Genomic DNA, 56,190 nt, shown 5'->3' with positions numbered 1-56,190 from the left:
CGTCTAATTCAATAATCATTGGTTCTGCGTCAAATGCTCCTGGATCTTTTGAGATACAGCTTTTAACCGCAGCTGAAATTTTTCCAGTGTCTTCTGTATCAATTAAATTGATTAATTCAACAATTTGTGATTGAAGTCTTCCAACTGGTTCTTTTCCTACGTTTTCCATGAAAGGAATAGCTCCTTTAGCGCCGATGATACCTCCATCGTCACCAATTCCATTTTCATATAATGCTACGATACATTGTCCAGTAATGTGTCCTTGAACTTCTGATCCAGCAACTATCATAAATCTGATGTTCGGGTTTGAAATGTAGTTTACAACAACTTTTTCAATTCCCAAGTTTTCTGTGTGGCATGGTCCTGAAATAGCTGCACCTGCATCAATTGCAGCCTGGTCCAAACCGTGTGAACCGAGCGTAATAACTGCAACACAGCTTTCAGGGTTACCGACCACATATTCACCGGTAGCAACAGGCCATCCTGCCGCTGGGGCTTTTTTATCTGCCATTGTTTGCACCTCCTCCTTAGAGTAATGAGAATACTAATATTGAAAGGAACAAGCCTATTGCAATACCTTGGATTTTTCCATTGTAGTATCCTGAATTGAATTTAGCAATCATTGCAGCTTCATTCATTTTTTCAGAGACGATTTTCATTCTAGCTTCCAATAACGCCATTTCTGGTGAAGTTGGTTTCATTGAAGTTGATTCGGTATTGGCAACAGCTTCGCCACCTTCTAAATCAACAACCATTGGTTCTTCATCAATTGCATCAGGGTCCTGTGAAGTGCAATTTTTAATTGCAGCTGCAATTTTTGCAGTGTCTTCAACATCGATTAAATCGATACAATCGATAATCTGTCTTTGAAGTCTTTCTACAGGTTCTTTTCCTATATTTTCCATGAAAGGAATAGCTCCTTTAGCGCCGATGATACCTCCATCGTCACCAATTCCATTTTCATATAATGCTTTGATACATTGTCCAGTAATGTGTCCTTGAACTTCTGATCCAGCAATTATCATAAATCTGATGTTCGGATTTGAAATGTAGTTTGCAACAACTTTTTCAATTCCCAAGTTTTCTGTGTGGCATGGTCCTGAAAGAGCTGCACCCGCGTCAACTGCAGCCTGGTCCAAACCGTGTGAACCGAGCGTAATAACTCCAACACAGCTTTCAGGGTTACCCAGTACATATTCACCGTTAGCAACAGGCCATGTTGCTGCCGGGGATTTTTTATTTGCCATTGTCTGCACCTCCTATTCAGATTACAACCCTATTAGGCTTAAATTCATTTTAACAGCCAATATAGTTACAAGCACGAGAATTGCCATCGTTACCCAGAAACCAAAGAACATTCCTTGGAACATACCTGCAAGTTTGTAAGTTCCTTCTCTTCCATTGTATGCTTTCATAGGTGAGTTTCTTGGATCAAGCGAATTTTCCAATGCTTTTGCATATTGTGCTAATTTGTTTATTTCGTCTTCAACAGGGTGTAAATCTACAACGAGAATGTCTTTTCTCATTTCGGCTATTAAACCTGAGTCTACGTCCATTACAATATGAAGTTCAGGACATACTTTGACGATATCCATCTATACCACCTTACTCTTTCTTAGGCAATTCTGGTACGTATTTAACTTCGCAAGCATCAGCAAGTGATATTTTTACGAATGTTCCGAAAGTGTATAACCAGAAGATTGCAGCTACTGCTGTTGAAACTATGTCTAATTTTGCAATTGAGAATACCAACCATGCAATTAATCCACATGCAACTGCAAGAGTCATTGTTCTCTTGTGGCTTTCATCTGGACCAATACATGCGTTGAATGGGTGCAAAATTGCCATACCTGCTGCAATAAATGCCAATGCAATAACTCCATTGCTAATTGCACCGTTAATAATTATATCAGCTGAAAATCCGCCTGCAAATGCAGAACAGAATCCTAAAATTGCTAAAGCACCCATTAATGAGAGTTTAGTCATACTTGAAACAATAATTGGTACTTTCATTCCTACTGGGTTTTGTGTTAACTTACCCACGATGAATCCAACAGCTACTGCGATTACTGCAGTAAGGATTGGTGTAACAAGTACTGGGATTCCAAATGCTGCAGGTATCAAAACACCTGCTAATGCTGAAATTGTACCCATACCTAAACTTACCATTCCAATTGATGGAACACCTGTACCTAAACCGTATGCAGCTACTCTTCTTGTAGTGTTAGCACCTGCAACACAAGCGCCCACAGCCAATAACCCACCAAGGAGCATAGATACTGAAGGGAACAATTGTGCCACGTATATTCCTATGAGTGATAATACAGCGCCGATTGCTAAAACCTGATCTTCAGGGAATAGTTCTGCTGCGTGTCCTCCGCCACCATGTGACATAATTACACCTCAAATATTTTTTGAAAACCATGTAGACTTAAAGTCCCATAGCCATTCCAATTAATACTGCACCTGCGATTAATGAAGAAACAAATGAAGCAATAACTCCGTTTGGCATTTTCTTAAATTTAGGGTCGTGGAATCCTTCGATTGTACCACCAATGTTGTATGAAGCTAAAACCGCGTTCATGAAGAAGAAACCAACTGCCAAAACACCGGCAATAGCTGCAGCAAATCCTAACTGTTGGAGTGCGATGTATGCAAGAGCACCACCGAGACCACCGAGCGCTGCACCAATTGAACCACTTACAAAACAAACGGTTGGAATACCGTGTCCTGTTGTACCTGGTGTGATGTATGGTTTTTGAATATCTCCCGTAATAGGGTCTTTTTCACACTTATCTGCTGCAGGGACGATACCAATACCGTATACATAGATAATTTGACCGATTAACATTGTAAGGCCTAACATGATCATTGCACCGACAGCACCAGATAACATGATTAATAACATGTGAACTGGGTTAGCCAATGAAACTCCCGCTTGTGAAGCCATTGTAGCTGCAGCCAAGAGACCGGTAAAACCTGCACCTGCTGCTAACTGTGTTGTACCTGTACCTACCCCTGTTGAAGTAGCCATCGCTGCTGGAGCACCACCTACTGGAACGAAGTGAACGCTTGCGTTGATAATCGCTCCTGCAATGGTTATTTCCGCAAGAGGTAATATAAAGCTTGTAGCATCCATAATATCACCAATCTTCCTTATTTTAATTAATTTCTGTATGGTCCGTATTTGTTTCTAGCATATACCTCGAGTTTCCTGTTGATAACTGCTGCAACGGCCACTACTAAGAGACCTACTAAAAGTGCGATTGATGTTTTTGTTACTAAGTCTCCACCGACGATGTTACCGAGAATGCTTCTCCATCCATCGAGGAAGATAATTAAACCAAAGCATAATCCTGTAAGTGGACCACCAAATCTTGAACAGAAATATGAAGAATCTAATCCGTTTCTTACACCGTATTCTGCGTAAATATCAATGTCACCTTGGTTAGCAACAGGGATACCGCCACCGAATGGGTATTTTTGGTATTCTCTTTCAGCACCGTAGTGAACGTCACCAGTTGATGAACCGATAGCACCTACAGTAATACCGAAGATCAATGCAACCAATGGTAATGGGAATGGGTTTCCTAACGCTGTTGTTGCTAAATATGCAGCAAGAGTCATTGTGAAAACAGCTATAAATCCGTGTCCTACGATTGGACCTATGTGTGATGTAAGAACATCCATGTAAACAGGTTGTCCGAACTTTTTGGACTGACCTACAATCCTTCCAAGGAATGCACTAACTGAATAAGCACCATGTACGATTGCAGCAACACCTGAACCTACGATTATTGCTAAAACAGCATTTAATCCTGCGTTAATTAGCGCCCAAGCAATAGTACCTGCAACTGCAACATACAAACCATATGATACTGGTTCCCCAGATATAGCTTTGTTGAAGTATCTGTGAATATTGCCCATTTGCGGACCTAATTGAACCTGAGAGTTAGGGTTAGACTGTGAACCGACATCGGATTCCAAGTCTTCAGCACAACCGGAAACAGTTGCAGCTGCTCCAGCTAGGGCCAATGCCCCCAGAGAAATCAATGTTGGATCCATTATTTCACCTCACAATATAAGGAACTGTTAGCTATGCCTTTATCGGCTTTCAAAGCCTAGAGAGTTATCTATGCCGTTAGCTATTCAGTTATTATTTTGTTATATGATATATATTACTTTGTATTCGTTTTTTAATCGAATAGGGCTTAATATTTTCTTTAATTTAATTAAAATATATTTTAATTAAGGTATATTGTTAATGATTATGAAACAATATATAATAAGTATAAAAAAAGGAAGCCAAGAGGCCTCCTATATTTTTAGATAAATTATTTAGCTGGTAAGATAATGTCTCTTTCTCCTGCAGCTTCGAATTCTCTTAATGCTCCTCTAGCAAACTCTTTTCTAGGTTTGGAGAAGTCGAATACGAGCATTGGGTCAGCAAATGCAACTTTGATTAATGGGTTCATTGCAAATGCGTCTCCTCTTGCGGAGTGAGCAGATTGTGCAATACCTGCGTATTCTCCCTGGTGACCTACGTTCATTGCGTAGTTAGGGTAGTTAGGTCCTCTTAATTCAAGAGGTGCAGCTTCGTCGTTTCTGATTGCGAGTGAGTTTGAAGCACCACACTGGTCCTGCAAGTCGTAACCGTAGAATCCAAGTCTGCTGTGGTATTCTTTGTGTAATAACTGTGATAAGTACCAGCCGTTTACACCAGCGTTTGAGTTACCTGTTGCCATACATACGCTGATACCTGATGCAGCAGCCGCAACCGCAGCTCTTTGTGATCCACCGAAGTGGTCTTCTAATAATGCTGGGTATTCGTCATACTGTTCTAATGCGTAGAGTGTAACTTCACCAGCAATGTCTTCTACTACGTCCATTGTAGCTTTTGTTCCCATTCTACCGTATTTTTTCTCTACGTAATCTAATCCGTAGTATGAGAAGTCATCTAAGATATCATCGGTGTATGATGCGGTAGCGTATTGTGTGAATCCTACACCACCAGACATGTATGCACCGAGCCAGATTTGGTCGTATAACGCAGCACCAGTTGCTACTACTTCTAATGATTGTTCAACTGGGTCGTCTGAAACTCTTGTTGTTTGTACAACGTCTGAAAGGATACCGAACTGGATTCCTCCTGGTTCGTTTGGTCCTCTTGCTCTTCTTCCTGGTAAAGCGTTACCCATCTGAATTACGTCAGCGTGTTTTGAAGCGTATGAGAAGTCAGCTGTCGCAGCTTCCCCTGCACAAAGTTTGTATGCGGTAATGAATGACATTCCAATCTGCATTGCAGACCATCTTGAGATTGTACCACCGTCACATACTCTACCTACGAGTGATGGAACTCTTGATACTTGGTATGTTTTTTTACCGATTGCAGCTTTTAAAGTTTCAGCTTGTTCTTCAGGGAACAATTTGTTAATGTCAATTAAGAATCTGCTGTCTAATTCATCAGCTAATTCATCGTCACCGGTGAAGATTCTAGCATAACAATCCCATGCGAGGGAAGGGTGAACTTCAACCATGTGTTCTTGAACAACCGCACCACCTGCAAGAGCGTGGTTGATTGTGTGCATGTATTCATTGATTGTTTCAGGTGTTACTTCTACACCCAATCTTTTTTCTAAAACTGAGTGAGCAGTGTCCATACCTACAACAACAGTTCTTCTGATATCGTCCCATAACTGTTGGATAGCAGCGTTGTTCATGAAGTGTAAGTCGTCACCTTCACAGTAGTCGTCAGTGTTTGACAATTTGTAAGGCATTAATTTTCTTTGTCCGAGAGGAACACCAATGTCAGGGTTGTAGAGTGGAACACCCTGTCTTTTTTCAGCTAATATTTTTTCATTAGCTTCAACGAATTCTCTTTTCCTAGCGGATTGTTCCCAACCGCCGTAGGTATAGAATTTTGTGTATTTTTCTTTTGGGTCTTCTTCGAATTTTTCCTTTAATGCTTTCAAGAATAATCTTTTTTCAGCTTCCATAAGTTCACCTCAAAGGTTGAAGAGGTTTTTTTAATTTAGAATTTAATTATAATCCTTTGAATATTTCGTTTGTAGGGATGTATCCACCGAGTGTTCTTGCTCTGTGAATTCTTTTTACAACGTCAATAACTTCAGGATCTGCTCTCATTGCAATACCATCTTTTCTGTAGATGGTTGTCATTTCTCTTAATTTTGCTTCAGGGATTGGTTCTCCAACGTCAACAGGTGCGTCGAGTGGTTTTCCTACCTGATCCTTTACGTACATAACGTGTCCGGTTTTTTCGTCAAATACACATCTTTGAAGTGCATCAAACATCATACCGTTTTCGTCCAATCTTAATGAGTGTCCGTGTACAGTTGCACCTCTAACACCTGATGTTGCAGGGTCAAAGAGTTCTGTATCCATGAGTAAGTTTTTGGAGAATTCTTCGAGGTCACTTTCTCTACATTCAACAACTTGTCTTCCTGAGAGTGTACCTGCATCTACTCCTCTTAATCTTGACATGTATGATCTTGATCTGTCGTATGGTTGAGCAGGAGCAAAGTACATGGAGTCAGCAAACTGGATGTATCTAACTCTATGTCCTTCTTTAGCACCGTTTAATGGTTCTACTAAGTCTCTTGCATAGTCTTCAATGAAGTCCATTTCTTCGAGTGGCGGGTGAACTGTTTTGTAGTCTTCACCAGGCTGTCTGTGTCCCATGATTTTTACAACATCTTCATCTGGGATTTCTCTTAATTTTTCCAATTCGTGGTTTGGATTTAAGTGATTTCTTCTGTTTTCAGCAACTTTTGTTGCACCAGGGTAGAACTGAGGCGTATATGCCATAAGATCACCTTTAACCTAAATGTTTTTTTATGCTTTCAATGATTTCATCAATTTTTTTCTGAGGAGCTGATTCTCCTCTAATTACTCCGGCAATGATTTCCACGATCGTACCTTCAGTTTTAGGTTCTAAAGGCATCACGTTTCTCGTTTTTATTCCGATTGCTGCAAAATCTTCCATGTCTACTGGAGCTTGGCAAACAATTATTGTAGGAATATCCACGTATTTTAAGAACAATCTAGCTTTGTAGATTATATGGCTCTTAACATTTCCGAAATGTATTACACATAATTTATGTCTATTAACTTGTTTAGCTTCCTCGGGTTTAAGTCCAAATGTGGAACCTAAACTCCCTTGTGGAGCGTCTGACGGAATTCCCGCTCCTGCATCTAATACGAGAACGCTGGTTTGAATTCCCGCTTCCCTTATTCCATAGGTAATTTCGCATACGGGTTTTGTGATATGCCTTCGTCCCGGAGACATTGCAACAACGACCACGTCATTACGTAGCCCTTCTGCAAATGTTCCCCTTTGGGCAAGTCCTCCACCTTCTCCAAGACCCATAACTGCTCTACAATCAACGATTTGTTCTTTTCTACCTACTGGCATAAAATCACTTATTCGTTTGTTTCGCTTTTTGGGATCAAGGCAACAGTAGAATCGAACTTGCTTCTAGGATCGGTTGCACTCAATAATCTTTTGTCAATATCATTAACAGCAGATTCTCCGTATTTTATGAAATCCGTTACCGTAGGGGTATCCCTTAAGAATTTACCCTTTGTTAACCGGTATCCAAATGGGAAAAGATCCTTACAGATTTCGTCGATTTTTTCAATTTCGCTTTCATCATCCAGTAAAACCCATAACCTTCCAACTTGAAGCATGAGCTCTACAGGAACGCCTCTAACAGTAATTTCCTTTTTTTCAGAGTGATTTACGGGACTTCCCTTAGCTGGACCGTATCCAACTTTTTTAGGGAGTGATTCTCCATGTATAACTACTCTTTGAACTGTGCTCAATGAATAAGCGCTGTTCAGGAATTTTTCGGTAGTTTCCGCTTTTAAGTACCTATGTGGGAAGACTTCTAATTCAATCATTGTTTATTACCTTAAAGTTGGTCTTTAATGCTTAAAGCTCCTTCAATTACATATTTCATTGGTTCTCTGAATTCGTCAAATGCTGAGTATACTGCACCAACTAATCCTGAAGTGTGTTCAGGGGAGAACATCTGTGTACCTGCATCTGCACACATTGCCGCACATACTGGAGGAATTGCGAATCCTTTGGAGTGTCTGGTTACAACGTGGTTACCGTTAAAGATACCAGGTCCACCACCACCGTAGATTGAGTGTGAGAAGAATGAGAATCCTACTGCAGTACCCATTGATCTACCGTAGTCAACACCAGGTAAACCAGTTTCGTACTCTAAAATATCGTTGAAGTATAAAATAACTGAAGCAACGTTTTGTGCTGCTCTTGCTGCACCACAGCTTACTGCAACTGCTGCAACTAAACCTGCTGCTGCATATGCATTCCATTTGTTTACGTCAGCTGGTTTGTACATGTTGAATCCTGAGCCCATTGTTTTGTCAACAACAATAATGCCATCAGCAATTGCTTTTTCAACAAGTGTTTCTACAACTGAACCAACTGTTCCTTTTGCGTTTGCTTTAATAAAGTCAATAACTAAGTTGTCAGCGTTTAATCCTTGGTAAGCTAAACCAAGTAAGTGCTGTCTTTCGAATGATCCTACTGCGTCACCCATTTCGAATGTTGCAGTTTGTTCCATAACTGATGAGAATGCAATAGCGTTCATCATGTTTTTCTTGGTTGTAGCAACCGCGTGGTTAACTGGAATGTTTCTTAAAGCGTAACCTAAACCTTCTAAGTTTGAAGGTGCACCTAAGAGTGAAGCGATGTTACCGCCTGCGTAATCCATAACCTGTGGGTAGTTACCAATAATTGCAGCGTGCACTGTTGAACCATCGAACATGTCAATGTTGAATGTTTTAATAAGTGCTTCTTTCAATGCCATAGCGGTTGAAAGCATTGATACTGAGTATTCTGCAGCTACGTCCAATCTTGCGGTTGGAACTTGCACAGCCATCTGCTTTCCGCCGTTAATTAATTTTACTGAAGTATCGTCATCATCGGATACTTTTAAGATTTTTTCTACTTCGTCAGCAATAGCCTGAGCGTTGCTTACAACGGATAAGTCCATAGTTCTTCCTGGAACTTGGCATCCTTTTCCTCCGATTTTACCGATAGCTAAACTGCTTTCGATACCAGCGAGGTTAACAGCAACTGTTCTTTTTATGTTCTTTACCATGCTTTTGATGGTAGGGTTGTATAATGGGCTAATAGCTTCCAATGGTACATTTTCAGCTACTAGGTTTCCTTTCGCATCGTACAAACTTATCTTGTCTTCATACTTTACCATAGGAACCACTCCTATTTTTTTGATATATACATCATAACATTATTGAAAGAATATATATTCAAGTTTTCATTAAACTCAAATAGAAAAATATATATAGTGTCTATTGTCGATTAAGTTTTAGATTAGGTTAAATATTTCAATTTTTAGTACGTAATACCGTGTTAAATCAAAATTAACCGGTCTATTGTTGAGATACATCGGATGTTTTTAATGAATTACTATTAATTACTATTTTTATAAACTCAAATAAGATGGTAATATGAACCAAAAGTTAGGATTTAATAATTTTGATGTGGGTTTTGGTTTCGAAAATAACGAAAATAACAATTCGAATACCAAATCACAGTTATTAATTGACCTCAAGGGGGAGCCTGGAAAAAATTGCGGGGGTTTTTGTAAATTCTGCTACTTTAGAAAAGTTAATTTTAATAACCCAGAACCTTTAGGTTGTAGACAGTGCACATTCCAAGTAGGATGCGACTACTGCACAAATTCGATAAGGGAAATCAATGGAAACTTTATTCCAATACCCTTTGCGATTGAACAGGTTCAAAACGCACTAATCTTCAATATATACGAAAAAGTAAATATTACAAGTGGTGGAGATACGAGTTACTACCCATATCTCGAAGATCTATGCAAAATAATCAATGAAATGGGTTTAAGGATACATTTGGGATATACTTCAGGTAAGGGATTAAAGGGCATTGATTCAGCAAAATATCTTGTAAAATCTGGTGTTGATGAAGTTACCTTCTCAGTTTTCTCAACGGATCCAAATCTTAGAAAAGAATGGATGAATGATAAAAATCCAGAACAATCCCTCGAATGTTTGAAGTATTTCTGTGAAAGTTGTGAAACCCACTGTGCGATAATCGTAGTTCCTGGAGTGAATGACGGTGAAGTATTGAAAAATACTATTTCAGACCTCGTTTCATGGGGTGCGAATGCCGTAATACTTATGAGATTTGCGAACAAGGTTGAAAATGGGCTTATCTTTGAAAATGAACCATTAGTTGAAGACATACCTGTTCACACTGTAGAAGAGTTTGGAACACTGGTAAAAGAAATGTATGAATTGTTTGGAAATAGTGTAAGAATTTCAGGAACTCCGGTGTATGATCCGATAACAAACACGCCGTTTGCAATTTACTATGAAGACGAAGTTTTGAATGAATTGCGATCAAAAATCAAAGCAGAAGCAACGATAATTACCGGAAATGTTTCTTATATATATTTAAGTAAAATTTTCGAAGGGACTCCAATAAAAGTCATTTCAGTAAATAAAGACATTGCAGATTTAATCACAAAAAAAGATCTTGAAACAGTTGATCTTTCAGAAGTAACTGATACAGTACTTTATCCTGAAAATGCACTCGTTCATGAAAGAGATGCAGAAGATATTTTTACAAAAGATGGAATGAAAAGAATAGTTTTAAGAGGAATTGATAAACTAACGATGGATGGGGAAGTTTCAGGAATTTTTACAAAAGAAGAAGCAATTGAATTTGAAGTAAATGCTTTCAATGAATTAATTGAAAAGATAAACTTCTTTGGAAATCCTGTTTAATTTTTTAATTTTTTTATAATCAAATATACTTATAAATTTAGATATACAAATTAATTTGCCCAAAAAGAAAAATGCCGAGGGGGGGACTTGAACCCCCGACCTCTCGGTTTCCCAGGACCCAAGGGGAAGAACCCCTTAGGAATTTCCGTATGAGCCGAGCGCTATAACCAGCCTAAGCCACCTCGGCAATGTGCTTCATCAAAGCATCTTAAAGTAAGCCGAACAAATATATATAGTTTTTGTAGAAAGTTTTAAATACTGAAATACAAAACTACACTATGCTTAATTGAATAAGCACTTTTCAAAGGTTCACTGTGCGAGGGTTGCCAAGCCTGGTTAAAGGCGCTAGGTTGAGGGCCTAGTCTCATAGGAGTTCGAGGGTTCGAATCCCTTCCCTCGCATATTTTTCAAATTACAAAATGCGTTTTTTATAAAGTTTATTTTAAAAATGATTTTTTCATAATCTATTCTAATATTATATTATCTAGATTTTTCAATTTTTATACCATTCTATATATAAAAAGTCGGGAGAATAGTTTTTATTATAATCATCGAAGGGATAACATGGATGAGATAATAGTTTGTATTACTGGAGCTAGTGGTGTAATTTATTCAAAACGGCTTTTAGAAGTTTTAAACGAAGAAAATATTAAAACATTGCTAATAATCTCAAATTCCGCTAAAAAAATAATTAAACACGAACTTAAAATGGAAATTGAGGAATTTAAAAACCTTTCTGATAACTACTACGAAAACGACAACTTTTTTTCACCCGTAGCATCAGGTTCACATAAATTTAAAGCAGCAGTCGTGGTTCCATGTTCAATGAAGTCGTTGTCATCAATAGCAACAGGGTACAGCGATAATTTAATTGGAAGAGTCTGTGATATCGCACTAAAAGAGCGAAGAGATTTAATAATCGTTCCAAGGGAAATGCCATTTAGTACAATTCATCTTGAAAATATGACGAAACTATCTCATTTAGGAGTTTCAATAATTCCACCGGCTCCGGGATTTTACAACGATCCAAAAACAATAGATGATCTCGTGAACTTTGTTGTTGGAAGAATTTTGGACAATTTAAAAATAGAAAATAAAATATTTAAGCGATGGGGAGAATAATTACCTGCTAATAACTTGGTGAAAATATGCTTGATAAATTAGGCCAGAACCTCTCTGAAGCACTAAACAAAATTAAGAACGCTACTTTTGTCGATAAAAAACTCGTAAAAGAAGTAATTAAAGATATTCAAAAGGCTTTAATCCAGTCCGATGTTAACGTGAAATTAGTATTTAACATGAGTAAAGAAATTGAGAGAAAAGCTATCGAAGAAGCACCTCCAAAAGGACTCTCAAAAAAAGAACACATTGTAAAAATTGTTTACGATGAACTTGTTAACTTACTTGGAGAAACTACTCAAAAATTAGAACTCGACCCTTCAAAAAAATCTGTAATTTTACTTATTGGTATTCAAGGAAGCGGTAAAACAACGAGTGCTGCAAAACTTGCAAGATATATCCAGAAAAAAGGTTTAAGGCCAGGATTAATTGCAGCGGACGTTTACAGGCCTGCAGCATACCAGCAGTTAAAACAGCTATCTGAAAAAATAAATGTTCCACTATTTGGTGACGAAACAAGAACAAAAACTCCGGTAGAGATTACTAAAGAGGGAATGGAAAAACTGAAAAAAGTAGATGTTATAATCATCGATACAGCAGGTAGGCACAAGGAAGAAGAAGGTCTTTTAGCTGAAATGAGGGAAATGAAAGATTTAACCAATCCAACTGAAATAATCTTGGTGATTGACGGAACTTTGGGTCAGCAGGCTAAAAATCAAGCAAAAGCATTCAAAGAATCAGTTTCAGAAATTGGAAGTATTCTTGTTACAAAATTAGATGGTTCTGCAAAAGGTGGTGGTGCATTGAGTGCTGTTGCAGAGATCAATGCCCCAATTAAATTTATCGGAACTGGTGAAGGAGTCGACAATTTAGAACAGTTCGACCCTAAAAAATTTATCTCCAGAATTCTTGGAATGGGGGACTTAGATTCCCTTTTAGAAAAAACTGAAGATATAATGGACGAATCAACGGAAGAAAGTATTGATTCTATCTTAAAAGGTAAATTTACATTAATCGAGCTTTACGCACAGCTTGAAACGATATCAAAAATGGGCCCAATGAAACAGATTTTAAGCATGATTCCTGGAATGGGCGGAAACCTTCCAAAAGAAGCTGCACAGTTAACTGAGGACAAGCTGAAAAGATACAAAATTATGATGGACTCAATGACAATGGAAGAAAAAGAGAATCCTGAACTCATAAAAGCTTCAAGGCTCCAGAGAATTGCAAAAGGTGCAGGGGTAAAACAGGAAGAAATAAAGGATCTTTTAAAATACTATTCAACTACAAAAAATGCGTTTGGAAATTTGAAGCGCGGAAAAATGCCAAAAATGGGTGGACAGATGGGCCAGATCATGAGGCAGTTAATGTATAAAGATTAACTTAAAAACAATTATTACTTTTTTAACCAATATTGTGTATAATAATTTTATTTTTTAAAAAAAAGGGGTAGTAATTCGATATTAAATGTTTAATCCAGTAATGTGGATTCCTGCACCTTTTAATTTGTATTTTATATTTAACTGTATCAATAGCGGGGTAATTTGTTCTATAAATTTTGAAATTTCTAATTTTCCCGCATCAATTCCCCTAACTCCGGGAATTTCGCTTGCAAGGTCAACAATCACTTTTTTAGCATCATTGTCATTTCCTGCAATCAAAACATCGCAATTCACTTCGCAGTCCAAATCTTCTAAACATTTTGAGCAGATATTTTGAAATCCGCTGACAACTTTTGATTCTGGAAGTATTTCTTGAATTAATTCTGCAACTGAACCTTGGGGGCATGTAATAACTCTTGTTGGTTTGTCCCCAATTGCAGTTGCAAGTGGAACCCCGATTGATACAACTATTTTTCCTTTCAATACTTCTTTTAATTCTTTTAATGTGGAAATTGTGTATTCAAAAGGTAAAGATACAATAACTACATCAGCCAATTTTGAAGCTTCAATATTGGTCATTCCTTTAATATTTGCAGAATATCCTTTATCTGAAATTATTTTCAAAGCATTCTCGGAAGCTTCAACGGCTTTTTCTGCTTTTCTCGATCCGATTAATATTTCATGATTTTTTGAAAATCTAAGTCCAAGTCCAAATCCCTGATCTCCTGTTCCACCAAGTATCGCAATCTTCATAATCACACCTTTTAATTTATTTTATTCTTCAAGCATCGATAGATATTTTTTTATCGTTTCTCTACCGCCTACTGCATCTCGTATACTTTTAGATTCAAAAGATAAAACATTATCGTAGTTAATATCTTTTAATTCATTCAAAATTTTTAAAAAGTCAATGTTTCCAGCACCAATTAATGCGTGTTCGTCTTCAGTTCCCATATTATCGTGAATATGGCAGTGAACAATTCCTTTACCTATTTTGTTAAGTTCTTTTACAAAAGTTTCAGGATTTTCAGTTGCAGTATTTGCGTGACCAATATCAAAGGTAATTCCAAGATACTTTGAATTAATATCTTTTATAATGTCTTTTAAAGATTCAATCGTAACACCTAAAACACCGGGGTAATTTGGCATGTTTTCTAGTCCAATCATTACTTCGTAGTCTTCTGCCATTTCTACTATATCATTTAAAGAAGAAAAATTGTTATCCAAAATCTCTTTTGTATAGTCAGACCATAGTGGCGGTAAATATCCTGGGTGAACCGTAACAACATTTGCATCGAGTTCAAAAGCACCCTCAATTGCTTCGATAATGCTGTTTGTTGTTAGGTTTCTGACGTCTCTATTCATTGATGCAGGATTTAAATCTGAAAACGGTGCGTGAATTACTAAATCAACATCGTATTCTTCTCTTAAATTTCGTAAATATTTTATATTTTTAGGATTTAATTGATGACTTCCTTCAGAAACGATTTCCCAGCAGTCAAAGGAGTTTGTCGCAACTTTTTCCATTGACGACTGCAGAGTTTCAGGTAAAAACACTAAAGATGATATTCCATATTTCATGATTATCTCTCCCCGCTTTATCTATTAATATATAATAAAAGCATTCTATCTATTAATTAGTTTTTATTCTGGTGATAACGTGCAATTAAAAACACCTATTTCAAAGGAAGACGTTAAAAAACTTAAAGTTGGGGATATCGTATATTTAAGCGGCGATATCTGTACTGGAAGAGATGAAGCCCACATAACAACAATAGACGAAAAAAAACCCCCGATAAATCTTGAAAATGGGGTAATTTATCATGCAGGTCCGATAATGAAAAAAGATGATAATGGCAAATGGACATGTGTTGCAATTGGGCCGACAACATCTGCTCGTATGAATGGACTCGAAGAAAACTTCATAAGAATTACAAATATATCTGCAATTGTTGGAAAAGGCGGTATGGATGATAAGCTTTTGAAAACTTTTGAAGAATTGGGTATAGTTTATCTTGCAGCACCGGGGGGATGTGCAGCACTTTTGGCAGATTCGATTAAGGAAGTGAAAAACGTTTATCATCTTGAACTTGGAATGCCCGAAGCGTTCTGGGAGCTAAGTGTTGAAAATTTTGGACCATTAATTGTTGCAATGGATGCTCATGGAAACAGTATCTATAGTGAAGTTAACAAAGAAGTCGATAAAAATTTAGAAAACATTCTCAAAAACTTATAATTTTTTTAAAACAAATATTAATTCTATTAATTTAAATATACAAATTAATTTTTCCAAAAATAAAAAAAGAGATTTTAAATTCCAATTATTTAATTGGAACGAACATTGAACCTCTTGTTGCACCCATACCAGGTGAACCGTGCTGAACAACTGATCTCGTTGGAGCCATTTCTCCTAAGAATCTTCCAACGGTTTCTTCAACTAATTTAATTTCTTTGAATTCTTTACCGTTGTAGATACCAAAGGTTAACCCAATCATTTCAGGGGTTATAACGAAGTCTCTACAGTGTGTTCTTATCACTCTAGGCTCTTTGCCTCTGTTTGTTAATCTTCTAGCTTTTTTAATTTTCATAACCAATTTTCTTTGGTTAGGGGTAATTCCTCTGAGCATTGTTCTTCTCTGTCTTGAAGGAACAATTTCCATGAATTTTTTGATAGGCATTTCTTGAAGTTCTTCCAAAGTGAAACCTTTGTATTTGAATTCTACTCTTCTTCTTGGTGCTACACTTTGTTTTTGTTTATTCTTCTTTCTTGCGCCACCTTTGCCACTATATTTTTTTTGTCTGGCCATGTTTTCACCTTTAAAATTTAAAGAGATAGCTTAAGTTATTATTTCCTACCGGTTCTTCTTGAAGCGATATGTCCTACTTTTCTACCTGGGGAGGTATGTCTTGAAACGCTTGATGGTTTTCCTAAGTGCTGGTGTCTTCCACCACCGTAAGGGTGATCTACAGCGTTCATTGCAACACCTCTAACTTTTGGCCATGCAATAGCTTTAGCGCTTAATGAATGGTGTTTTTTACCTGCTTTAACAAATGGTTTTTCTTTTCTTCCACCACCTGCAACAACACCAACTGTTGCCCTACATGCAGGGTTTAGAACTTTTGAAAAGCCTGAAGGTAATTTTACGATTGTTTTTCCAACATCGTGTGAAACAACGTGTGCGTAGCATCCGCCAGATCTTACTAATTTACCGCCATCTCCAGGGATGGTTTCAATGTTGTATACTGGAATACCTTCTGGGATTTCACCAAGTGGTAAAACGTTTCCCGGTTTGATTTCTGCGCTGATACCGCATTCAATCTCTTCTCCAACCTGAATTCCTTCTGGAATTAATACTAATCTTTCTTCATCGTTAGCAAATCTTACTTTTGCTACTGGTGCAGATCTTCCTGGGTCGTGTAAGATATCAACAACGGTTCCGAGGATTTTTCCGTCCTTTTCCATTTCGTCGTAACTTCTGTATTTAACTGCACCTTTTCTTTTATGAGTTGGGGATCTGTATTTTGGAGTCCCTCGTCCTCTATTCTGGGAAATCAGTCTTTTACCCATTATATCACCATATTATTTAATAGTGTTTTCTTAAATCGAATTAGTAGATTCCTAAACTTGCAGCTACTTCTCCAGCGTTGTATTCAGATTTCAACGTAATGTATGCTTTTTTCTTTCCTTTTGGAGTAATGCTTGTGTTTATATCTGCAACTTCAGCATCGAACAATTCTTTGATTGCTGCTCTAATGTCTGCTTTTGTTGCTTTTCTTTCAACGTAAAATACCAATCTGTTTTCTTCTTCAATGAGTTTCATTGTTTTTTCACTAACGATTGGTGTTTTTATAACATCAAAGGCATCCATGCCATTCACCTCGTATTGAGCTTAAAATCTTCCGTTTATTTTTTCAATGGCATTTTCAGTCCAGAGTGTTAATCTTCCAGCCATTGTTCCTGGTGCAATGTGTATTGCGCTTAAGTCATTAGCTGTAATTACATCTACACCTGCGAGATTTCTTGATGCAGCAATTGCTTCACATGCATCGCCTACAACAACCAAAACACTTTTTGGTTTTTTGTATTTTCTGCCTCTTAATTTAGCTCTTCCAGCTTTAATTTTAATACCGTCTTTAGCTCTTGCTAAATCAGCATCTAATTTTAAAGTTTTAAAAACCTCTAAAACTTCTTTTGTTTTAGCAAGGCTTTCAAAGTCTGCGTTAACAACTAAAGGTAATGAAGGAACACCTTCGATTTTGTGGCCTCTTGCTGAAACAATTTCTGGAATTGCTGAAGCAGCAATAGCGCTTGCTAATGCTTTTAATTTTTCTTTTCTGTTTATTCTTTCGAATAAGATTTTTTCAACTTTTGGAGGGTGAGCTCTTCTTCCACCAACTGCTTGAGGAACGAATGCACCAGCACCTTGTGCGGTTCTTCTAACTCTAGCTTTACCGTGTCCTTTTCCGATTGATTTTGCTGAAGTTCTGTAACCTGCAAATGCATCGCAACCTTTTGGTTGTAATTTTGCGGTTAATGATGAGATTACTGCCCTTTTGATTAAATCTGGTCTGTATTCAGTTTCAAATACAGCGGGTAATTCGATATCTCCCTTTTCAGAACCATCTAAATTGTAAACTTTAACATTCATAAGTTAACACCTGCTCGTGTTTTTGAGTAATTAGTTTCCTTGTTTGGATTCTGTACTGATGTAAGCAACTTCTGGTAAGCCGAATTTGTCTTCAGCAGCTCTTACAGATCCTCTTAAAACTACTAATCTTTTTGCAGGACCTTGAACAGTTCCCTTAACTACAACGTAGCCGTTTTTAACAGCACCGTAGTTTAAGAATCCGCCTTTAGGTGTAATTTCAGCGCCTTCGCTGCCTAATTTTAAGATTCTTTTGTTGTATTCAGTTCTTTGGTGGAAACCCATCTGACCAGGTAATGGTACAGTCCACATAACTCTTCTTGGTCTCCATGGACCGATTGAACCTGTGTGTCTACCAACACCTTTTCTTTGGTGTTTTCCAAATTGAACTTTGATTCCCCATCTTTTAACTGATCCTTGGAATCCTTTACCTTTAGTAATTGCTAAAGTATCGATAATTTCTCCAGCTTCAAATACATCGCTAATTGCGAGTGTTTTGCCTAAGATTTCTTTAGCGTAAGCTAATCTTTCAGCAACTGATGATCCACCAATTCTGATTTCAACAACTTCAGGTTTTTTCTTTGGTATTCCTGTAGTTTTTGGGTTTGTGTGAACAATAACTCTTACTTCTGTAGCTTTTTCTAAAACTGCGTCTAAAGCATCAGCAGTTTTTTTCTCTTCTTTCTTAACTAAAGTTAATTTTCTTCCTAAGTCGTTGTCTAACTGTTCAGCCCATACTTCAGTTAATGCTTTTAACCCTTTGGTTGTTTTTTCGTAGAGTCTGATTCCTGCTACGGTAACGTCCGGTGTTTCTAATACGGTTACAGGTGTAAATACTTCCTGACCATTGTTTGGACTTTTTGGGTTATTTTCGATCAATAAAGCATGTGTTGTTCCTGCTTTGTATACAGGGAATGCTTGGAGCCCTACTTTTTTATCTGCAGGCCATGATCTGATTTTAGGAACTAATTTCTTAGCTCTTTTTCTTGGGCTAAATGCTAGGGAACCTCTACGAGGTCTGCTTTTTTTCATACCCATAGTATAACCTCCTATGATAGTTAACTAGAATTCCCGTGTTTTATTCGCGTAGAACTAGTCGTTTTTTGAAGTGTTTGTTAAGTTTTTTTAAAAACAAAGCAACCTATTAATGGCTTACGCCTTTTCAGGTCTTCCACATAGTTGCCTACAAACATTAATCATTACAATATATATAGTTAACTCCACAACTGACTAAATCAGTATTTATTTTAAAAAAGAAATATTTTTAGTTATTATTGTATTTGGTTAATAAAAAAGGGTGATTATGTGAAAAATAGTTCTTATTTAATAGAATTCTTCGAAAAAAAGAATAATACGCGGGAAAAAATTTTGAAGATTTCAAGGGAAATTGTAAAAGATTCTGGACTGATTATTAGAAGAATACAGAAAGGGGAAATGGTGGATTTTTCAGATATCGAAGAAAAATTAAAAGAATTAAAAAACTTTTCAGAAGATCACTTTGAATTCCAAAAATATCGGGGAACTCCAGAACAGGAGTATGTTGAAGCAAGAGTTTACCATTCGATAATTTTCGAAAACAAAATTTTGGGGTTTTCTGATTTTGAAAACATCTTAGAAGAAAACTATATTTTGGGATTGTGCGACGTTATCGGTGAACTTAGAAGAATAATTCTTGAATCGATTCGAAAAGATGAAAAAACAAAAGCAGAACTTTATTTTGAATATATGGAAAATATTTACGACTTTTTGATGGAATTTGATAACTACCATGTAATTGATGGACTTAGAAGAAAACAGGATGTTTCAAGAAGTTTAATCGAAAAAACTCACGGAGATATAGTTAACTTCAACGAAAACCTGAAACTTAGGATGGAACTTTCTAAATTTAATAAATAACCTTTTTTAATTACTTATATATTTAAATATACAAATTAATTTTCCTAAAATAAAAAGAAGTAGGGCAGCGGGGATTCGAACCCCGGGCCACTCGGTTATCAGCCGAGCACTCTAACCAGGCTGAGCCACTGCCCTAATTTCCAATGCTTTTCGAAGCAAAATGAAATAAGGTGTTTTCATATATAAACTTTTCTATTGATATTAATTTTTGATGTAGTTCAAACCAAAAGTAATAATTACTCCCGGCAAACAGATAATATAGATGTTAAACTATGGTAGAGGTAGATTATGGCACTATTTGGTCTTAAAGATACACACACGGCAGTTTTGGCATACCTTTTGGGTTTTATTTCGGGAATAATTGTATTACTCCTTGAAAAAGAAAGCAGTTTTGTAAAATTCCATGCAATGCAGTCCACAATAGCATTCGGGGCAATATTTGTTTTAAATATAATTTCTGGTTATGTCCCCATGGTTGGAGGTATTTTAAGCAATCTTTTAAGTTTAATCGGATTAATAATCTGGATTGTTGGAATGATAAAGGCTTACCAAGGAGAAAGATACAGATTCCCAATAGTTGGGGATATTGCTGCAAAACAAATTTAATTTTTTTACTTTTTTTATAAATCGAATTCTTTTAAAGCATCAGGTATTTTTTGAATGATTTCATAAATTTGAGTATTTGGCCTTGGTTTTACAAGTTCTCCTAATTTTCTATTGAGTTTGCATCCAAGTATTCCAGCTTTTTCACTTTTAAATCCGCATGCAATTAATGAAGAAGCAAGTCCTGTTAATGTATCTCCAGTTCCCCCGATACACTCCATTGCTTCAAATTTTGGATATTCAACAATATCGATAATATTTCCTTCAGTTACAATATGGTCTTTACTTCCTTTTACAACCATATTTTTTGGCATTTTTTGGATATATGCCATTTTTATTAGTTTTGGAATTTCTTTATCATCGATTTCTGAGATAAATCCCCTTACATATGCAGGGTGAGAAGATTTTTCATCTGCTAAAAATGCAAGTTCCCCGACATCTGGAAAGAACATGTGGAATTTATCCCCTATACCTGCAGCTTTTCCAGCGTACATTCCGCCAGCGTCACCGATTACTTTTTTTGAGAAGTCAACTTTTATAATTTCAGATATTTTTGGTTTTATGTAATGGATAATTGTTAAGTCGTCATCAATTTCGTGTAATTCTTCGTAGATTTTTAAACTCCCGTCTCCTTCTCCAACGTCTCCCGCAGTAATAAAGGTTAATTCATCTTCTTTTCCAAAATATTCCAATGTTTTAAAAGCAGCACCCAATAGGGCACAGGTTCCCATGGATAATGGCAGGTCTTTATTGTTTATGTTAACAGTATTTTTATTTAATTTGATCGGGCTTTTGATAAGTTCCAGTCCTTTTATCGGTACTGCGCCTGCAATAATCATTTTGTACCCTCTAACGCAATTGTTTTCGCCTTTTCAAAAGCTTTATTGAGTGTATATGCACATAATGTGTACCCTAAATTTTTTGGACAATCCTCTTCAGGTATTTCGAGTATGTTTTTTCCCTTTAATTTTAGATTTAAATAAGGTACATCGGGACAGCCCCCTCCAGATACATTTACAATATTTCCAACCTTATCGATTGTAATTTTCATGTTTCCTGATCTTACAAGTATAAATCCATCGATTTCTTTTACTTTTACAAGACTTAGCGGTTCCATTGAAGTATCATCCAACGATATGAATTTAACAGCTTTTAAATTGTTATTTTCAAGCTCCCTTTTGATTCCCATTTCTTCCACGAGGTCGTATTCGACTGCCAAGTCACAACCTTCTCGAATTTCCTGAGGCGGAGCTACAACTTTTACAGAATAGTTTTTTAAAATTCTTTCTGCGGATATGGCTTCTTTTACATTTTTAAATAATATTAAGCCATTTCCCTTTTTTTCTTCTTTTTTAGGATTTAGAATTGTGTTTAATTTACTGAAAATCGAAGACATAACTGCCACCAAATTGAACTAATTTTTCAAAAAAATAGTAGAAATTAATTATATTTACTGCTTATGCTAGGATTGATCCAACAAATGGTAATACCCACTGGTGGAATACTATTGCACCAACTGCTAAACCAACTACGTATGCCATAGCAGTTTGGTTTCCTTCTCCAGCCATTACGTAGTTTCTAAATGGACATCCGCCTTGAATAACGGATAAAAATCCAACTCCGAAACCACCAATGATTGTAACAATGAAGTGTGCACCAAAGCCGAGGCTTCCTGCAGCATCTCCACCAATTGCTGTGAGTCCTTTTGTTGCTATCCATGGGAATAATGGAAGCATTCCAATAACATTGAATATAATTGAACCGATTAAGGCTCCTCCGACAAATCCGAATAAACCTTTAACTAACCATGTATCTTTCATGAGGTAGTAATCCCTGATTCCCCCACAAAAGCACATTGATGATCTCTGTCCTAAGTATCCTAAGAGAATACCAAATGCCAAAGTGGCAATTGCAGGTACGTAACTCATCATTTCACCTTTTTTCCTTAATTATGCCTTTTTTAGATATACTTCAGTAGAAACGATTACTCCGGCAGCGATACCTAAAATACCGAGTAAACCAAATAAATCTCCGTAAGCAGTTCTTAAACCCATTCTAACTGGGCAACCGCCCATTAAAAGTGCAAAATTCAGTACTAAAAATCCAAGAATGAATCCAGTAACCAAATTATGGGTTTTTCTAATTTTGAAATCTTTATGAACAATTGCACCGATTAGTGCACCGATTAGTAAACCAACAACAGTTAACAAAGGGAATAATTTTGATACAGGAGCCATTCCTAATGCGGTTCCAGCAACGCTATTTACAATCCAGTTTACGAGGTCTCTCGTGTGACATGCAACACAGAGTCCGTATGCTGGAGGCGGACTTACTTTAAAGATAACTTCTAAGAGTATTGCGGAAAAACCTGCTATAAGGCCAGTCTGCAATGGTGAAACTTTCATTTAGTCACCCCTATTTCTTTAATATGATGTTTTATATTAGATATTTTAATAGGAACATTGTCCAAGCATACTCTTTTCTGCTTAATACATTATTTATAATTATTTATTAGATAAGTTAATAATATTCTACTAATTTAGAAAACTTATACAGATTTAAATATGAATATATTGTTATATAATTGAGGACATAATTAAAAGAGGGGTATATTGTCGTCTTTAGTTTTAAATGATAAAAAAATAGTATTTTCTTGTATATTATGCGTAGTTCTTGGAATTTCTTTTTTATCAACATATAATATAGATCCAGAAGAAAAACACATATCTGATTTAAATGACGGGAATTATGTAAAAATAACTGCTAAAATACAGAAATTAGATGTAAAAACGAATGAATATCTCGAAATTACGGGAATAAAATCCATAAAATTGATGGATGAAACCGCAGGGGACCTTTTGCTTTATGTTCCAGACGATATATCTGATGAATTTTTAGAAATTATATTAAAAACAACTCCAAGAATAAAAGAAGGAGATATTGTTGAAGTAACTGGAAAAATTCAAATTTACAACGGACTTTATGAATTAGTTTTAGATGATTCAAACGATTTCGAATTAGTTGAAAAAGTAAATTTTAAACGAGATATATTTCTTTCAAAATCCAAAACTAACTACTACGCATCAAAAAACAGTGAAGTGTACCACAATTTTGAAGATTGTCCATATGGTTCTAAAATAGTTGAAAAAATCTATTTTAAAACCGAAGAAGATGCAGTAGATTTAGGATATGAACTATGTAGCTACTGTGAAAAAAGGGATTAAATGATTCAAAATTTACTTTTTTTAATTTTTGGAACAGTTACTGGAACAATTACTGGATTAATTCCTGGAATTCACCCAAATACGATTATTCCAATTTCAATAGTTTTATTTCCATATTTTGGAAGCAGTAATTATTTCAGTTTTTTAATAGGACTTTTAATTTCGCACTACTTTTTAAATTACATTACTTCTGCGTTTATCGGAGTTCCAGACGATGAATCTGCGGTGGCAGCAGTTCCAATGCATAATTTAACGATTTTGGGGCGAGGCTACGAAGCAGTAGTTTTGGCAGGATTTGGAGCATTTTTTGGAATAATATTTTCAATATTGATATTTATGATAATTTCAACAATAAATATTGATTTTTACAGTTTTTATTCAAATTTAAAACCATTTATTCCATATATCTTAATATTATTCATGGTAATTTCGATTATTTTTTCGAAAAGTCGAGTATGGACTACTTTGATAATTTTATTTTCCGGAATTTTGGGAATTATTGTATTTTACAAAAATCCATCTTTTGATTATTCTTTGACTGTAATTTTTACAGGAATGTTTGGAATTCCGCTTTTGTTTGAAAATTTAAATAAAAAAGAACTCGGGAGCCAGTTCATCAGTTTTCCAGAAATAAAATTTTCATACTTAAAATCTGCAATTTTTGGAACGTTTGGAGGATTTTTGAGGATATTTATTCCTGCAACCGGTGGAGCACAGATGAATTATTTTTTAAGTAAATTAATAAAAGAAGAAAATCTCGAAAATTTCATAATTTCACAAGGTTCGATAACTCTATCTAACGAACTTTTTTCAATTCTGGCAATTATGATGATTGGAACGGGAAGAAGCGGAGTTTCAGAAGCAATAAAAAGCTTAAAAATCGAATATGTAACTTCAGAACTTTTTGCAAATGTAACTATTGCAACAGGCCTTTCTTTTTTAATTTTAACTGTAGTTTCAAAGTATTTTTTACAAAACATTAATAAATTTGATTATGGGCAGATTTCAAAAGTTTTGATAGTTTTCTGCACGATTTTGATGATAATTCTTTCGTTTAAAACTTACATGGTATACCATATAGTAATATATCTTGTATCAATTTCAATCGGGATATTATGCGTTAAAAAACGAGTAAATCTATCGAACATGATGGGTGTTTTGATATTCCCCACGATTCTGTATTTTTTAAAAATTTAAAAAAAGTTATTCAATAAGATAGAAATAATCTTCAAGCCAGCTTATGTTTCCATATTCTGGATTTTTCAAGTCTAAAAACATTAATATTTCATTTACTATCTTTTCCGGATCTTTTTCACTACAATCTATCTCAAAAATCTTTGATTCATCGTTTTTTTCAATAGATTCCACTAAACAAACGTCCAGAAGTTCGGCTTCAACATTTTCCTTTACTTTTTCAGAACTATAATTTCGAGATTCCAGCCGATTTTTAATCAGTAGTGGATTTGCTCTAAGTACAATGATATAATCCGGATTTAAGTAATGGCTGACGTGTCCATCCAGTATTAAATCTTCGGTTCCAACTGACTGAATATATTTATTTAATTTATCAAAATCGACAACATAGGAATCCATTTCGATATCCTTTTCCAGATAAAGTCCGTTCTTAGAAACCACTTCAGTAATATTTATGCAAGCGATATCTTTACCGCCAGATTTTAATTTTTCAAAGAGGAGGTTTGATACAGTCGACTTTCCAACTCCGGGAGTTCCAGTAATTGCTATTATTATATTTTCACCTATTCTTCGACTTCGTGAACAGGTTCTTCTGATACGTATTTGTCTACTTCAACGTCTGATTTAATTGCAAGAATCGTGTTTTCTCCAACTCTTCCTAGGCTGTAGTCTAGTGTTTCGAGATATTTTTTGAAATCGTTAAATTCTTTAATAATTGCTTCTATCGGAACTTCTTCAAGGTTAATTACAATAACATCGTGTTCTACGATATTTTTAATGTATTCAAAGTCTTCTGGCGATTTAATTCTTGTTGTAAGAACCCTGGGGTAAATTTTGTGTTTTATGACTTGCACTTTGTTTTCGGAAGTTTCCTGGGTTATAGGTATTTTTTCAGACTCTTTGATTTCGTATGCTGAATATTCCTGACCAATTACAACGTATTCTTCTTCGTGTACTGGAACTTGGGTTGGCAACTCTTTATTTCCCACAAATATTCTTTTGATTTTTTTAAACATGTTATTCCTCCGCCGTGGCTTATGTGCCTGAATACATGGATTTATAATACATTTATCTAATGAAGTTATTTATCTTTTTTGATTAAATTTTTCTATTTTATTAAATTTTAGACTTTTCAAGTATTATAACATAATCAAAAACTACATAAAAGATTAAAATACTGTTTAAAGGGCAGTTTTTGAATAATTGGGCCAGCAATTTTGAATAAACAAACAATATTTTTGAAAAAACATGTATTAATTTATAAATACTAATTCAAATAATTCTTTTACAAAATAACATTAAATTAAAGATTTATTATATAGTACCCATTTCGAATGTTATTGTTAAATAGATGAATTTAATCAAACCACGAAAAAACGGAGGAATAATAATGTTTTTAACTCTTGACGACTTTGAATTGGAAGGAAAAACGGTTGCATTGAGAGTTGACATTAATAGCCCTATTGATGTTAATACCGGAGATATTTTAGATGACACAAGGATTAACGCCTGCTACGATACAATAAAAGCTCTTTCTGAAAAAGGGGCAAAGGTAGTTATTTTAGCACACCAGAGCAGACCTGGAAAAAAAGACTTCACAACACTCGAAGCGCATGCAAAAAAACTCTCTGAAGTATTAAAAATGGACGTTACACACGTAGATGGATTAATTTGTGCGTCGGCACGTGAAGCAATTCTTGCAATGGACAATGGGGAAATAATACTCCTCGAAAATGTAAGGCTTCTTGCTGAAGAAGTTTTATCTGACTGGAAGTCTTGGGAAGAAATTACTCCAGAAAAACAGGCTAAAACAGTTATGATTAAGAAATTACATCCTTTTTTCGATTATTTTGTTAACGATGCATTTGCAGCAGCTCACAGAGCTCAACCTTCTCTTGTCGGACTTTCGTACTATATTCCAATGTTATGTGGAAGGGTAATGGAAAAAGAATTATTTACACTTACAAAAGTTCTTAAAAATCCTGAAAGACCTTGTGTATTTGCTTTAGGCGGTGCAAAAGCTGACGATAGTATTGAAGTATTGAAGAATGTGCTTGAAAAACAAACCGCTGATCAGGTTTTAACAAGTGGTGTTGTTGCAAATATATTTTTAGTTGCAAAAGGCTATAAAATCGGGCCAAATGAAAATGTAATTGCAGATATGGGTTATACCGATCAGATAGAAATTGCAAAAGAGTTAATTTCAAAATATGGCGACAAAATCGTGGTTCCAATCGATGCAGCATTAAATGTTGATGGCGAAAGGGTTGAAAAAGAACTCGACTTAAACGAAGAAATAACTTACCCTATTCACGACATGGGCGAAAACACAGTGAAATTATACGAAGAAATCTTGAAAAATGCAAAAACAATCGTTGCAAACGGCCCTGCCGGAGTTTTCGAGAATAAAAATTTCTTAAAGGGAACCGAAGAACTTTTAAAAAGCACTGCAAATTCAAAAGGCTTTTCAGTTATTGGTGGGGGCCACCTCTCAGCAGCTGCTGAGGTTGTTGGTTTAGCTGGAAAAATGGATCACATAAGCACTGGTGGTGGTGCATGTATTGAATTTTTAGCCGGTAAAAAACTTCCAGTAATAGAAATGCTATTGGAATCCTACGAAAAACATAAAGTTTAAAATAAACGAAATAACCCGAGTTTTGATTTCGAAATTCGGTGTAAATTTAATTTTTATGGAAAATTATTTATAAGAATCAACTTACTATTTATTATTAAAATAGTTTTTTCGGATATTATAGAACACGTGGGCGATTTTATGGATTTAAGCAAGCTCTCTGATGAACTCAGAAATTTTGAAGGCGTTACAAGAAAAAAAGAAATCAAAAATGTAGTCAATAACTTTAATTTTCAAGAAGATTATGACTTCGATATTGTTGTAGATTTTGGCGATGACGCGGCAATAATTGGAATTGACGATGAAAACGCAGTACTTCTCGCAGCAGATGGGATTTGGGGAAAATTGCTTGAAACAGATCCATTTTGGGCAGGATACTGCGCAGTTTTGGTAAATGCAAATGATATTGCTGCAATGGGTGGCAGATCCATTGGAATGACAAATATCATTGGAATAAAAGACTGCGATAAAGGAAGAGACTTGTTAAAAGGTCTTAAAGAAGGAGTCAGTAAATTTGGAATACCTGTTGTAGGTGGCCACACGCACCCTGATGCACAGTGCAATGTTTTAGATATTTCAATTACGGGAATTGTAAAACGAGACAATGTTTTAAGAAGTGACGCTGCAAAAGTTGGGGATAAAATTGTATTTGCATACGATTTGGATGGAAAAATTCACGAAACATTTAATTTAAACTGGGATACTACTTCAATGAAATCTAAAAAGTATGTTCGAGACCAGTTAAAAGTTCTTGAAATAATCGGTGAAGAACATCTTGCAAACTCCTGTAAGGACATAAGTAATCCTGGTGGGCTTGGAACATTGGGAATGCTTTTAGAAGTTTCAAAAAAAGGTGCAGTTGTGGATGTAAGTAAAATTCCGGTTCCAGAAGATATTCCATTGAATCACTGGCTTAAAATGTACCCTGGAAGCGGTTTTGTATTTACTGCGCCTGAAGATAAAACAAAAGACTTAATTGAAAGACTCGAATTTGCAGGAATCGCATCTGCAGTTTGCGGAGAAGTTAAAAACGACAGAAAATTCATGATAACTGACGGAAATGAAAAAACCGTGTTTTTCGACTTTGAAAAAGAATACATCTGTGGCTGTTAAGGGATATGTATGAAAATGATGATAGATGGAGTATTTTATAACCCCGAAGAAATAGATTTTGAGGGGGTCCTTCAAAAACTCGTTGAACTTTTAGGCGAGGACTTAAAAGTTTTGTCTTTAGAATTTCCTGAGTTTGCAGCCATTTATGAACCGGATTGTTATTACAGGTCAGGTTTTTGTCTTGACAAGGAAGTTGATGAAGAATTAAGCGATGAAGAATTAGCAAAAATTAGGGAAGGGATAATAGCTGTATTTCCAGAAGGCACTATTGTTTACAGCCTTAAATGTGAAATTTTATGAATAAATTAAAATCAGATGAAGTAAAAGATTTCTATGAAAATTGGGATGTTTCAAAGTATCCTGATTACTTAAAACTATTAATGGAGTTTGAAGAAAACCTCATTTTTAAAATAATTTCAAAAGATGACTTTTTTAAATCTTTATTTGATAATCGCAAAAATACTAAAATACTCGATTGCGGTTGCGGATTTGGTTCATTTTACGACTTAACAAGAGATTTTGATACAATTTACCTCGATTTTTCACTAAATCTTTTAAAAAAATTTAAAATAGAAAAAAATAAAATCTGTGCAAATATTGAAAAACTGCCATTTAAGGACGGTATTTTTGACTCGGTCTTATGTATCAATGTTTTAGAGCACGTTGATTTTAAAAAAGCAATTTCTGAGGTAAAAAGAGTTTTAAAAACAGATGGAAATGCTTATTTTATTGTAGTAAATTCTGATTCAATAATAAATGATGAAATATTTGTGGAATGGAAAATACCTCACAATTTAATTTCAAAATCAGATTTTAATGGTATCGAATCAGAGGATTTTAAAATAGAATACATAAACTCATTTTATTTTTTACATCCTTTCTTCAAGGTGTTTCCAAAACTTATTTTAAAAAGAATAATAGATTTATTTTTTAAAAATGATGAAAAAATTTCAAAGATTTTGAAATTTAAAGGACAGTTTCTAATTTGCAGAATGGTGAAAAAATGATCTGCTGTCTCGGGCCAAAGGGAAGTTACAGTGAAAAAGCGGCTGTTACATTTTCAAAGGCAATAAAAGATGATGAAATCCAGTTTGAAGATTCAATTTACAATGTATTTAAGGCAATTGAAACTAATTCTGAATTTTTTGGGGTGGTTCCCTCTGAAAATTCAATTGGTGGTTCAGTATCGCTTACACAAGACCTTCTTTTGGAGTTTCCAGTAAAAATTCTCGGTGAAGTGGATATTTCAATAAACCACTGTTTAATTGGTTACGATATTAAAAAAATAACTGAAGTTTTAGCCCACCCGCAAGCACTCGCACAGTGTGGACACTACATTACAAAAAATAACTGGGATATAACGCCGGTTGACAGCAACGCAAAAGCTGCAAAGATAGTTTCAGAGAAAAAAGACGAAAAACTTGCAGCAATTTGTGGCGTTGAAAATGCTGAAATTTATGGGTTAAAAGTTCTCGATGAAAACATTCAGGATTATAAAAACAATACTACAAGATTTTTTTTGATCTGCAATAAAAACAAGGATTTTAAAACCGATTTAAAACCAAATAAAGTATCCCTTGTAATCGAGATAAATAAAAACATGCCTGGAGCATTTTATGAAGTTTTGGGCGTATTTAAGTACCGAAACGTTAATTTAACAAGGATTGAATCAAGACCTTCTAAAAAAGAAATTGGAAATTATGTATTTTACATAGATTACGAATATTATGATGACAATTCTGCACTGCTTCGAGATCTAAGGATGTGGGCATTAAATGTAATCGAACTTGGAAATTACTTTGTGTTAAAATAGTTAAAATTAGCGAAAGGATTTAATTTATCCATTTACATATTTTTAAATGCATTACTATTTATATGAAAACCGCTTATTTACTAAAAATCACTTATTTGGGTGTTAAAATGGAAAGTTACATTCAAAATTTGTTCGCTGAAAGAATTGGCGGCAAAAGCTTTGGAAAAGAAGATGTAATCTACAAATTCGAAAAAATTAAAAGAGCAAAACAGGCTGCGAAATTAAAGTACCCTGACATGGAATTAATCGACATGGGTGTTGGGGAACCTGATGAAATGGCTGACGAGTCCGTAGTTGAAGTTTTATGCGAAGAAGCAAAAAAACACGGAAATAGAGGATATTCTGACAACGGAGTTCAGGCTTTAAAAGACGAAATCCCAATTTACATGGAAAAAATTTTTGGAGTTAAAGATTTAGACCCTGTAAACGAAGTAGTTCACTCAATCGGATCAAAACCTGCTTTAGCATACATCACATCAGTATTTATCAACCCTGGCGATGTAACCTTAATGACAGTTCCAGGATACCCGGTCACTGCAACACACACCAAATGGTACGGTGGAAGTGTAGAAACCTTACCATTGTTAGAAAAAAATAACTTCTTGCCAGAACTCGATGCGATTTCAAAAGAAGTTAGGGAAAAAGCAAAAATCCTCTACTTAAACTACCCAAACAACCCAACCGGTGCTCAGGCTACCAAAAAATTCTACAAAGAAGCAGTTGATTTCGCATTTGAAAACGATTTGATTGTTCTTCAAGACGCAGCATACGCTGCATTAACTTACGGCGACAAACCGCTTTCATTCCTTACAGTAAAAGATGCAAAAGAAGTCGGTGTCGAAATCCACAGCTTTTCAAAAGCATACAACATGACCGGATGGAGACTTGCATTTGTTGCAGGAAACGAACTTATTGTAAGGGGCTTTGCAGCAGTTAAAGATAACTACGATAGCGGACAGTTCATCCCAATTCAAAAAGCGGGAATTCACTGTTTAAGACACCCTGAAATCACCGAAAAGACAAGGGCAAAATACGAAAGAAGACTCTCAAAAATGGTTAAAATCTTAAACGAAGCAGGATTTAACGCAAAAATGCCCGGAGGAACATTTTACCTCTACGTGAAAGCTCCAATTGGAACAAAAGACGGCGCTAAATTTGCAAATGCTGAAGAGTTCTCACAGTTCATGATAAAAGAAAAACTTATTTCAACCGTGCCTTGGGACGATGCAGGCCACTTTGTAAGAATGGCAGCATGCTTTGAAGCATTCAAAGACGGTGAAATTTCAATCGAAGAAGAAGACAGAATCTTAAACGAAGTTAAAAGAAGATTAACTGAAGTAGAATTTGTCTTTGAATAATTTTAAACTTTTTTAAATTTTTAATTAATTTTTATTTTTTTCAAGTTTTAAAAGTGCATTCTTAGCAGCTTTCATTTCAGCTTCTTTTTTACTTTTTCCGGTCCCCTTTCCAAGCATCTTTCGCCCAGATTTTACAGCCACAATAAATTTTTTATCGTGGGGTTCACCAACTTCTTCTAAATTTATGTATTCGATAGTTTTATTGTTTAATTCAGGAAATTCTTGCAATCTGGTTTTATAATCTATAAACAATTCTTTTGAGTTTTCTTCAATAATTGGAATTATATGATTATTTACAAACTTTTTAGCTGAATCTAGCCCTTGATCTAGATATATTGCTGCGATAAATGCTTCAAAAACGTCCGAAATTATTGCGGGTTTATTGTATCCTTTAGAATTTAATTCGCCCTTTCCCAAAAGCACATAATCGTTAAATTTTAACTTTTTAGCATATGTAAAAAGTGCACTTTCACAGACGTATTTTGCCCTCAATTTAGACATTTCTCCTTCAGATAAACTTTCTTTTTTAAACAGGTATTCACTAATTATTAACTCTAAAACAGCATCCCCTAAATATTCCAATCGTTCATTATCTTCTAAATTGGTATTTTTCTGTTCATTTACGTACGAAGAATGCATGAATGCTCGTTTAAATATATCTAAATCATTAAATTTTATATCAAGTTTCGAAAGCAGCTTTTCAAAATTTTTCATCAAACCCCCTACAAAAATAAATTTAAAAAAATAGTTAATTATCAGTTTTTAATTAAACAAGGATTTTTCCACTGAACAAAAGTGGTGGTGAAATTAATTTTCCTCTTTGTTCAACTCTATCGAGCGGAGTTGCAGTTTTTAAGATTTCAAAGATATTTCCTGAGAGAAGTCCTTTTTTAACAGGTGTTTTTTCGCCTTTTTTCATGATGTAGCTGTTGCTGATTTCAACTGAAAAGTCCCCTGTAATCGGGTTTGCAGTATGCGTTCCAATTAATGTGTTAATGTAAAGATATTCATCAATATTTTCAATTTTTCCAACAGGCTCAATTACGATATTTGTAGGCCCTACTGATGGAAGGCTTGAATATCCTCTGCTTGCATTTCCGGTTGACTCTTTTCCTTCGATATTTGCCCTTTTTATATCGTAGAGGTAGTTTTTCAAAACACCATTTTCAATAAGCATTGTTTTTTGAGTTCTTGTTCCTTCCCCGTCAACAACTGCGGAATAAAGCGAGTAATCTCTTGTTCCATCATCTTCAATTGTGATGTTTTCTCCAAATACTTCTTCACCGAGTTTATCTTTTAAAACTGACCTATTTCTTTGAACATTTTCAGCGTTAAATGCAGGAATAAGTGTGTAACTTAAAAGTGAGTTCAAAGCTCTCTGATCTAACACGATATTTCCTTCAAATTCCGTTTTTATCGCATTTGGATTTTTCAAAAATTCTACAACGTTTTCTGCAAGTTCTTTAACGTCGAAAATATTGTTTTTTGTTAAATAGTCATACGCAGTTTCCCCGTTATTGATTCCAGCAATTGATGCAGAGTAGTAGGTATTTTCTTCTTCAACATCAACCCCGTTTGAATTTAAAATTCTCGAATATCCGTAAGAATTTGAAACTCCTCCGTTCACGGTTGTAATTTTATTTTCTTTTAAGATATCTTTCATTTCAAAGAGTGCATCGATCAACTCTTTTTCAGTCAGGGTTTTTACATTATCATATAACATTCCCTTTGGATGTTTGTATTTTCTAGGGATCGAAAAACTTGTATCTGAATCATAAATTAAATTTTCCATCGCCTTATTTACCACATCAACGTCTTTTTTAGAGGAATATGCAAATCCAACGTTTTTATCTTTAATAACCCTTACTCCAATTCCAAAGTCATCAGATTCCTCAATACTATCTAAATTTTCCCCATCAAGCTCTGAACTAAAGTGTTTTCCTTTTGAGATAAATACTTCAGTTTCAAAACCTTTATTTTCAGAAGTTTCCATAATTTTATCGAGTAAGTATCCTAAATCTGTTTCCATGATAGCACCAATATAATTTCCATATATTCGTTTTTTATAGTTCATAAATATTTAAATAATATTGTTTTTTAATAATTGATGTTATGAACTCTATTTTTGGAGGGAGAGGATGAATATCAACTATAAGGTGTTAACAATTATTCCGTTAATTTTAGCACTACTATCTTTGGCCCTTGTATCGGTACATGGGCTCAAAGAAAGCATTGACGTAAGTGGGGGAACTGAAATAAGTATCCTCGCATCTGAAAACACAGATTTAAGCGTCTTAAAAGAAAAATTACCCGATTCAGAAGTCAAAATATCTGAGTCTTCAATCGGAACATTTGTTGTAATTAAATCAGGCCTTGATACTGACGTGGATTCAGTAAGGGCAGTAGTAAAAGAATTTTTTAACGTGGAAGACCTTTCAGAGTTAAGCTATACTGAAAAACAAATTGGTTCAGTTTTGAGCGGTAAATTCTGGGAAGAAGGAATGAAAGCAGTAGGATTTGCATTTATATTCATGGCAATTGTTGTTTATGCAATATTTAGAACACCTGTTCCAAGTGGGGCTGTTATTCTTGCAGCAGCATCAGATATGGCAATTGCAATAGGGGGAATGAGTTTATTTGGCATTCCAATTTCAACTGCAACAATTGCGGCACTTTTAATGCTTGTTGGTTACAGTGTCGATACAGATATCATGCTTACAACAAGGGTATTGAAACGGAGAACGGGGACGCTTGATGAGAGAATTTCTGGTGCAATGAAAACAGGAATAACAATGTCGCTCACGACAATTTTTGCAATGGCGGTATTGTATCTCGTAGTTACATTCGTGGTTCCTGCAGCAGATGTACTTGCAAATATCGCAGCAGTACTTCTTATCGGATTGATTGGCGATTTAATGCTTACCTGGATGACAAATGCAGGGATTTTAAGGTACTATATGACCGAATACAAAAAAGGGAAGTAATTTAACGAGGAGATAGAATGAAATTGCTAAAAGACCCTAAAGTAATAATTCTTTTAGTATGTATTTTGGCCTCCTTGCTACTTATTGCATTTAAGGGGATTTCCTTTGGTGTAGATTTAAGTGGTGGTTCTACAATAGTTTTACAGACTGAAACTGAGCTTTCAGAATCTGAAATGACAACTGTAAATGAAATATTAACAAGTAGGCTTAATACAAATGGACTTAGTGACGTTAGAATTTACCCTAGGGGAAGTGACGAGGTAGTTATTGAAATACCCGAAAGTGCGGATTTAGACAGAATAAAAAAGATTTTAACGCAACAAGGGGTATTTACTGCAATAATTGATAACCAGACTGCATACACAGGGCAAGATATATCTTATGTTGAAGAACCTGGAACAACTGCTTCAGGTTACGGGGTAGGATTTAAATTAACTCTTGACGGGGCACAAAACTTTGCAGATGTTGCTTACGGAAAAGGAGGATATCCTGTAGAACTCTACATGGATGATAATTTAATAAGTTCCCCGATTCTTTCAGCAGACCTTGCAGATGGAAATATACACCAAAGTCAAGTAATAACTGTTGCAGGATCAAATCCAACTGAAGATGATATCGATGAAGCTTGGGTTATTTACACAGCTTTACAATCAGGTTCACTTCCTGTAAAAGTACAGATTGAATACATCAGTTCGGTATCCCCTACTTTGGGATCAGAATTTATAAAAGGATCAGTAATTGCAGGATTGTTTGCATTCATTGCAGTTGCAGCAGTTATTTCATTTAGATATAAAAATCCAAAGATAGTTCTTCCAATCCTTATAACTGGATTTTCAGAAGTGCTTTTAATCTTGGGTTTTGCATCACTCATCAGCTGGAAACTTGACCTTGCATCAATTGCAGGAATTATTGCAGCAGTGGGAACGGGTGTTGATCACCAAATAGTTATCACCGATGAAACAATTGCTGGTGAAGCTAAAAAAGTAACCAAAAGTATTAAAAGGGCGTTCTTCATTATATTCGGTGCAGCGGCTACAACAATTGCGGCAATGCTTCCATTGTTTGTGATGGGTATTGGAATGCTCAAAGGATTTGCAATAACCACTATCGCAGGTGTTTTAATGGGAATTTCAATTTCAAGACCTGCATTTTCGAGAATAATACAATACGTATTAAAGAATTAAGTAATACTAGTTAGATAAAATAAATCACCTACTTTATTTTTTTCGGGGATCAGATGGACAGAAAACAGCACAGGCTTTTAAGAAACATTGTTGTATATGGACTCGGTATCTCCATAATTTCTTTTATAATTTACAAAATAGGCATTTTTGAAGTCTATGCAGTTTTGGCATCGGCAAATGTTGGAATCTATTTATTTGCGGTTTTTATTTATTTGGTAACCCTGTACGTCCTTTCAATAAGATGGAACTACCTTTTAAAATTAAATGGCCACAGTGCAGACCCTAAAAATCTTCTTCTATTAATTACCATGGGCCAATTTATAAACAACGTAACTCCGTCAATGAAAGGAGGAAGTGAACCATTTAGGGCGTATTATTTGTCAAAATTAGAAAAAATACCTTATCACGTTTCATTTTCAGCAGTTATAATCGAAAGAATACTTGATAGTGTTATATTTTTGATTTTCAGCTTTTTTGTACTAATATATTTCGCTTTAAAAGGCGTAGTTTACACTCAAGCTTTTGCTTTGGCGTGGATTTTAGTTGTATCCCTAACAGTTTCTATAATTTATATTGCAATGCATAAAGAGTGGGCTTTTAAAATAACACTCCAAATTGCAAAAATTGTTACTAAATTTTCTTCTAAAACATTAAATGAGCAAAAAATTAGGGATACGATAGACAAGTTCCAAAAAACAATGATATTCTTTAAAGGAAATAGAAAAGGAATGATTACATCACTGTTTATTTCATCAGCTTGGTGGATGTTAGATATTTTTAGAATTTATGTATTATTTATTGCAATAAGTACCCATGTAGCATTTATCTCGGTTGCATCAACATACCTCGTGGCATTGCTTGTTGGAATTTTACCGACTCTTCCGGGAGGTCTTGGAACAAGTGACACTGCAATGATTGCAATGTATTCTTTCTTTAAAATCCCTTATTCAAATGCGGCAGCAGGAACCCTTCTTGATAGATCGATATCATACATTGGGGTTACGATTATTGGATCAATAGCCTTTAAAATAATAAAGAAGAAATCCAAAGAAAAGGGTTACGAAGTTGAAAGTTAGGTGAGTATTATGAATAATTTGAACATGATTATGGGAAGACTTGTAAAATCAATGGAAGCTTTCAAAGGGTCAAAGCCGGTAATAAATAAAGAAGGAATTCTTTCAGTAAGAAGCGTTTGTAGGGATCCAGAATTTGAAAAATACAATTCTATAAAAGAATATTTAACAGAAAAACTCGTTCAAAATGGATTTGAATTGGCATCCGAAGATGATATTTTAGAAATGGCTACAAAAATAAACGATTTACTCGGAGATTCAGATACTTATACCGATGAATTTGCATTCGAAGGTGTTAAAAGTGGATTTGAAGACATCGGATGCGATTGCGATTATGTTGTTGGAAAAAAAGGTAACGCGTATGTTGGAATTAGTATGTGGTATGAAAAGACTGCAAAAGAGCCAAAATTCGTCGAAGTAATGGCAATTTAAAATAAAAAAGAATTTAGTTATTTTTGATTTTTAACTTCTTCAACTGTTTTTTTAATGAAATTAACAACTTCTTCAACGCCTTGATAATGTTTTATTGCTGTAAGAAGTACTTCCATATCCTTGTTGATTTTTTTTGCATCGTTTAACATTTTTTGAGGGTCTGCACCAACAGCTTCACAAATGTCTATTTTGTTGATTATTGTCAAATCTGCGGTTTTAAATATTTCAGGGTGTTTTTCAACGGTATCGTCCCCTTCAGTGACACTAACAACAACAGTTCGTTTGTGCGTTCCAAGATCAAAATCTGTTGGGCATATTAAATTTCCAACATTTTCGATAAATATAATATCTAAATTATCAAGGTCTAAATCATGGAAACAATGTCCGACTTGGTGGGCATCAAGGTGGCATTCTTTTCCCGTATTTAAGGGAATAACTTTAACACCGTGTTTTTCCATTCTTCCTGCATCGTATTTTGCGATGACATCGCCAGCAATACATGCGATTTTGTATTCATCTTTTAAATTATTGATCAAGTGTTCTATTAAAAGAGTTTTACCGCTTCCAATTGCACCCATGAAATCAAATGCAGCAATCCCGTGATCTTCCAATATTTTCCTATTTTTATCTGCATTTTTTTTATTGGCCTTAATTATGTCTTTTCCGATATTCAAAACGTCGACAAAATGCATTAACATCACCTTAAATTAGCCATAAGTTAGAAGTATAGATAATTTCAAATCTTATTTTATAAAAAAGGGTATTATTTGAAAAATAATTAATGAATTATAATTACCATTACTTTAATATATTAATTCTAGCTATTTACATATAATTCGGTGTGTTGTGATAATTTGAAGGCAGATAAAGGATTTAATTTGTTATTTTTGGTAATTTCACTATTTTTACTCTCATTTGTTTTACTTCCTTTGTTAAACATGATTTTAAATCCAGGAAATGTTGAAGGTGCAATTCACGATTCGGAAGTAATTAAATCTCTTCTTGTAAGTATAAAAGCAGCAGGTACTGCAACTGTTCTCGCGATTTTTTTAGGGATTCCTCTATCGTATTTGCTTGCAAGATATCATTTTACTGGAAAAAATGTAATCGAGGCAATTATCGATATTCCAATGGCAATTCCCCACTCTGTGATTGGTATCATGATTTTAGCATTCTTTTACGGGACTTCAATTGGAAGGGGGATCGAAGATATCGGTTTTGAAATTGTTGACAATTTCTGGGGAATCGTTGTAGTAATGCTCTACGTTGGACTTCCTTATATGGTTAACAGCGGAAGGGATGGATTTTTAATGGTTGAAGAGGAGCTTGAAAATGTTTCAAGGACACTTGGTGCTTCAAGAATGAAGACTTTTTTTAGTGTTTCCTTACCTTTAATCAAAAATAACATGGTTTCAGGAAGTATTTTGACATTTGCAAGAGGTATTAGTGAAGTTGGGGCGATATTGATTGTTGCATATTTCCCTAAGACGACACCAGTATTAATTTTGGATAGATTTAATGAATATGGGCTTAGCGCTTCAAAACCAATTTCTGTAATTATGATAGTGCTGAGCATTGCTTTATTTTCGGTATTTAGACTTGTGAGATATACTAAGAATTAATCGGGGTGCATTATGCTTAGATTAGAAAATTTATGCAAATCTTGGAAAGAATTTCAACTTAAAAGTGTAAATTTAGAAATTGGGGATAATTACTGTATACTGCTCGGCCCGAGTGGTGCTGGAAAATCAGTTATAATTCAGTGCATAACCGGGATTTTAAAACCTGATTCTGGAAAAATATATTTTGATGGTGAAGATATAACCGATATACCTCCAGAAAAACGAAATTTTGGTTACGTTCCTCAAAATTATGCACTTTTTCCACACATGAACGTTTATAACAACATTGCATATGGAATGAAACTTAGAAAATACCCTAAAATAGAAATTGAACAGAAAATAGAAGAAATTTCTGAATTTTTAAGGATTAGTCATATACTAAATAGAAAACCAACGACGTTGAGTGGTGGGGAACAGCAAAGGGTTGCAATAGCAAGGGCACTTGTACTCGATCCTAAAATCTTACTCCTCGATGAACCAACTTCTGCACTCGATACGAACATAAAAGAAAATGTAATTTCAGAATTGAAAAAAATTGGAGAACTGGTTCCGATAATACACATAACACACGATTTTGTAGAAGCAAAAACACTTGGAAACCAGATCGCAATATTGATAAACGGGGAATTAAATGATTTTGGAGATTCCGAAATTTTCAGAACTCCTAAAAATGAAAAAATAGCTAATTTTTTAGGTTACAATGTCATAAATGAAGAAAAAGAATCATTTGCGGTAGCTCCTGAAGAAATATTGGTAAAAAAACATGCAGATACCGATACTGAAGAATATATTAAAGGAAAGGTTGAATCAATGGTTGATTTTGGATATTACAAAAAAGTATCTGTCAATATTAACGAAACAGTTGTAAAAACCATAACTGATGGCGAAAATTCTGTAAATGTCGGGGATATTGTATCTATTAAATACAAAAGAAAAGTTCCAATCAATTAATTAAAAATTCATTTTTACATTTTTTAATTTTTAAAATACGATTTTTTTATATTTTTAGAGATAAATTACTTTAAAAGCACTTACTATTTTAAGTAGATTAAATAAAGATAAGGTCAAGTATTTTAAGAGGAATATTTTGGATTATTATCTGGTGAAAAATAATGAGTTCATTTAAGGGAATTTTTGGATTTAACCGCATTGAATTAAAAGATCTGCTGATTTCATCACTTGCAATAGCTCTCGTAGTGGTCTGGCCGAGAGGATTTCCATCGTTTAATTTGGGATTTCTTTTGCAATATGTTGCAGCATTAATTACCGTTGGAATTGCATTTATTTTTCACGAACTAGCACACAGGACTGTTGCAAGACATTTTGGAGCATGGAGTGAATTTAGGGCTTGGTATGAGGGACTTGGAATTGCTTTATTTTTAAAGGTACTTCTTGGATTTACATTTATTGCACCAGGTGCTGTGTATATCCATAAAGATTACCTAACAACAAAAGAAAACGGTTTAATTTCGATAGCAGGGCCTTTAACAAATATTGTACTTGCAATTTTATTTATGGTTCTTCCGATACCTGCAATATACTATTCAGGATATTACATCGATATTGCAGGATTTGGATATTACGTAAACATATTTTTAGCATTTTTCAATATGATTCCAATATATCCATTTGATGGCTCAAAGGTTATGCGATGGAATTCCTTAATTTGGGCTGCAATCTTTATTCCCCTCGTTGCATTATATTTCTTCGTCTAAAATTCAAGGAATGATAAAATGGAGTTTGACCTCTGGGTTAGGATCATTAAAGAAAGCATTGAAAAAAAGGATGTTGATCCGTGGAATATCAACATTTCCGAAATAACAGATGAATACCTTGGAACAATAAAAGAACTTAGAAGATTTGATATACGGCTATCTGCCGATGTAGTTTTAGTTGCAGGAATTCTTTTAAGATTAAAATCGCAGGTACTCTACGGTGAATGTGAAAATGCATTTAATGAAGAAGAGGAAGAAGTTTACGAAGATGATTATCGAGATGACGATTATACCGAGCCTGAAGCTGTAGAAAAACCTAAAAAAGAAACAGCTAAAGAGGTTAATCCCGAAAGCATGACATTAGATGGTTTGATCAGTACCCTTAAAACGGAACTTAAAAAAATTAAGGATACAAAGCCAAGAAAAAAACGAGAAGTTGTAAGGCCAACTGCACTGTATAATCTCGTCGAAGAGATGATTGAAGAAGACGATATTTCGGATATCATGGAATTTTTGGTTTTAGAACTTAAAAAATCGGGCGGAAAATTTACATTTCAGAATAAATTTAAGACCAGAGAAGAAATTATAAAGAATTTTTTGCCTGCATTATACCTTGCAAACGATGGAAAAATTGACATCGGTCAGGAAAATCTGTTTGAAGAATTAAATTTGGAATTAAAGAAATAATTTCTATTTTTTAGAGTCAAGTGTTTTGTTTTTTACATTTCATTTTTTACTTTTTAACAAATATTTAAATCGTATACACATCAATTTTTTCGAAAACTTTACATATTAATTGAACAAAAGTATAATTATTAGAATATATGTTCATATAATATGAATAAAGGTAGTGGTATGTTAAGAAAATCATTTTTACGAGACATGGAAAAAATAGACAGCTCTATTGTCGGAATTGGAGAAATCACTGCAAATGGGATAAATAACGCTGTTTTTGCACATGTAACAAACGATAAAGAAAAGGCAAAGGCTGCAATAGATTCTTTGCTTTCTGCAGAAGACATATCTAACGAAATTCAAAAAAAGTGTATAAAGATAATCGCACTTCAACAGCCGGTTTTTGCATCTGATTTAAAAATTGTAATGTCGATAATCAAGATTCTAACGAAATTCAAGGAACTTAGAAATACAGCTTTAGATATTGCGCATAAAACTTTACAGAATGAATTGAAATACTCCCCAGAAGAGGTAGAATATTTCAGCACACTTGGAGAATATTTAACGTTTGCAATAAAAAATATGATTTCGATGTATTTTTTAAAAAATCACACTGGATTAGATGATTTTAAGGTATGTATTGGAGAATTTGAAAAACTTTGCGGGGACACGAAAGAAATATTGAAAGGATATTCTATCGATGAATTTTACACGGTTTATGATGATAAAGAACCTAAGTTTTCTTATTTAAAAAGTGGATTGATGCGATATACTGGTAAATCCGCTTTGGAAGTTTTTGATGAGAAAATATACCGTAATATAACTGAATTTGAAGTTTCCATATATTTACTTAATGAACAGGACATGGAATTTTTTTCAAATAATTATCATGATATAGGTCTCGAACCTAAAAAAGAAGTTATAAAACAGGAATTTGATCGGGAAAGTCTATTAAAACAGTTAAATATCAAAGCTCCAACTGATGAGGAAATAGATTCGCTCGTAGAATCGTGTTTTGAATCCGAAGAGGATATTGAATTTAAAAAGTCAATCGTGGTTCGGGAAGTCAGTAATTTTTTAGATGGATATTTGAATAGTGTTCAGCATACGTTTGATTTGGAGATATATAATGAAAAAAATCAATTAAAATGTATATGTAATATAAATGTAAAGAAAAAAAAGTTTTTTGGACTTTTGGGGAATAATTTCGATACTTTTTACATTAAAAATAATTTAAATGAAATTATATCTAAACACACAGATGCAGACGTTTTAATCAATATTACAACAGACTAGTTTTTGGTGGTTTTATGAGGGCTTATTCGGTTAATCGCGGAAAATATATCGTGACAGATAATGGTTTTGAAAAATATCTTGGAGAATATAAACTCATTAGTGGAATCAAAAAAGAGAAAGTTAGAAATGTTTCCGAAGAGGATATTGAAAAAACCATACTTCTTGAAGATTTAAGACTTTGTGGAAAGATTGTTGAATGGTTAAATAAAGATATAGAACGTATAGTTAAAATATTGCATGAATAACCCCTTTTATACATCATTTAGAAAAATTAAATCAAAATCTTTATATATACCTTCATAGTCATATACATACCGAAGCAGTACATTTTACCAATCAACATTTTTAAAACAGAGGTGTAATTATGGCACAACCAGGAGTTTTACCTGAAAACATGAAGAGATACATGGGAAGAGATGCTCAAAGAATGAACATCTTAGCGGGAAGAATCATCGCAGAAACAGTAAGATCAACACTCGGTCCAAAAGGAATGGACAAAATGTTAGTCGACGACTTAGGGGACGTTGTTGTTACAAACGACGGTGTTACAATCTTAAGAGAAATGAGTGTAGAACACCCTGCAGCTAAAATGTTAATCGAAGTTGCAAAAACACAGGAAAAAGAAGTTGGCGACGGTACAACAACAGCTGTTGTAGTTGCTGGTGAATTATTGAGAAAAGCTGAAGAATTATTGGACCAAAATGTACACCCAACAATTGTTGTAAAAGGATACCAAATGGCTGCAGCAAAAGCTCAAGAATTGTTAAAAGCAATTGCTTGCGAAGTTGGAGCTCAAGACAAAGAAATTTTAACAAAAATCGCAATGACCTCAATTACTGGAAAAGGTGCTGAAAAAGCTAAAGAACAATTAGCTGACATCATCGTTGACGCAGTTTCAGCAGTAGTTGACGAAAACGGAAAAGTTGACAAAGACTTAATCAAAATTGAGAAAAAATCAGGCGCATCAATCGACGACACCGAATTAATCAAAGGTGTTTTAGTTGACAAAGAAAGAGTAAGCGCTCAAATGCCTAAAAAAGTTGTTGACGCAAAAATTGCACTCTTAAACTGTGCAATTGAAATCAAAGAAACAGAAACAGATGCAGAAATCAGAATCACTGACCCTGCAAAATTAATGGAATTCATCGAACAAGAAGAAAAAATGTTAAAAGACATGGTTGCTGAAATCAAAGCAAGCGGTGCAAACGTTTTATTCTGCCAAAAAGGAATCGATGACTTAGCACAACACTACTTAGCTAAAGAAGGAATCGTAGCTGCAAGAAGAGTTAAAAAATCCGACATGGAAAAATTAGCTAAAGCTACCGGTGCTAACGTAATTACAAACATCAAAGACTTATCAGCTCAAGACTTGGGTGATGCAGGTCTCGTTGAAGAAAGAAAAATCTCCGGAGACTCAATGATCTTCGTAGAAGAATGCAAACACCCTAAAGCAGTTACAATGCTCATCAGAGGTACAACTGAACATGTAATCGAAGAAGTTGCAAGAGCAGTAGATGATGCTGTTGGTGTAGTAAGCTGTACGATCGAAGATGGTAGAATCGTAGCTGGTGGAGGTTCAACAGAAGTTGAATTATCCATGAAATTAAGAGAATACGCAGAAGGAATCAGCGGAAGAGAACAACTCGCAGTTAGAGCATTCGCGGATGCTTTAGAAGTAATCCCAAGAACCTTAGCTGAAAACGCAGGACTCGATGCAATCGAAATCCTCGTTAGAGTTAGAGCAGCACACGCAAGCAACGGCAACAAGTGCGCAGGTTTAAACGTATTCACTGGAGAAGTTGAAGACATGTGTGCAAACGGTGTTGTTGAACCATTAAGAGTTAAAACACAAGCAATCCAATCAGCAGCTGAATCAACAGAAATGTTACTCAGAATCGACGATGTAATTGCTGCAGAAAAATTAAGAGGAGGCCCTGACATGGGCGACATGGGCGGAATGGGTGGCATGGGCGGAATGCCAGGAATGATGTAATTCCCCTTCCTTCTTTTTTATTTTTGGAAAACAATATTTATATATTTAAATATATTTAAAAAAGTATTCGGATTTTCGGGCAATATGTAAAATTAATATCTTAATTTTCCACCGATATTTTTGATAATTTCATTGAAAATTTCTTCCAATGTCTTCAAATCGTCTTTTTCATAAGAATTTATCCTGAAAGTTGCACTTAATTCATTTTCATCAATTTTATCTCCAGAATATGTGTCAATTACTTCAATTTCAAATTTATGGGTTAGCAATTCAAGAATTATGCTTAAATCAATGTCTTTTTTAAATAATACTGAAATATCTACGAAATATTTTTCTAAATTTTCAATTTTCCAATCTTCAAGTTCCTTATTTTCCATCAATGAAACGTTTGAAATATTTAAAATTACTTCCTTTTCGTTCTGTTTTAAAACGATATTGTCAGAGTAAATTTCTTTTAAAATGCCATAGTGCACGTTTTCAGAATAAATATGTTTTAGACCGATTTCTTTTCCAATAGATTTTAATAATTTTTCAGTTTCTTTTGAAATTGCGTAAACTGCTTTGTTAGAGCAGTTAAGTCCTCTTTTAGTTTCATTTCCAAAATGTTTTGCAGAATTTTTCATGTTTTCTACAAAACTATCTCTATCTTTATTTTGGACGATTTCACTTATATTTTCGCAGTTTTTGATGAATGTATCATGAATAGTTTTTATCTGCGGGTTGTGCATCTGGATATCTGCATAGAGGTACGGGTTTTGTCCGATTATCCTTGCAATAATATTTATCATGAGTTCGTAAATTGGCGATGCAAAGTTTTTGGATTCTTTTATATCGATTCCAAGATCTTTTAAGGTTGATCCAAGTGAAATATATACAAAATGAGTTAAGCCCTGAACCACACCCATGATTTTGTCGTGTTCTTTTGGGGAAACGACAATTACCTTTGCTCCTTCATTTTCCAAAAATTCCTTAACTTTTTCAAAAAATGGATTTTTTTCCTTTTCAATTGGTGTGAGAATTACAACCTGCCGATTTAACGAAGGAGTTTCTGGCCCAAACATTGGGTGTGTTGGGAGTACAAATACGCCACTCTTTGAAAACTCTTTCATCAATTCTGAAGGCCTTTCTTTTATCGAAGTGATATCTATTAAAAGTGAACCTACTTTTACATGCGGAGCAACTTCTTTAATCACGTTTTCAGTTACATTTATTGGAACAGAAATTATTACGATATCTCCTTTTTTTGCAGCATCGATGTTGTCATTTATATATTTTACACCAAGTTCTTCTTCAACATCTTTTCCTTTTATCAAATCTCTTCCAGATACGATTACATCGTAGCCTTTGTTTTTAAGAAATGACGCAAACCATTTTCCAAGCCCGTCAGTTCCGCCGATTATCGAAATTATCATAATTTTTTCCATTTTTAGTTTGATTGGATTATATTATCTCTTTTATTGTATAAGTTGTTCTTGCATAATAAAATTTTTACATTTTTTTAATAATTTCTGATAAATTTATCATAATTTTCTTATAATAGGGCTCTATTATAAAAAATGGATGTGTGGTATTTTGGAACAACTAATGCCCGATTATTACATTCTAACTCTTGAGTATATAAATGAAGTCGAAAATCGCATGAAAGGGATAAATACGATGTTGCCGTATTAGGTGGCAGTAACTTATGAAAAAAATGTAAAAAGTAGAGATAACGAGGGATTGACATGCTAATTGGAGTACCAAAAGAAATCAAAAACAATGAAAACAGGGTAGCTATCACACCAGCGGGTGTAGAGGCTTTCGTTTTAGCCGGACACAAAGTATACATCGAAAAAGCTGCAGGTCTTGGAAGCGCAATTACTGATGAAGAGTATGTATCTGCAGGTGCTGAAATATTGGAAACTGCAAAAGAAGTATTCGACATTGCAGAAATGATAATTAAAGTTAAAGAACCACTCGAATCAGAATTTGAACTTTTCAAAGAAGGACAAATATTATTCACATACTTGCACTTGGCACCAGAACCACAGCTCACAAAAGCACTTCTCGACAAAAAAATCACAGGAATTGCATACGAAACAGTTCAGCTCGATGACAGAAGCTTACCTCTTTTAACTCCAATGAGTGAAGTTGCAGGAAGAATGTCAATCCAACTCGGTGCACAATTCTTGGAAAAACAAGAAGGCGGTAAAGGTGTTTTATTAGGTGGTGTTCCTGGAGTAGAGCCTGCTGAAGTTGTAATTGTTGGTGGAGGAATCGTTGGTACAAACGCTGCAAAAATTGCAATCGGAATGGGTGCAAAAGTAACAATTTTAGATGTTAACACAAGAAGACTCGCATACTTAGACGAACTCTTTGGAAACAAAATCACAACTTTGATGTCAAACAGCTTCAACATTTCAAAAGCAGTTAAAAAAGCAGATTTACTCGTAGGATGTGTTTTAATCCCTGGTGCAAAAGCTCCAAAATTAGTTTCAGAAGAAATGGTTAAAACAATGCAGCCAGGTTCAGTAATTGTTGATGTTGCAATCGACCAAGGTGGATCAATCGAAACAATTGACAGAATCACAACCCACGACAACCCAACTTACGAAAAATACGGAGTTATTCACTACGCAGTTGCAAACATCCCTGGAGCAGTTGCAAGAACCTCAACGTTCGCGTTAACAAACGTTACACTCTCTTACGCATTACAGATCGCAAACAAAGGATACAAACAAGCATTAATTGAAAACCCTGCTTTATTAAAAGGATTAAACACAATCAACGGAAAAGTAACTTACGAAGCAGTTGCAAAAGCACACGATTTACCATACACTCCTGTGGAAAAAGCTATAAATGAATAATTATCTTATTTTTTATTCATTAAAAAGCAACATTTTTCAAGTTATAAGGTGGAGTTTATGGTTTCACATCCGATCTGGGCAGAAATTGATTTAAGCGCAATTAAAAACAATATCCAAGAAATAAGAAGAATTACAAACCCCAAATCCCAGGTAATGGCAGTAGTAAAGGCAAACGCTTATGGGCACGGTGCAATCGAAGTTTCAAAAGTATGTCTTGAAAATGGGGCCGATAGACTTGCAGTCGCACGTTCAACCGAAGCTCTTGAACTGAGAAATGCAGGAATAACGTGCCCTATACTCGTATTTGGTTATTGCACTGAAGAAGAAATTGAAAAAATGGTTGAAAATGATATAACTTTGACAGTTTATTCATTTGAAACTGCAGAATCAATTCAAAAAATTGCTGAGAAATTAGGAAAACATTCAAAAATCCATATCAAAGTAGATACTGGAATGGGAAGGCTTGGATTTCTGCCCAAAAAAGAAGCTATAGAAACCATAAAAAAAATCATGGAACTTAAAAATATCAAAATTGAAGGAATTTACACGCATTTTGCGGATGCCGACAATTCCGATAAATCATATACCACAATGCAATTTTCAAGATTTACGAATTTCTTACACAATCTTGAAGAAAATGAAATTTTTATTCCAATAAAACACGCATCAAATAGCGCTGCAATAATTGATCACCCCGAAACACATCTCAATCTAGTAAGGCCCGGAATTATCCTTTATGGACTTTACCCCTCAGAATTAGTCCATAAAGAACGAATTAATTTAAAACCTGCAATGAGTTTGAAGGTACTTATAACTCACGTAAAAGAAGTTCCAGAAAACACAAAAATAAGTTATGGATGCACATTTGAAACCAAAAAACCCTCAAAAATTGCTTCACTGCCAATAGGCTATGCCGATGGATTTACAAGAATGTTAAAGGATGGATACGTCTTGATTCACGGATCAAGAGTTCCAGTTATTGGTAGAATCTGTATGGATCAGTGCATGATCGATGTTTCAGATATTGAAAATGTCCAAGTGGGGGACGTTGTTACAATATTTGGAACTCAGGAAAACGAAAAAATCCCAATTGAAGAATTTGGAGAAAAATTGGGAACCATAAATTATGAACTCGTATGTATGGTGGCAGGTAGGGTTCCAAGAAAATACCTGCCATAATTCTTTTTTTTAGTCCCAACAATCTATAAATTCAAGTATTTAAATCCGTTACATTTATATAGTAATCTATATAATTTATATATTGCCGGAATATGAGTGCCGGTGACCACAGAATTCAAAATAAAAATTCATATAAATGACCTTTCACATAACTTGAAAGGTATATCTGTAATGATTGACCATTAAAAATTAAAAAAACTCGGAGTGGAAAATAGTGGATTTTGTTTCGCTTGTTTCAGTTGTTAACAGTTTTGTTTGGGGTCCCTATATGCTTGTACTCCTTTTGGGTACCGGGATCTTTTTAACACTCAGATTGGGTTTCATGCAAATCCATACATTGCCATACGCATTAAAACTTGCATTTTCAAAACATCAGGACGAAACCTCAGAAGGGGACATCTCACACTTTCAGGCACTGATGACTGCGCTTGCAGCAACAATCGGTACAGGAAACATCGCAGGGGTTGCAACAGCATACGTTCTCGGTGGACCTGGAGCAATATTCTGGATGTGGGTCACCGCATTCTTTGGAATGGCTACAAAATATGCAGAAGCAGTTCTTGCAATTAAATACAGAACCGTTGACGACAACGGTGAAATGGCAGGAGGTCCAATGTACTTCCTTGAAAAAGGTCTTCCAAACCACGGACTTGGAAAAATTTTAGGGGTTGCATTTGCATTCTTCGGTGCGTTTGCTGCATTTGGTATTGGTAACATGGTTCAAACGAACTCAGTTGCTGATGCAGTGGCTTCAAACTTCGGTATTGATCCATTAGTTACAGGATTTGTTCTCGCATTATTAACTGCGGCAGTTATTTTAGGCGGTATTAAAAGTATTGGTAAAGCTACAGGAATTATCGTACCTTTCATGGCCGTATTTTACATATTGGGTGGATTAGCAATTCTTTTAATGAACTTAGGCTACGTTATCCCAGCGTTTGTAACAATCGTTTCTTCAGCATTTAACTTCGATGCAGGATTCGGTGCATTAATCGGTACCGCAATCATGTGGGGGGTTAAAAGAGGTGTATTTTCAAACGAAGCAGGTCTTGGTTCCGCACCAATTGCAGCAGCAGCTGCTAAAACAGACCACCCTGGAAGACAGGCATTAGTTTCAATGACTGGTACATTCCTCGATACAATTATTGTATGTTCAATTACAGGATTAGTTTTAACAATCGCAGGTTTAAAAGCATTCCCTGGTCTTTCTGACTTGACGGGTGCAACTTTAACCGCAGCTTCATTTGATGCATTGATGCCAATGGGTGGAATGATTGTTACAATCGGTTTGATCTTCTTCGCATACTCAACAGTTCTTGGATGGTCATACTACGGTGAAAAATGTTTCGAATATTTAATCGGTACAAAAGGAATTAGGCTCTACAGAATTGCATTCGTTTTAGTTGCTTTCTGGGGTGCAACCGCAAGCTTACCACTTGTATGGGACATTGCAGATACATTAAACGGTGCAATGGCAATTCCAAACTTGATCGGTTTATTATTACTTTCCGGAGTAGTTGTTAGCGAAACAAAAGCTTTCAACGAAATAAGGAAAAATGAACTTAAAAAAGCTTAAATTAAATAATTATCAATTAAATTCTTTTTTTATATACTATATTTTAAGGAGCTAATTCAAATACGTGATTTTTAATTTAGAGTTTTAATGATATCTTGCCTCAATACTTTTTTATACGTAAAATGGATAAATCTATAGGATTTGTAATTTAGGTGATTTAAATGATTACTGACAGAGTTTCCGATTACTTGGAAAAAATCGAGAAGTCTGATGTTAATGCTTTTATCGATGTTAACAGCGAGAAAGTTCTAAAAGAAGCAGAAGAACTGGAAAAAAACGACGCTCTTAAGAATAAACCGCTTTATGGGAAAATAGTTGCAGTAAAATCCAACATAAATGTAAAAGGCTACAAAATATCATGTGCATCAAAAACGCTTGATAACTATATTGGAACTTATGATGCAACAGTGGTTAAAAAATTAAGATCCCAAGGGGCACTTATTGTCGGAATGACGAACATGGATGAGTTTGCAAGTGGAAGCAGTGGTGAAACTTCTTACTTTGGCCCAACAAAAAACCCGGCAGCAATGGATAGAATTCCTGGTGGAAGTAGCTCTGGAAGCGCTGCTGCAGTTGCTGCAGATCTTTGTGACATGGCAATTGGAAGTGACACTGGAGGCAGTATCAGAAACCCTGCAAGCCACTGTGGAATTGTTGGATTCAAACCTTCCTATGGTGTAGTATCAAGACAGGGTTTGTGTGATCTTGCAATGAGTTTTGACCAGATTGGCCCATTAACAAAAAATGCAGAAGATGCATTAGTTTTAACAAACGCAATAAAAGGTATTGATAGGTCTGACAGCACTTCACTCGAAACACCGAAATTCGAAAAAAAGGATATTTCAAATTACAAAGTCGGTGTCGTAAAAGAATTCATGGATGTAACTGATGAAAAAATCAGAAACGAAATTGAAAAAGGAATTGAAGTTTTCAAAGACATGGGCTGTAAAATTGTTGATTTAAGCTACAAATATATTGATCTTGCTCTTCCAACTTACTATCTCATAAACTACGTTGAATTCTTCTCTGCAACAAGAAAATACGACGGAAGACGGTACGGAGAATTCATCGAAGAAGCTTGTGGTGAAGAAGTTTTAAGACGGATATTGATTGGAAAACACATCAGTGAACAGGAATTCAGTGGAAAATACTACAAAAAAGCACTTCAGGCAAGAAAATCAATGAAGAAAGAAATGCTTGGATTATTCAACAGTGCTGATTTGATAGTTGGCCCAACTGTACCAAAACTCCCACACAAACTCGGTGAAAACTTATCACCAATGGAAATGTACGCATATGACGTTTTAACGGTTCCAACAAACATCTGTGGAATATGTTCAGGCGTTGTTAGATGTGGAAATATTAGCGGGGTTCCAGTAGGGCTACAAATCCAAGGGGCGCCGCTTGAAGATGAAAAAGTACTCAGTGCAATGATTGAATTTGAAAAAAATTATTAAATTATTTTTTTTATTGATTTTTAGTTGTTGATAGTTTGTTCGCTACTTTCATAAATATTCGATATATCGACTTTATTGAAGTTTTATTAGGTAACATTGCTGAATAAACGATTTCAAAATTATTTTCAAACATTTTTAATTCTGACGGTTTTAAAAGTAAATATTTGATTCCAAATTTTTCTGATTTTAATGTGGCAAACATCGTATAATGTTCATCATGAGGTTTTAAATATGTCCATTTTTTGTAATATTTAAATAATTCCAAAATGTTTTTTTCACTATTTAATAGCGAGATAGAATCAAGTTCGTTTTCAAGGATTCTAAACATATGCATGGTATCCATTACCAAATCAAGATAAAGCATTGGATCGACCGTTTTAAAGTCTGAATTCATGATTTTAGAGAAATTTTGAGTGTAGCTTAAAAATTCAGATGATATTTTAGTATTTTTTACAACTGAATATTCCATTATATCGTTAATCATGGTATCTCCCCTCTAATTATGATTTTCCCTATATATCTAAAATAATTAAATTATAGAGATTTTTCTAAATCTCCAAACCATTTATCGTATATTTCATGATACGTTCCATCTTCTTCCATTTCTAGAAGAATTTCATCGATTTTTTCAGTTAATTCTGGATTTTTGGAATTTATTGCGATACTTATGTACTTAATATCTAGTTCTTGAACGAATTTTAACGAATCATTTTCTTTTTGAATATAATTTAAGTGGTGTTTATCTGAAATTGCAGCATCTATATTTCCAGATGTGAGATCATTTTCGATATCCTCTAGATTATCGTAAGTTACTATTTCAAAATTCATACTTCTAAGCAGATATTTTGCTTTTTCTTCAGCTTCAGAATTTTTGAGTACTCCTATTTTTTTATCTTTTAAATCTTCGAGTCTGAAGTATTTTTGGCTTTTTTCACACATTATAACTTCATATGTGCTAAGATAAGTTCTTGAATATTCTATGTCGTCATTTTTCGGAGATAAAAAATTTGAAGATATTGCACAGTCTATTTTTTTGTTTTTCACTGCTTCATAGGGTTCGTTGGTATGGTTATAAACTATAAATTCAGGAGTTAATTCCATTCTTTTCGCTATTTCATTTATTAAATCAATCTCAAACCCTCTCAATTCACCGTTTTCTTCGTAAGTATATGGCGGTAGATCAGGGTATGCCCCAACAGATAAAATGTCAGTAATTTGATATTCGTCTTCAATATCCACAACGTTTGCAAGTGGGCTGAGTAGTGTTATAATTAATATATATAATGATTTCATAACTCACCAGTTCCAATGTTCTATTTTTTATTCCTATTTTATGAATATTATATCTTAATTTACGTACTATAATGTACTAATGAGGGCCTAATTTATATAACTTTCTGAAAAAAATGTCATAATTGATCATTATAATCAACAAAAAAAGAGTAATACACGTTAAAAATTAAATTTGCACCAAAAAATTATTTTAAACTTAAAAAAAGAAAAAAATTAGATTTCTACAACATCCACGTCTTCTAACGGGATATCTTTTAAAGCCCTTCCGATTGATGATTTTGCAATCCTTACTGCGTGTTCAGGACTTTCTGCATTAAAAACTTTCATCGAAAGTAAAATACCTACAATTGCAGTTTTTGCAACCACAAGTACACAATCAATTGGTTCACCACATTTTGGACATATGGTAAGTCCAACGTCAATGTCTACGTAATCTAAGCTTCCTTTGTTTAATAGTTTTCCAATTTGGGATATTGCAACCCCTATTGCATCTTCTACGTCTTCAACATTTTTCGCAATGTATGAAGCCTGTAATGTTACGTGGTAATTTCCCATGTTATCTCACCGAAATCTCGCTATTTTGCTAGTGTAAATCTCACGTCGTCGTCTCCTACATTAAAAATTCCGAGCCGTGCTCCGGCATCAATCCAGCCGTAAGCATAATTCAACGAAGCGAATGCATTTATATAATCCCCTTTATCTATAAATGTTTTTGCATCTTCAAAATAGCAATCGATCATTACCAAAAAGTCGGAAGCTACATCTGACAGAAGACTTTTTTCAGGAGGTAATCCGTTTTTTATAATCGATATTGCTTCTTTGGTTCTTTCAAAATAATTAGCTATTTTTTCGTCAGTAATAATATTATCAATTTCTGTCATTTAATCACAAAATCAACTTTTTTATATTCCATTTTAATTCATTTTCACGATTAACACATTTATACATAACTATATACTCATAAAAATTTAGAAAAATTAAAACGTTAAATAACGTAATATTTTAGTATATTTTTAGGAATTTATTCGACGATAGGTGGATAGTGAAAACATTTATATAATAATAATTGTAACGATTAATCATGATGATTATGAATTTGGTTTCATTGCAGAGGTCATTTGAGGTGAATTAATGATAGAAGTTAGATTCCACGGAAGAGGGGGACAGGGTGCAGTAACGGCTGCTCAAATTCTTGCTAAAGCTGCATTCTACGACGGTAAGTCCTGCCAGGCTTTTCCATTCTTTGGTGTGGAAAGAAGAGGGGCTCCCGTAATGGCATTTACAAGAATTGACGATGAGAAAATAAGATTGAGAAGCCAGATTTATGAACCAGATTATGTAATTGTACAGGATCCAACACTGATGGATTCAGTAGATGTTACAAGTGGGCTCAAAAATGGTGGAAAAATATTGATAAACACATTAAAAGACATAAAACTTAATGGTTACGATGTTCAAACAATAGATGCTACAGGAATCGCATTAGAAGTTCTTGGAGTTCCTATCGTAAACACGACGCTTTGTGGGGCTTTTGCTGGAATTACTGGAGAAGTTACTATTGAATCCCTTAAAAAAGCAATTTTAGAAACATTTCCTGGTAAATTAGGACCTAAAAATGCAGAAGCGGCTGAAAAAGCATACAATCTAACAAAAGGTCTGTAATTAAGGTGATTATATGGTAAACACAGGAACGATTATTTATGAACCTGGAAGTTCAGCAAATAATAAAACTGGAAGCTGGAGAGTATTCAAACCAGTTTTAGACCAAGATAAATGTGTAAAATGTGAAAATTGTTACATTTTCTGTCCTGAAGGATGTATACAAGAAAAAGACGGAAAATTCGAAATCGATTACGATTACTGTAAAGGATGTCTCATTTGCGAGAAAGAATGCCCTGTAAAAGCGATAAAAACAGAAAGGGAAGAAAAATAACACTGATTTAAGGAGGATATCATGTCTGAAGTTAAGGTTATCACAGGAACTTCTGCAGCTGCCGAAGCTGCAAAACTTGCAGATGTAGATGTTATTGCAGCATATCCAATTACGCCGCAGACCACATGTGTAGAAAAGCTTGCAGATTTTGTAGCTAATGGTGAATTAGATGCAGAATATATCAAAGTAGAAAGTGAGCATTCTGCAATGAGTGCAAGTATTGCGGCAAGTGCAACGGGTGCAAGAACATTTACTGCAACATCATCACAAGGTTTAGCATTAATGCACGAAGTTTTATTTGCAGCAGCAGGAATGAGGGTTCCAGTTGTAATGATGAATGCAAACAGGGCATTATCTGCACCAATCAATATTTGGAATGACCAGCAAGACAGTTTATCTCAAAGAGATACTGGATGGATTCAACTATATGCTGAAGATAATCAGGAAGTTTTAGATTTGGTTATCCAGGCATTTAAAATTGCAGAAGATGAAAAAGTTCTTCTTCCAGTTATGGTAAATTTAGACGGTTTTATTTTAACACACACTGTAGAACCAGTTACTCTTCCAAAACGGGAAACTGTACTCGATTTTATCGGAACTTATGAACCAAAACATGCATACTTGGACCCTAAAAAACCAATGACACAAGGTGCGCTTGGTGATCCAAACTACTACATGGAAACCAGATATGCAATAGAAACTGCAATGAGAAACGCTGAAAAAGTTATTGCAGATGTTCACGATGCTTTTGCAGAAAAATTCAACAGAGCTTACGGAAACGGGCTTATTGAAAGTTACAATTTGGAAAAAGCAGAAAACGTAATTATTGCAATGGGTTCAATTTGTGGAACAATAAAAGATATGATCGACCTTAAGAAAAAAGAAGGCGTAGAAATCGGTTTATTAAAAATAAGATGCTACAGACCACTTCCTGTTGAAATGATTAAAGATGCACTTAAAAATGCTAAGAATGTTGCAATTCTTGATAAAAGCATAAGCCTTGGTATGAACAAAGGTGCAATTTATGCGGATGTTGCATCCCATTTAAAGGATAAAAAGACTGTAAACTATATCGTTGGTCTTGGTGGAAGAGATATTACTTCTGAAGATATTTTAGGA

General features: G+C 34.7%; 64 protein-coding genes and 3 tRNA genes (2 of these 67 running past the window's edge). 33 read left to right on the top strand and 34 right to left on the bottom strand.

The window, feature by feature from the left end:
• The 11 genes from mtrA (HNP90_RS02025) to mcrB form a co-directional block, all read right to left on the bottom strand.
• A protein-coding gene (mtrA, locus tag HNP90_RS02025) for a tetrahydromethanopterin S-methyltransferase subunit A (protein WP_011977197.1) crosses the window boundary here: on the bottom strand, positions 1–511 show its 5' portion. 251 nt of this gene lie to the left of the window's left edge; only the first 511 of its 762 coding nucleotides appear in the window; its start codon is at positions 509–511; the stop codon falls past the left edge of the window.
• A gap of 16 nt (positions 512–527) precedes the next feature.
• A complete protein-coding gene (gene mtrA / locus HNP90_RS02020) occupies positions 528–1,247 on the bottom strand; it encodes a tetrahydromethanopterin S-methyltransferase subunit A (protein WP_011977196.1) in 720 nt (239 codons plus the stop codon).
• 21 nt (positions 1,248–1,268) lie between these two features.
• Positions 1,269–1,595 (bottom strand): tetrahydromethanopterin S-methyltransferase subunit B, encoded by a 327-nt coding sequence (locus tag HNP90_RS02015; RefSeq protein ID WP_011977195.1) that lies wholly within the window; start codon positions 1,593–1,595, stop codon positions 1,269–1,271.
• A gap of 10 nt (positions 1,596–1,605) precedes the next feature.
• The gene (gene mtrC / locus HNP90_RS02010; protein ID WP_011977194.1) at positions 1,606–2,394 is read right to left on the bottom strand and encodes a tetrahydromethanopterin S-methyltransferase subunit MtrC; all 789 of its coding nucleotides are present in this window, start codon (positions 2,392–2,394) and stop codon (positions 1,606–1,608) included.
• A 37-nt stretch (positions 2,395–2,431) separates the two neighbouring features.
• Complete coding sequence (gene mtrD / locus HNP90_RS02005) at positions 2,432–3,139, bottom strand: tetrahydromethanopterin S-methyltransferase subunit D (RefSeq protein WP_011977193.1); 708 nt, start codon at positions 3,137–3,139, stop codon at positions 2,432–2,434.
• 26 nt (positions 3,140–3,165) lie between these two features.
• Positions 3,166–4,065, bottom strand: coding sequence for a tetrahydromethanopterin S-methyltransferase subunit E (mtrE, locus tag HNP90_RS02000; RefSeq protein WP_011977192.1), 900 nt, complete (start codon positions 4,063–4,065; stop codon positions 3,166–3,168).
• A 269-nt stretch (positions 4,066–4,334) separates the two neighbouring features.
• The gene (mcrA, locus tag HNP90_RS01995; RefSeq protein ID WP_011977191.1) at positions 4,335–5,996 is read right to left on the bottom strand and encodes a coenzyme-B sulfoethylthiotransferase subunit alpha; all 1,662 of its coding nucleotides are present in this window, start codon (positions 5,994–5,996) and stop codon (positions 4,335–4,337) included.
• Between the two features lie 46 nt (positions 5,997–6,042).
• On the bottom strand, positions 6,043–6,825 hold the full coding sequence (gene mcrG, locus HNP90_RS01990) for a coenzyme-B sulfoethylthiotransferase subunit gamma (RefSeq protein WP_011977190.1): 783 nt from the start codon (positions 6,823–6,825) through the stop codon (positions 6,043–6,045).
• 10 nt (positions 6,826–6,835) lie between these two features.
• On the bottom strand, positions 6,836–7,432 hold the full coding sequence (gene mcrC, locus HNP90_RS01985; protein ID WP_011977189.1) for a methyl-coenzyme M reductase I operon protein C: 597 nt from the start codon (positions 7,430–7,432) through the stop codon (positions 6,836–6,838).
• Between the two features lie 8 nt (positions 7,433–7,440).
• A complete protein-coding gene (mcrD, locus tag HNP90_RS01980; protein ID WP_011977188.1) occupies positions 7,441–7,920 on the bottom strand; it encodes a methyl-coenzyme M reductase operon protein D in 480 nt (159 codons plus the stop codon).
• 11 nt (positions 7,921–7,931) lie between these two features.
• Positions 7,932–9,263 carry a coenzyme-B sulfoethylthiotransferase subunit beta gene (gene mcrB / locus HNP90_RS01975; RefSeq protein WP_011977187.1) on the bottom strand — a complete coding sequence of 444 codons (1,332 nt, stop codon included), beginning with the start codon at positions 9,261–9,263 and terminating at the stop codon, positions 7,932–7,934.
• A 259-nt stretch (positions 9,264–9,522) separates the two neighbouring features.
• Here mcrB and mmp10 point away from each other — a divergent pair, with 259 nt between their 5' ends.
• Positions 9,523–10,833: a methyl coenzyme M reductase-arginine methyltransferase Mmp10 gene (gene mmp10, locus HNP90_RS01970; protein ID WP_011977186.1), complete on the top strand. Its 1,311-nt coding sequence runs from the start codon at positions 9,523–9,525 to the stop codon at positions 10,831–10,833.
• Positions 10,834–10,905: 72 nt separating this feature from the next.
• Here mmp10 and HNP90_RS01965 read toward each other — a convergent pair.
• Positions 10,906–11,020: transfer RNA gene (locus HNP90_RS01965), tRNA-Met, on the bottom strand.
• A gap of 129 nt (positions 11,021–11,149) precedes the next feature.
• Here HNP90_RS01965 and HNP90_RS01960 point away from each other — a divergent pair.
• The 3 genes from HNP90_RS01960 to HNP90_RS01950 all read left to right on the top strand — a co-directional run bounded on the left by HNP90_RS01960 (position 11,150) and on the right by HNP90_RS01950 (position 13,334).
• Positions 11,150–11,234: transfer RNA gene (locus HNP90_RS01960), tRNA-Leu, on the top strand.
• Between the two features lie 163 nt (positions 11,235–11,397).
• Positions 11,398–11,955 (top strand): UbiX family flavin prenyltransferase, encoded by a 558-nt coding sequence (locus HNP90_RS01955; RefSeq protein WP_011977185.1) that lies wholly within the window; start codon positions 11,398–11,400, stop codon positions 11,953–11,955.
• A gap of 26 nt (positions 11,956–11,981) precedes the next feature.
• Complete coding sequence (locus tag HNP90_RS01950) at positions 11,982–13,334, top strand: signal recognition particle protein Srp54 (protein ID WP_011977184.1); 1,353 nt, start codon at positions 11,982–11,984, stop codon at positions 13,332–13,334.
• Between the two features lie 81 nt (positions 13,335–13,415).
• Here the strand turns inward: HNP90_RS01950 and npdG are convergent, their stop codons facing one another.
• Both npdG and HNP90_RS01940 read right to left on the bottom strand, forming a co-directional pair.
• Positions 13,416–14,087 (bottom strand): NADPH-dependent F420 reductase, encoded by a 672-nt coding sequence (npdG, locus tag HNP90_RS01945; protein WP_011977183.1) that lies wholly within the window; start codon positions 14,085–14,087, stop codon positions 13,416–13,418.
• Between the two features lie 21 nt (positions 14,088–14,108).
• Complete coding sequence (locus tag HNP90_RS01940) at positions 14,109–14,915, bottom strand: sugar phosphate isomerase/epimerase family protein (protein WP_011977182.1); 807 nt, start codon at positions 14,913–14,915, stop codon at positions 14,109–14,111.
• A 79-nt stretch (positions 14,916–14,994) separates the two neighbouring features.
• Here HNP90_RS01940 and HNP90_RS01935 point away from each other — a divergent pair, with 79 nt between their 5' ends.
• Positions 14,995–15,570, top strand: coding sequence for a FumA C-terminus/TtdB family hydratase beta subunit (locus HNP90_RS01935; RefSeq protein ID WP_011977181.1), 576 nt, complete (start codon positions 14,995–14,997; stop codon positions 15,568–15,570).
• A gap of 85 nt (positions 15,571–15,655) precedes the next feature.
• On the opposite strand, the gene HNP90_RS01930 is transcribed toward HNP90_RS01935, so the two are convergent.
• The 5 genes from HNP90_RS01930 to HNP90_RS01910 are packed head-to-tail and all read right to left on the bottom strand — an operon-like array spanning position 15,656 to position 19,018.
• On the bottom strand, positions 15,656–16,141 hold the full coding sequence (locus HNP90_RS01930) for a 30S ribosomal protein S19 (RefSeq protein ID WP_011977180.1): 486 nt from the start codon (positions 16,139–16,141) through the stop codon (positions 15,656–15,658).
• A gap of 38 nt (positions 16,142–16,179) precedes the next feature.
• The gene (locus tag HNP90_RS01925) at positions 16,180–16,902 is read right to left on the bottom strand and encodes a 50S ribosomal protein L2 (RefSeq protein WP_011977179.1); all 723 of its coding nucleotides are present in this window, start codon (positions 16,900–16,902) and stop codon (positions 16,180–16,182) included.
• Between the two features lie 40 nt (positions 16,903–16,942).
• Positions 16,943–17,203, bottom strand: coding sequence for a 50S ribosomal protein L23 (locus HNP90_RS01920; RefSeq protein ID WP_011977178.1), 261 nt, complete (start codon positions 17,201–17,203; stop codon positions 16,943–16,945).
• A gap of 21 nt (positions 17,204–17,224) precedes the next feature.
• Positions 17,225–17,983: a 50S ribosomal protein L4 gene (gene rpl4p / locus HNP90_RS01915; RefSeq protein WP_011977177.1), complete on the bottom strand. Its 759-nt coding sequence runs from the start codon at positions 17,981–17,983 to the stop codon at positions 17,225–17,227.
• Positions 17,984–18,013: 30 nt separating this feature from the next.
• Positions 18,014–19,018 (bottom strand): 50S ribosomal protein L3, encoded by a 1,005-nt coding sequence (locus tag HNP90_RS01910; protein ID WP_011977176.1) that lies wholly within the window; start codon positions 19,016–19,018, stop codon positions 18,014–18,016.
• A gap of 267 nt (positions 19,019–19,285) precedes the next feature.
• Here HNP90_RS01910 and HNP90_RS01905 point away from each other — a divergent pair, with 267 nt between their 5' ends.
• Entirely contained in the window at positions 19,286–19,876 is a 591-nt protein-coding gene (locus HNP90_RS01905; protein ID WP_011977175.1) for a translin family protein, read from the top strand.
• A gap of 60 nt (positions 19,877–19,936) precedes the next feature.
• Here HNP90_RS01905 and HNP90_RS01900 read toward each other — a convergent pair.
• Positions 19,937–20,011, bottom strand: a tRNA-Ile gene (locus HNP90_RS01900).
• A 153-nt stretch (positions 20,012–20,164) separates the two neighbouring features.
• Here HNP90_RS01900 and HNP90_RS01895 point away from each other — a divergent pair.
• A complete protein-coding gene (locus tag HNP90_RS01895; protein WP_011977174.1) occupies positions 20,165–20,482 on the top strand; it encodes a DUF4870 domain-containing protein in 318 nt (105 codons plus the stop codon).
• Between the two features lie 14 nt (positions 20,483–20,496).
• On the opposite strand, the gene HNP90_RS01890 is transcribed toward HNP90_RS01895, so the two are convergent.
• From HNP90_RS01890 to HNP90_RS01875, 4 genes are all read right to left on the bottom strand, one after another.
• The gene (locus HNP90_RS01890; protein ID WP_011977173.1) at positions 20,497–21,318 is read right to left on the bottom strand and encodes an NAD(P)H-hydrate dehydratase; all 822 of its coding nucleotides are present in this window, start codon (positions 21,316–21,318) and stop codon (positions 20,497–20,499) included.
• On the bottom strand, positions 21,315–21,875 hold the full coding sequence (locus HNP90_RS01885; protein ID WP_011977172.1) for a putative Se/S carrier protein: 561 nt from the start codon (positions 21,873–21,875) through the stop codon (positions 21,315–21,317). The genes HNP90_RS01890 and HNP90_RS01885 overlap by 4 nt, the downstream gene beginning before the upstream one ends.
• A 61-nt stretch (positions 21,876–21,936) precedes the next feature.
• The gene (locus HNP90_RS01880; protein ID WP_011977171.1) at positions 21,937–22,407 is read right to left on the bottom strand and encodes a YeeE/YedE thiosulfate transporter family protein; all 471 of its coding nucleotides are present in this window, start codon (positions 22,405–22,407) and stop codon (positions 21,937–21,939) included.
• Positions 22,408–22,428: 21 nt separating this feature from the next.
• Positions 22,429–22,884, bottom strand: coding sequence for a cytochrome c (locus HNP90_RS01875; protein WP_011977170.1), 456 nt, complete (start codon positions 22,882–22,884; stop codon positions 22,429–22,431).
• A 207-nt stretch (positions 22,885–23,091) separates the two neighbouring features.
• Between HNP90_RS01875 and HNP90_RS01870 the strand changes: the two genes are divergently transcribed.
• Together HNP90_RS01870 and HNP90_RS01865 are read left to right on the top strand one after the other, a co-directional pair.
• Positions 23,092–23,703, top strand: coding sequence for a hypothetical protein (locus tag HNP90_RS01870; protein ID WP_011977169.1), 612 nt, complete (start codon positions 23,092–23,094; stop codon positions 23,701–23,703).
• Complete coding sequence (locus HNP90_RS01865) at positions 23,704–24,900, top strand: tripartite tricarboxylate transporter permease (RefSeq protein ID WP_011977168.1); 1,197 nt, start codon at positions 23,704–23,706, stop codon at positions 24,898–24,900. It begins immediately after the preceding gene.
• A gap of 6 nt (positions 24,901–24,906) precedes the next feature.
• Here HNP90_RS01865 and HNP90_RS01860 read toward each other — a convergent pair whose 3' ends face one another.
• Positions 24,907–25,452: an adenylate kinase family protein gene (locus tag HNP90_RS01860; protein WP_011977167.1), complete on the bottom strand. Its 546-nt coding sequence runs from the start codon at positions 25,450–25,452 to the stop codon at positions 24,907–24,909.
• Between the two features lie 8 nt (positions 25,453–25,460).
• Positions 25,461–25,913: a hypothetical protein gene (locus HNP90_RS01855; protein WP_011867821.1), complete on the bottom strand. Its 453-nt coding sequence runs from the start codon at positions 25,911–25,913 to the stop codon at positions 25,461–25,463.
• Positions 25,914–26,287: 374 nt separating this feature from the next.
• Between HNP90_RS01855 and HNP90_RS01850 the strand changes: the two genes are divergently transcribed.
• From HNP90_RS01850 to HNP90_RS01825, 6 genes are all read left to right on the top strand, one after another.
• Positions 26,288–27,532 (top strand): phosphoglycerate kinase, encoded by a 1,245-nt coding sequence (locus tag HNP90_RS01850; RefSeq protein ID WP_011977166.1) that lies wholly within the window; start codon positions 26,288–26,290, stop codon positions 27,530–27,532.
• Positions 27,533–27,670: 138 nt separating this feature from the next.
• A complete protein-coding gene (locus tag HNP90_RS01845) occupies positions 27,671–28,642 on the top strand; it encodes a methanogenesis marker 2 protein (RefSeq protein ID WP_011977165.1) in 972 nt (323 codons plus the stop codon).
• 9 nt (positions 28,643–28,651) lie between these two features.
• Positions 28,652–28,942 (top strand): hypothetical protein, encoded by a 291-nt coding sequence (locus tag HNP90_RS01840; RefSeq protein WP_011977164.1) that lies wholly within the window; start codon positions 28,652–28,654, stop codon positions 28,940–28,942.
• Positions 28,939–29,649 (top strand): class I SAM-dependent methyltransferase, encoded by a 711-nt coding sequence (locus tag HNP90_RS01835; protein ID WP_011977163.1) that lies wholly within the window; start codon positions 28,939–28,941, stop codon positions 29,647–29,649. The genes HNP90_RS01840 and HNP90_RS01835 overlap by 4 nt, the downstream gene beginning before the upstream one ends.
• Positions 29,646–30,455 (top strand): prephenate dehydratase, encoded by an 810-nt coding sequence (gene pheA / locus HNP90_RS01830; protein ID WP_011977162.1) that lies wholly within the window; start codon positions 29,646–29,648, stop codon positions 30,453–30,455. Before HNP90_RS01835 ends, pheA begins: the two co-directional genes overlap by 4 nt.
• Before the next feature lie 107 nt (positions 30,456–30,562).
• Positions 30,563–31,813 (top strand): LL-diaminopimelate aminotransferase, encoded by a 1,251-nt coding sequence (locus HNP90_RS01825; protein WP_011977161.1) that lies wholly within the window; start codon positions 30,563–30,565, stop codon positions 31,811–31,813.
• A gap of 24 nt (positions 31,814–31,837) precedes the next feature.
• On the opposite strand, the gene rnc is transcribed toward HNP90_RS01825, so the two are convergent.
• Positions 31,838–32,527 (bottom strand): ribonuclease III, encoded by a 690-nt coding sequence (rnc, locus tag HNP90_RS01820; protein ID WP_011977160.1) that lies wholly within the window; start codon positions 32,525–32,527, stop codon positions 31,838–31,840.
• A gap of 52 nt (positions 32,528–32,579) precedes the next feature.
• Entirely contained in the window at positions 32,580–33,842 is a 1,263-nt protein-coding gene (locus tag HNP90_RS01815; RefSeq protein WP_048060419.1) for a TldD/PmbA family protein, read from the bottom strand.
• Between the two features lie 109 nt (positions 33,843–33,951).
• Here HNP90_RS01815 and HNP90_RS01810 point away from each other — a divergent pair, with 109 nt between their 5' ends.
• Genes HNP90_RS01810 through HNP90_RS01795 form a run of 4 tightly spaced genes read left to right on the top strand, consistent with a single transcriptional unit; the run spans position 33,952 to position 37,486 of the window.
• Positions 33,952–34,797 (top strand): protein translocase subunit SecF, encoded by an 846-nt coding sequence (locus HNP90_RS01810; RefSeq protein WP_011977158.1) that lies wholly within the window; start codon positions 33,952–33,954, stop codon positions 34,795–34,797.
• Between the two features lie 17 nt (positions 34,798–34,814).
• Positions 34,815–35,981, top strand: a complete 1,167-nt coding sequence (locus HNP90_RS01805; RefSeq protein ID WP_011977157.1) for a preprotein translocase subunit SecD — start codon at positions 34,815–34,817, stop codon at positions 35,979–35,981.
• 53 nt (positions 35,982–36,034) lie between these two features.
• Positions 36,035–37,057 carry a flippase-like domain-containing protein gene (locus HNP90_RS01800; RefSeq protein ID WP_011977156.1) on the top strand — a complete coding sequence of 341 codons (1,023 nt, stop codon included), beginning with the start codon at positions 36,035–36,037 and terminating at the stop codon, positions 37,055–37,057.
• A 9-nt stretch (positions 37,058–37,066) separates the two neighbouring features.
• On the top strand, positions 37,067–37,486 hold the full coding sequence (locus HNP90_RS01795; protein ID WP_011977155.1) for a DUF2120 family protein: 420 nt from the start codon (positions 37,067–37,069) through the stop codon (positions 37,484–37,486).
• Positions 37,487–37,503: 17 nt separating this feature from the next.
• Here the strand turns inward: HNP90_RS01795 and hypB are convergent, their stop codons facing one another.
• The gene (gene hypB, locus HNP90_RS01790) at positions 37,504–38,178 is read right to left on the bottom strand and encodes a hydrogenase nickel incorporation protein HypB (protein ID WP_011977154.1); all 675 of its coding nucleotides are present in this window, start codon (positions 38,176–38,178) and stop codon (positions 37,504–37,506) included.
• A gap of 162 nt (positions 38,179–38,340) precedes the next feature.
• Between hypB and wtpB the strand changes: the two genes are divergently transcribed.
• The 7 genes from wtpB to thsA all read left to right on the top strand — a co-directional run bounded on the left by wtpB (position 38,341) and on the right by thsA (position 44,787).
• Entirely contained in the window at positions 38,341–39,108 is a 768-nt protein-coding gene (gene wtpB, locus HNP90_RS01785) for a tungstate ABC transporter permease WtpB (protein ID WP_011977153.1), read from the top strand.
• A 12-nt stretch (positions 39,109–39,120) separates the two neighbouring features.
• On the top strand, positions 39,121–40,059 hold the full coding sequence (locus HNP90_RS01780) for an ATP-binding cassette domain-containing protein (RefSeq protein WP_011977152.1): 939 nt from the start codon (positions 39,121–39,123) through the stop codon (positions 40,057–40,059).
• Positions 40,060–40,220: 161 nt separating this feature from the next.
• Entirely contained in the window at positions 40,221–40,823 is a 603-nt protein-coding gene (locus HNP90_RS01775; protein ID WP_011977151.1) for a site-2 protease family protein, read from the top strand.
• A gap of 18 nt (positions 40,824–40,841) precedes the next feature.
• On the top strand, positions 40,842–41,510 hold the full coding sequence (locus tag HNP90_RS01770) for a segregation/condensation protein A (RefSeq protein WP_011977150.1): 669 nt from the start codon (positions 40,842–40,844) through the stop codon (positions 41,508–41,510).
• Between the two features lie 168 nt (positions 41,511–41,678).
• On the top strand, positions 41,679–42,794 hold the full coding sequence (locus HNP90_RS01765) for a DUF2226 domain-containing protein (RefSeq protein ID WP_011977149.1): 1,116 nt from the start codon (positions 41,679–41,681) through the stop codon (positions 42,792–42,794).
• A 14-nt stretch (positions 42,795–42,808) separates the two neighbouring features.
• A complete protein-coding gene (locus HNP90_RS01760) occupies positions 42,809–43,039 on the top strand; it encodes a hypothetical protein (protein WP_011977148.1) in 231 nt (76 codons plus the stop codon).
• Between the two features lie 119 nt (positions 43,040–43,158).
• Complete coding sequence (gene thsA / locus HNP90_RS01755) at positions 43,159–44,787, top strand: thermosome subunit alpha (RefSeq protein ID WP_011977147.1); 1,629 nt, start codon at positions 43,159–43,161, stop codon at positions 44,785–44,787.
• A 92-nt stretch (positions 44,788–44,879) separates the two neighbouring features.
• Here thsA and HNP90_RS01750 read toward each other — a convergent pair whose 3' ends face one another.
• A complete protein-coding gene (locus HNP90_RS01750; RefSeq protein ID WP_181486630.1) occupies positions 44,880–46,199 on the bottom strand; it encodes a prephenate dehydrogenase in 1,320 nt (439 codons plus the stop codon).
• A gap of 312 nt (positions 46,200–46,511) precedes the next feature.
• On the opposite strand from HNP90_RS01750, the gene ald reads away from it, so the two are divergent.
• The 4 genes from ald to gatA all read left to right on the top strand — a co-directional run bounded on the left by ald (position 46,512) and on the right by gatA (position 51,845).
• Positions 46,512–47,633: an alanine dehydrogenase gene (ald, locus tag HNP90_RS01745; RefSeq protein WP_011977145.1), complete on the top strand. Its 1,122-nt coding sequence runs from the start codon at positions 46,512–46,514 to the stop codon at positions 47,631–47,633.
• Between the two features lie 57 nt (positions 47,634–47,690).
• Positions 47,691–48,812: an alanine racemase gene (gene alr / locus HNP90_RS01740; RefSeq protein ID WP_011977144.1), complete on the top strand. Its 1,122-nt coding sequence runs from the start codon at positions 47,691–47,693 to the stop codon at positions 48,810–48,812.
• A 214-nt stretch (positions 48,813–49,026) separates the two neighbouring features.
• Positions 49,027–50,388, top strand: coding sequence for a sodium/alanine symporter AgcS (agcS, locus tag HNP90_RS01735; protein ID WP_011977143.1), 1,362 nt, complete (start codon positions 49,027–49,029; stop codon positions 50,386–50,388).
• Between the two features lie 161 nt (positions 50,389–50,549).
• On the top strand, positions 50,550–51,845 hold the full coding sequence (gene gatA / locus HNP90_RS01730; protein ID WP_011977142.1) for an Asp-tRNA(Asn)/Glu-tRNA(Gln) amidotransferase subunit GatA: 1,296 nt from the start codon (positions 50,550–50,552) through the stop codon (positions 51,843–51,845).
• A 10-nt stretch (positions 51,846–51,855) separates the two neighbouring features.
• Here the strand turns inward: gatA and HNP90_RS01725 are convergent, their stop codons facing one another.
• The 4 genes from HNP90_RS01725 to HNP90_RS01710 all read right to left on the bottom strand — a co-directional run bounded on the left by HNP90_RS01725 (position 51,856) and on the right by HNP90_RS01710 (position 54,019).
• A complete protein-coding gene (locus HNP90_RS01725) occupies positions 51,856–52,329 on the bottom strand; it encodes a hypothetical protein (RefSeq protein WP_011977141.1) in 474 nt (157 codons plus the stop codon).
• A 50-nt stretch (positions 52,330–52,379) separates the two neighbouring features.
• On the bottom strand, positions 52,380–53,138 hold the full coding sequence (locus tag HNP90_RS01720) for an ABC transporter substrate-binding protein (RefSeq protein WP_011977140.1): 759 nt from the start codon (positions 53,136–53,138) through the stop codon (positions 52,380–52,382).
• Positions 53,139–53,351: 213 nt separating this feature from the next.
• Positions 53,352–53,693 carry a DUF555 domain-containing protein gene (locus tag HNP90_RS01715; protein WP_011171453.1) on the bottom strand — a complete coding sequence of 114 codons (342 nt, stop codon included), beginning with the start codon at positions 53,691–53,693 and terminating at the stop codon, positions 53,352–53,354.
• Positions 53,694–53,713: 20 nt separating this feature from the next.
• Positions 53,714–54,019: a DUF357 domain-containing protein gene (locus HNP90_RS01710; protein ID WP_011977139.1), complete on the bottom strand. Its 306-nt coding sequence runs from the start codon at positions 54,017–54,019 to the stop codon at positions 53,714–53,716.
• A gap of 250 nt (positions 54,020–54,269) precedes the next feature.
• On the opposite strand from HNP90_RS01710, the gene HNP90_RS01705 reads away from it, so the two are divergent.
• The 3 genes in view from HNP90_RS01705 to porA are tightly spaced (at most 21 nt apart) and all read left to right on the top strand, a layout consistent with a single transcriptional unit that may run on beyond the window.
• Complete coding sequence (locus HNP90_RS01705; RefSeq protein ID WP_011977138.1) at positions 54,270–54,800, top strand: pyruvate ferredoxin oxidoreductase subunit gamma; 531 nt, start codon at positions 54,270–54,272, stop codon at positions 54,798–54,800.
• A 13-nt stretch (positions 54,801–54,813) separates the two neighbouring features.
• A complete protein-coding gene (porD, locus tag HNP90_RS01700; protein WP_011977137.1) occupies positions 54,814–55,071 on the top strand; it encodes a pyruvate synthase subunit PorD in 258 nt (85 codons plus the stop codon).
• A 21-nt stretch (positions 55,072–55,092) separates the two neighbouring features.
• Positions 55,093–56,190: the 5' portion of a pyruvate synthase subunit PorA gene (gene porA, locus HNP90_RS01695; RefSeq protein ID WP_011977136.1), read on the top strand. Its footprint extends 66 nt past the window's final position; only the first 1,098 of its 1,164 coding nucleotides appear in the window; it begins with the start codon at positions 55,093–55,095; its stop codon lies off the right edge, out of view.

The sequence above is a fragment of the Methanococcus maripaludis genome (assembly GCF_013760955.1).
In the GTDB taxonomy this organism is placed as follows: Archaea; AGJL01; Methanococci; order Methanococcales; family Methanococcaceae; genus Methanococcus; species Methanococcus maripaludis_A.
This window is presented reverse-complemented; position numbering and strand designations above follow the sequence as displayed.

Excerpts from the sequence above, each read along its gene's own strand:
- HNP90_RS01845 (WP_011977165.1), top strand. The coding sequence starts at position 27,671 with ATGGATTTAAGCAAGCTCTCTGATGAACTCAGAAATTTTGAAGGCGTT.
- HNP90_RS01815 (WP_048060419.1), bottom strand. The coding sequence starts at position 33,842 with ATGGAAACAGATTTAGGATACTTACTCGATAAAATTATGGAAACTTCT.
- porD (WP_011977137.1), top strand. The coding sequence starts at position 54,814 with ATGGTAAACACAGGAACGATTATTTATGAACCTGGAAGTTCAGCAAAT.
- HNP90_RS01760 (WP_011977148.1), top strand. The coding sequence starts at position 42,809 with ATGAGGGCTTATTCGGTTAATCGCGGAAAATATATCGTGACAGATAAT.
- mcrG (WP_011977190.1), bottom strand. The coding sequence starts at position 6,825 with ATGGCATATACGCCTCAGTTCTACCCTGGTGCAACAAAAGTTGCTGAA.
- rnc (WP_011977160.1), bottom strand. The coding sequence starts at position 32,527 with ATGAAAAATTTTGAAAAGCTGCTTTCGAAACTTGATATAAAATTTAAT.
- HNP90_RS01825 (WP_011977161.1), top strand. The coding sequence starts at position 30,563 with ATGGAAAGTTACATTCAAAATTTGTTCGCTGAAAGAATTGGCGGCAAA.
- mcrB (WP_011977187.1), bottom strand. The coding sequence starts at position 9,263 with ATGGTAAAGTATGAAGACAAGATAAGTTTGTACGATGCGAAAGGAAAC.
- HNP90_RS01925 (WP_011977179.1), bottom strand. The coding sequence starts at position 16,902 with ATGGGTAAAAGACTGATTTCCCAGAATAGAGGACGAGGGACTCCAAAA.
- ald (WP_011977145.1), top strand. The coding sequence starts at position 46,512 with ATGCTAATTGGAGTACCAAAAGAAATCAAAAACAATGAAAACAGGGTA.
- HNP90_RS01940 (WP_011977182.1), bottom strand. The coding sequence starts at position 14,915 with ATGAAATATGGAATATCATCTTTAGTGTTTTTACCTGAAACTCTGCAG.
- rpl4p (WP_011977177.1), bottom strand. The coding sequence starts at position 17,983 with ATGAATGTTAAAGTTTACAATTTAGATGGTTCTGAAAAGGGAGATATC.
- mtrA (WP_011977196.1), bottom strand. The coding sequence starts at position 1,247 with ATGGCAAATAAAAAATCCCCGGCAGCAACATGGCCTGTTGCTAACGGT.
- HNP90_RS01880 (WP_011977171.1), bottom strand. The coding sequence starts at position 22,407 with ATGAGTTACGTACCTGCAATTGCCACTTTGGCATTTGGTATTCTCTTA.
- HNP90_RS01725 (WP_011977141.1), bottom strand. The coding sequence starts at position 52,329 with ATGATTAACGATATAATGGAATATTCAGTTGTAAAAAATACTAAAATA.
- gatA (WP_011977142.1), top strand. The coding sequence starts at position 50,550 with ATGATTACTGACAGAGTTTCCGATTACTTGGAAAAAATCGAGAAGTCT.
- mcrA (WP_011977191.1), bottom strand. The coding sequence starts at position 5,996 with ATGGAAGCTGAAAAAAGATTATTCTTGAAAGCATTAAAGGAAAAATTC.
- HNP90_RS01800 (WP_011977156.1), top strand. The coding sequence starts at position 36,035 with ATGGACAGAAAACAGCACAGGCTTTTAAGAAACATTGTTGTATATGGA.
- HNP90_RS01770 (WP_011977150.1), top strand. The coding sequence starts at position 40,842 with ATGGAGTTTGACCTCTGGGTTAGGATCATTAAAGAAAGCATTGAAAAA.
- HNP90_RS01875 (WP_011977170.1), bottom strand. The coding sequence starts at position 22,884 with ATGAAAGTTTCACCATTGCAGACTGGCCTTATAGCAGGTTTTTCCGCA.
- HNP90_RS01920 (WP_011977178.1), bottom strand. The coding sequence starts at position 17,203 with ATGGATGCCTTTGATGTTATAAAAACACCAATCGTTAGTGAAAAAACA.
- HNP90_RS01890 (WP_011977173.1), bottom strand. The coding sequence starts at position 21,318 with ATGATTATTGCAGGCGCAGTACCGATAAAAGGACTGGAACTTATCAAA.
- HNP90_RS01835 (WP_011977163.1), top strand. The coding sequence starts at position 28,939 with ATGAATAAATTAAAATCAGATGAAGTAAAAGATTTCTATGAAAATTGG.
- mtrD (WP_011977193.1), bottom strand. The coding sequence starts at position 3,139 with ATGGATGCTACAAGCTTTATATTACCTCTTGCGGAAATAACCATTGCA.
- HNP90_RS01955 (WP_011977185.1), top strand. The coding sequence starts at position 11,398 with ATGGATGAGATAATAGTTTGTATTACTGGAGCTAGTGGTGTAATTTAT.
- HNP90_RS01775 (WP_011977151.1), top strand. The coding sequence starts at position 40,221 with ATGAGTTCATTTAAGGGAATTTTTGGATTTAACCGCATTGAATTAAAA.
- HNP90_RS01930 (WP_011977180.1), bottom strand. The coding sequence starts at position 16,141 with ATGGCCAGACAAAAAAAATATAGTGGCAAAGGTGGCGCAAGAAAGAAG.
- HNP90_RS01950 (WP_011977184.1), top strand. The coding sequence starts at position 11,982 with ATGCTTGATAAATTAGGCCAGAACCTCTCTGAAGCACTAAACAAAATT.
- HNP90_RS01910 (WP_011977176.1), bottom strand. The coding sequence starts at position 19,018 with ATGGGTATGAAAAAAAGCAGACCTCGTAGAGGTTCCCTAGCATTTAGC.
- HNP90_RS01780 (WP_011977152.1), top strand. The coding sequence starts at position 39,121 with ATGCTTAGATTAGAAAATTTATGCAAATCTTGGAAAGAATTTCAACTT.
- mtrC (WP_011977194.1), bottom strand. The coding sequence starts at position 2,394 with ATGTCACATGGTGGCGGAGGACACGCAGCAGAACTATTCCCTGAAGAT.
- HNP90_RS01715 (WP_011171453.1), bottom strand. The coding sequence starts at position 53,693 with ATGGGAAATTACCACGTAACATTACAGGCTTCATACATTGCGAAAAAT.
- npdG (WP_011977183.1), bottom strand. The coding sequence starts at position 14,087 with ATGAAGATTGCGATACTTGGTGGAACAGGAGATCAGGGATTTGGACTT.
- HNP90_RS02015 (WP_011977195.1), bottom strand. The coding sequence starts at position 1,595 with ATGGATATCGTCAAAGTATGTCCTGAACTTCATATTGTAATGGACGTA.
- mcrD (WP_011977188.1), bottom strand. The coding sequence starts at position 7,920 with ATGATTGAATTAGAAGTCTTCCCACATAGGTACTTAAAAGCGGAAACT.
- HNP90_RS01720 (WP_011977140.1), bottom strand. The coding sequence starts at position 53,138 with ATGAAATCATTATATATATTAATTATAACACTACTCAGCCCACTTGCA.
- HNP90_RS01805 (WP_011977157.1), top strand. The coding sequence starts at position 34,815 with ATGAAATTGCTAAAAGACCCTAAAGTAATAATTCTTTTAGTATGTATT.
- mmp10 (WP_011977186.1), top strand. The coding sequence starts at position 9,523 with ATGAACCAAAAGTTAGGATTTAATAATTTTGATGTGGGTTTTGGTTTC.
- HNP90_RS01885 (WP_011977172.1), bottom strand. The coding sequence starts at position 21,875 with ATGTCTTCGATTTTCAGTAAATTAAACACAATTCTAAATCCTAAAAAA.
- HNP90_RS01895 (WP_011977174.1), top strand. The coding sequence starts at position 20,165 with ATGGCACTATTTGGTCTTAAAGATACACACACGGCAGTTTTGGCATAC.
- HNP90_RS01810 (WP_011977158.1), top strand. The coding sequence starts at position 33,952 with ATGAATATCAACTATAAGGTGTTAACAATTATTCCGTTAATTTTAGCA.
- HNP90_RS01710 (WP_011977139.1), bottom strand. The coding sequence starts at position 54,019 with ATGACAGAAATTGATAATATTATTACTGACGAAAAAATAGCTAATTAT.
- hypB (WP_011977154.1), bottom strand. The coding sequence starts at position 38,178 with ATGCATTTTGTCGACGTTTTGAATATCGGAAAAGACATAATTAAGGCC.
- HNP90_RS01840 (WP_011977164.1), top strand. The coding sequence starts at position 28,652 with ATGAAAATGATGATAGATGGAGTATTTTATAACCCCGAAGAAATAGAT.
- thsA (WP_011977147.1), top strand. The coding sequence starts at position 43,159 with ATGGCACAACCAGGAGTTTTACCTGAAAACATGAAGAGATACATGGGA.
- HNP90_RS01795 (WP_011977155.1), top strand. The coding sequence starts at position 37,067 with ATGAATAATTTGAACATGATTATGGGAAGACTTGTAAAATCAATGGAA.
- mcrC (WP_011977189.1), bottom strand. The coding sequence starts at position 7,432 with ATGCCAGTAGGTAGAAAAGAACAAATCGTTGATTGTAGAGCAGTTATG.
- mtrE (WP_011977192.1), bottom strand. The coding sequence starts at position 4,065 with ATGGATCCAACATTGATTTCTCTGGGGGCATTGGCCCTAGCTGGAGCA.
- HNP90_RS01865 (WP_011977168.1), top strand. The coding sequence starts at position 23,704 with ATGATTCAAAATTTACTTTTTTTAATTTTTGGAACAGTTACTGGAACA.
- HNP90_RS01855 (WP_011867821.1), bottom strand. The coding sequence starts at position 25,913 with ATGTTTAAAAAAATCAAAAGAATATTTGTGGGAAATAAAGAGTTGCCA.
- pheA (WP_011977162.1), top strand. The coding sequence starts at position 29,646 with ATGATCTGCTGTCTCGGGCCAAAGGGAAGTTACAGTGAAAAAGCGGCT.
- HNP90_RS01705 (WP_011977138.1), top strand. The coding sequence starts at position 54,270 with ATGATAGAAGTTAGATTCCACGGAAGAGGGGGACAGGGTGCAGTAACG.
- HNP90_RS01765 (WP_011977149.1), top strand. The coding sequence starts at position 41,679 with ATGTTAAGAAAATCATTTTTACGAGACATGGAAAAAATAGACAGCTCT.
- alr (WP_011977144.1), top strand. The coding sequence starts at position 47,691 with ATGGTTTCACATCCGATCTGGGCAGAAATTGATTTAAGCGCAATTAAA.
- HNP90_RS01750 (WP_181486630.1), bottom strand. The coding sequence starts at position 46,199 with ATGATAATTTCGATAATCGGCGGAACTGACGGGCTTGGAAAATGGTTT.
- HNP90_RS01850 (WP_011977166.1), top strand. The coding sequence starts at position 26,288 with ATGTTTTTAACTCTTGACGACTTTGAATTGGAAGGAAAAACGGTTGCA.